This is a genomic window from Micromonospora sp. NPDC048986, from assembly GCF_040649335.1.
Lineage (GTDB): Bacteria > Actinomycetota > Actinomycetes > Mycobacteriales > Micromonosporaceae > Micromonospora > Micromonospora alfalfae.
In genome coordinates this window covers 1-55,193 of sequence record NZ_JBEZFJ010000004.1, presented here as the reverse complement: position 1 = coordinate 55,193, position 55,193 = coordinate 1, and the positions used below count along the sequence as shown (strand labels likewise).

Annotated in this window: 54 protein-coding genes and 2 pseudogenes (1 of these 56 running past the window's edge); 29 read left to right on the top strand and 27 right to left on the bottom strand. The window is 71.7% G+C overall.

From position 1 onward, the window contains the following. The 4 genes from AB0B94_RS10465 to AB0B94_RS10450 form a co-directional block, all read left to right on the top strand. Positions 1–574 carry the 3' portion of an SGNH/GDSL hydrolase family protein gene (locus AB0B94_RS10465; protein WP_357273815.1) on the top strand. 194 nt of this gene lie to the left of the window's left edge, so 574 of the gene's 768 nt are visible here — the last part of the coding sequence; its start codon lies off the left edge, out of view; its stop codon occupies positions 572–574. 24 nt (positions 575–598) lie between these two features. Continuing rightward, the gene (locus tag AB0B94_RS10460) at positions 599–1,015 is read left to right on the top strand and encodes a YchJ family metal-binding protein (RefSeq protein WP_357271206.1); all 417 of its coding nucleotides are present in this window, start codon (positions 599–601) and stop codon (positions 1,013–1,015) included. A 188-nt stretch (positions 1,016–1,203) separates the two neighbouring features. Continuing rightward, entirely contained in the window at positions 1,204–1,929 is a 726-nt protein-coding gene (locus AB0B94_RS10455; RefSeq protein ID WP_357271203.1) for a hypothetical protein, read from the top strand. Next, positions 1,926–2,312 (top strand): hypothetical protein, encoded by a 387-nt coding sequence (locus tag AB0B94_RS10450; protein WP_357271200.1) that lies wholly within the window; start codon positions 1,926–1,928, stop codon positions 2,310–2,312. The genes AB0B94_RS10455 and AB0B94_RS10450 overlap by 4 nt, the downstream gene beginning before the upstream one ends. A gap of 46 nt (positions 2,313–2,358) precedes the next feature. On the opposite strand, the gene AB0B94_RS10445 is transcribed toward AB0B94_RS10450, so the two are convergent. Both AB0B94_RS10445 and AB0B94_RS10440 read right to left on the bottom strand, forming a co-directional pair. After that, positions 2,359–3,696, bottom strand: coding sequence for an MFS transporter (locus AB0B94_RS10445; protein WP_357271197.1), 1,338 nt, complete (start codon positions 3,694–3,696; stop codon positions 2,359–2,361). Between the two features lie 247 nt (positions 3,697–3,943). After that, positions 3,944–5,062, bottom strand: a complete 1,119-nt coding sequence (locus AB0B94_RS10440; RefSeq protein ID WP_357271194.1) for a hypothetical protein — start codon at positions 5,060–5,062, stop codon at positions 3,944–3,946. Positions 5,063–5,252: 190 nt separating this feature from the next. Between AB0B94_RS10440 and AB0B94_RS10435 the strand changes: the two genes are divergently transcribed. The 4 genes from AB0B94_RS10435 (at position 5,253) to AB0B94_RS10420 (ending at position 9,516) form a co-directional block, all read left to right on the top strand. Further along, positions 5,253–6,383 carry an N-acetylmuramoyl-L-alanine amidase gene (locus AB0B94_RS10435; protein WP_357271191.1) on the top strand — a complete coding sequence of 377 codons (1,131 nt, stop codon included), beginning with the start codon at positions 5,253–5,255 and terminating at the stop codon, positions 6,381–6,383. 89 nt (positions 6,384–6,472) lie between these two features. Beyond that, entirely contained in the window at positions 6,473–8,047 is a 1,575-nt protein-coding gene (locus AB0B94_RS10430; RefSeq protein ID WP_357271188.1) for an FMN-binding glutamate synthase family protein, read from the top strand. Positions 8,048–8,398: 351 nt separating this feature from the next. Continuing rightward, positions 8,399–8,923 carry an N-acetyltransferase gene (locus tag AB0B94_RS10425; RefSeq protein WP_357271185.1) on the top strand — a complete coding sequence of 175 codons (525 nt, stop codon included), beginning with the start codon at positions 8,399–8,401 and terminating at the stop codon, positions 8,921–8,923. 11 nt (positions 8,924–8,934) lie between these two features. Continuing rightward, a complete protein-coding gene (locus AB0B94_RS10420) occupies positions 8,935–9,516 on the top strand; it encodes a GNAT family N-acetyltransferase (protein ID WP_357271182.1) in 582 nt (193 codons plus the stop codon). Here the strand turns inward: AB0B94_RS10420 and AB0B94_RS10415 are convergent. Beyond that, complete coding sequence (locus tag AB0B94_RS10415; RefSeq protein ID WP_357271179.1) at positions 9,408–10,385, bottom strand: YafY family protein; 978 nt, start codon at positions 10,383–10,385, stop codon at positions 9,408–9,410. The two genes, AB0B94_RS10420 and AB0B94_RS10415, sit on opposite strands and share 109 nt — an antisense overlap. A 61-nt stretch (positions 10,386–10,446) precedes the next feature. Between AB0B94_RS10415 and AB0B94_RS10410 the strand changes: the two genes are divergently transcribed. The 3 genes from AB0B94_RS10410 (at position 10,447) to AB0B94_RS10400 (ending at position 12,640) form a co-directional block, all read left to right on the top strand. Next, positions 10,447–10,917, top strand: coding sequence for a VOC family protein (locus tag AB0B94_RS10410; RefSeq protein WP_357271176.1), 471 nt, complete (start codon positions 10,447–10,449; stop codon positions 10,915–10,917). Between the two features lie 56 nt (positions 10,918–10,973). Further along, positions 10,974–12,161 (top strand): DNA polymerase IV, encoded by a 1,188-nt coding sequence (gene dinB / locus AB0B94_RS10405; RefSeq protein ID WP_357271173.1) that lies wholly within the window; start codon positions 10,974–10,976, stop codon positions 12,159–12,161. 122 nt (positions 12,162–12,283) lie between these two features. Continuing rightward, the gene (locus AB0B94_RS10400; protein WP_357271170.1) at positions 12,284–12,640 is read left to right on the top strand and encodes a hypothetical protein; all 357 of its coding nucleotides are present in this window, start codon (positions 12,284–12,286) and stop codon (positions 12,638–12,640) included. A 104-nt stretch (positions 12,641–12,744) separates the two neighbouring features. Here AB0B94_RS10400 and AB0B94_RS10395 read toward each other — a convergent pair whose 3' ends face one another. After that, a complete protein-coding gene (locus tag AB0B94_RS10395) occupies positions 12,745–14,154 on the bottom strand; it encodes a nitrilase-related carbon-nitrogen hydrolase (protein WP_357271167.1) in 1,410 nt (469 codons plus the stop codon). Positions 14,155–14,263: 109 nt separating this feature from the next. Here AB0B94_RS10395 and AB0B94_RS10390 point away from each other — a divergent pair, with 109 nt between their 5' ends. Next, the gene (locus tag AB0B94_RS10390; protein ID WP_357271164.1) at positions 14,264–15,382 is read left to right on the top strand and encodes a sensor histidine kinase; all 1,119 of its coding nucleotides are present in this window, start codon (positions 14,264–14,266) and stop codon (positions 15,380–15,382) included. After that, positions 15,382–16,035: a response regulator transcription factor gene (locus AB0B94_RS10385; protein ID WP_357271161.1), complete on the top strand. Its 654-nt coding sequence runs from the start codon at positions 15,382–15,384 to the stop codon at positions 16,033–16,035. The genes AB0B94_RS10390 and AB0B94_RS10385 overlap by 1 nt, the downstream gene beginning before the upstream one ends. A 56-nt stretch (positions 16,036–16,091) precedes the next feature. Here AB0B94_RS10385 and htpG read toward each other — a convergent pair whose 3' ends face one another. Next, positions 16,092–18,020 (bottom strand): molecular chaperone HtpG, encoded by a 1,929-nt coding sequence (gene htpG / locus AB0B94_RS10380; RefSeq protein ID WP_357271158.1) that lies wholly within the window; start codon positions 18,018–18,020, stop codon positions 16,092–16,094. A 149-nt stretch (positions 18,021–18,169) separates the two neighbouring features. Here htpG and AB0B94_RS10375 point away from each other — a divergent pair, with 149 nt between their 5' ends. Then, positions 18,170–18,868 (top strand): SDR family oxidoreductase, encoded by a 699-nt coding sequence (locus AB0B94_RS10375; RefSeq protein ID WP_357271154.1) that lies wholly within the window; start codon positions 18,170–18,172, stop codon positions 18,866–18,868. 61 nt (positions 18,869–18,929) lie between these two features. Here AB0B94_RS10375 and AB0B94_RS10370 read toward each other — a convergent pair whose 3' ends face one another. Next, positions 18,930–20,381, bottom strand: coding sequence for a M28 family peptidase (locus tag AB0B94_RS10370; RefSeq protein WP_357271150.1), 1,452 nt, complete (start codon positions 20,379–20,381; stop codon positions 18,930–18,932). Positions 20,382–20,583: 202 nt separating this feature from the next. Here AB0B94_RS10370 and AB0B94_RS10365 point away from each other — a divergent pair, with 202 nt between their 5' ends. Beyond that, positions 20,584–23,355 (top strand): ATP-binding protein, encoded by a 2,772-nt coding sequence (locus tag AB0B94_RS10365; RefSeq protein ID WP_357271147.1) that lies wholly within the window; start codon positions 20,584–20,586, stop codon positions 23,353–23,355. Between the two features lie 14 nt (positions 23,356–23,369). On the opposite strand, the gene AB0B94_RS10360 is transcribed toward AB0B94_RS10365, so the two are convergent. Both AB0B94_RS10360 and AB0B94_RS10355 read right to left on the bottom strand, forming a co-directional pair. Beyond that, positions 23,370–24,128, bottom strand: a complete 759-nt coding sequence (locus AB0B94_RS10360) for a hypothetical protein (protein ID WP_357271144.1) — start codon at positions 24,126–24,128, stop codon at positions 23,370–23,372. Then, the gene (locus tag AB0B94_RS10355; protein ID WP_357271141.1) at positions 24,125–24,625 is read right to left on the bottom strand and encodes a SigE family RNA polymerase sigma factor; all 501 of its coding nucleotides are present in this window, start codon (positions 24,623–24,625) and stop codon (positions 24,125–24,127) included. Before AB0B94_RS10355 ends, AB0B94_RS10360 begins: the two co-directional genes overlap by 4 nt. A 138-nt stretch (positions 24,626–24,763) precedes the next feature. On the opposite strand from AB0B94_RS10355, the gene AB0B94_RS10350 reads away from it, so the two are divergent. Next, a complete protein-coding gene (locus AB0B94_RS10350) occupies positions 24,764–25,594 on the top strand; it encodes a DUF3152 domain-containing protein (protein WP_357271138.1) in 831 nt (276 codons plus the stop codon). A 13-nt stretch (positions 25,595–25,607) separates the two neighbouring features. On the opposite strand, the gene AB0B94_RS10345 is transcribed toward AB0B94_RS10350, so the two are convergent. From AB0B94_RS10345 to AB0B94_RS10335, 3 genes and pseudogenes are all read right to left on the bottom strand, one after another. After that, complete coding sequence (locus AB0B94_RS10345) at positions 25,608–26,255, bottom strand: hypothetical protein (RefSeq protein WP_357271135.1); 648 nt, start codon at positions 26,253–26,255, stop codon at positions 25,608–25,610. 125 nt (positions 26,256–26,380) lie between these two features. After that, a complete protein-coding gene (locus AB0B94_RS10340; protein ID WP_357273809.1) occupies positions 26,381–27,070 on the bottom strand; it encodes a trypsin-like serine protease in 690 nt (229 codons plus the stop codon). Positions 27,071–27,088: 18 nt separating this feature from the next. Then, positions 27,089–27,667 (bottom strand): annotated as a pseudogene (locus tag AB0B94_RS10335) (snapalysin family zinc-dependent metalloprotease); the annotation flags it as partial. Between the two features lie 290 nt (positions 27,668–27,957). Between AB0B94_RS10335 and AB0B94_RS10330 the strand changes: the two are divergent. Then, positions 27,958–28,521, top strand: coding sequence for a hypothetical protein (locus AB0B94_RS10330; protein WP_357271132.1), 564 nt, complete (start codon positions 27,958–27,960; stop codon positions 28,519–28,521). A gap of 166 nt (positions 28,522–28,687) precedes the next feature. Here the strand turns inward: AB0B94_RS10330 and AB0B94_RS10325 are convergent, their stop codons facing one another. From AB0B94_RS10325 to AB0B94_RS10300, 6 genes are all read right to left on the bottom strand, one after another. Then, a complete protein-coding gene (locus tag AB0B94_RS10325) occupies positions 28,688–29,266 on the bottom strand; it encodes a dihydrofolate reductase family protein (RefSeq protein ID WP_357271129.1) in 579 nt (192 codons plus the stop codon). Continuing rightward, complete coding sequence (locus AB0B94_RS10320) at positions 29,263–30,462, bottom strand: sigma-70 family RNA polymerase sigma factor (protein ID WP_357271126.1); 1,200 nt, start codon at positions 30,460–30,462, stop codon at positions 29,263–29,265. Before AB0B94_RS10320 ends, AB0B94_RS10325 begins: the two co-directional genes overlap by 4 nt. Positions 30,463–30,482: 20 nt before the next feature. Continuing rightward, on the bottom strand, positions 30,483–30,836 hold the full coding sequence (locus AB0B94_RS10315; RefSeq protein WP_357271122.1) for a YciI family protein: 354 nt from the start codon (positions 30,834–30,836) through the stop codon (positions 30,483–30,485). Between the two features lie 39 nt (positions 30,837–30,875). After that, on the bottom strand, positions 30,876–31,289 hold the full coding sequence (locus tag AB0B94_RS10310; protein WP_357271118.1) for a DUF6069 family protein: 414 nt from the start codon (positions 31,287–31,289) through the stop codon (positions 30,876–30,878). A gap of 750 nt (positions 31,290–32,039) precedes the next feature. Beyond that, positions 32,040–32,387, bottom strand: coding sequence for a hypothetical protein (locus tag AB0B94_RS10305; protein WP_357271115.1), 348 nt, complete (start codon positions 32,385–32,387; stop codon positions 32,040–32,042). A gap of 209 nt (positions 32,388–32,596) precedes the next feature. Then, positions 32,597–32,911 carry an L-rhamnose mutarotase gene (locus AB0B94_RS10300; protein WP_238669573.1) on the bottom strand — a complete coding sequence of 105 codons (315 nt, stop codon included), beginning with the start codon at positions 32,909–32,911 and terminating at the stop codon, positions 32,597–32,599. Positions 32,912–33,076: 165 nt separating this feature from the next. Between AB0B94_RS10300 and AB0B94_RS10295 the strand changes: the two genes are divergently transcribed. The 8 genes from AB0B94_RS10295 to AB0B94_RS10260 all read left to right on the top strand — a co-directional run bounded on the left by AB0B94_RS10295 (position 33,077) and on the right by AB0B94_RS10260 (position 41,247). Continuing rightward, positions 33,077–33,757: a response regulator transcription factor gene (locus AB0B94_RS10295; RefSeq protein WP_357271111.1), complete on the top strand. Its 681-nt coding sequence runs from the start codon at positions 33,077–33,079 to the stop codon at positions 33,755–33,757. Between the two features lie 11 nt (positions 33,758–33,768). After that, positions 33,769–35,238, top strand: a complete 1,470-nt coding sequence (locus tag AB0B94_RS10290) for a HAMP domain-containing sensor histidine kinase (RefSeq protein ID WP_357271108.1) — start codon at positions 33,769–33,771, stop codon at positions 35,236–35,238. After that, positions 35,235–36,134, top strand: coding sequence for a Gmad2 immunoglobulin-like domain-containing protein (locus AB0B94_RS10285; RefSeq protein ID WP_357271105.1), 900 nt, complete (start codon positions 35,235–35,237; stop codon positions 36,132–36,134). The genes AB0B94_RS10290 and AB0B94_RS10285 overlap by 4 nt, the downstream gene beginning before the upstream one ends. A gap of 376 nt (positions 36,135–36,510) precedes the next feature. After that, entirely contained in the window at positions 36,511–36,693 is a 183-nt protein-coding gene (locus AB0B94_RS10280) for a hypothetical protein (protein WP_357271102.1), read from the top strand. Next, positions 36,690–38,036, top strand: coding sequence for a glycosyltransferase (locus AB0B94_RS10275; protein WP_357271099.1), 1,347 nt, complete (start codon positions 36,690–36,692; stop codon positions 38,034–38,036). Before AB0B94_RS10280 ends, AB0B94_RS10275 begins: the two co-directional genes overlap by 4 nt. A gap of 151 nt (positions 38,037–38,187) precedes the next feature. After that, positions 38,188–38,817: a TetR/AcrR family transcriptional regulator gene (locus tag AB0B94_RS10270; RefSeq protein ID WP_238669568.1), complete on the top strand. Its 630-nt coding sequence runs from the start codon at positions 38,188–38,190 to the stop codon at positions 38,815–38,817. Positions 38,818–38,850: 33 nt separating this feature from the next. Then, positions 38,851–40,344, top strand: coding sequence for an MFS transporter (locus AB0B94_RS10265; RefSeq protein ID WP_357271094.1), 1,494 nt, complete (start codon positions 38,851–38,853; stop codon positions 40,342–40,344). 111 nt (positions 40,345–40,455) lie between these two features. Then, entirely contained in the window at positions 40,456–41,247 is a 792-nt protein-coding gene (locus tag AB0B94_RS10260) for a maleylpyruvate isomerase family mycothiol-dependent enzyme (protein ID WP_357271091.1), read from the top strand. A gap of 42 nt (positions 41,248–41,289) precedes the next feature. On the opposite strand, the gene AB0B94_RS10255 is transcribed toward AB0B94_RS10260, so the two are convergent. Together AB0B94_RS10255 and AB0B94_RS10250 are read right to left on the bottom strand one after the other, a co-directional pair. Continuing rightward, complete coding sequence (locus AB0B94_RS10255) at positions 41,290–42,489, bottom strand: RtcB family protein (protein ID WP_357271088.1); 1,200 nt, start codon at positions 42,487–42,489, stop codon at positions 41,290–41,292. Between the two features lie 127 nt (positions 42,490–42,616). Continuing rightward, positions 42,617–42,742 carry a hypothetical protein gene (locus AB0B94_RS10250; protein ID WP_357271085.1) on the bottom strand — a complete coding sequence of 42 codons (126 nt, stop codon included), beginning with the start codon at positions 42,740–42,742 and terminating at the stop codon, positions 42,617–42,619. Between the two features lie 241 nt (positions 42,743–42,983). Here AB0B94_RS10250 and AB0B94_RS10245 point away from each other — a divergent pair, with 241 nt between their 5' ends. Beyond that, a complete protein-coding gene (locus AB0B94_RS10245; protein WP_357271082.1) occupies positions 42,984–43,106 on the top strand; it encodes a hypothetical protein in 123 nt (40 codons plus the stop codon). On the opposite strand, the gene AB0B94_RS10240 is transcribed toward AB0B94_RS10245, so the two are convergent. Further along, on the bottom strand, positions 43,101–44,408 hold the full coding sequence (locus AB0B94_RS10240) for an RICIN domain-containing protein (protein ID WP_357271079.1): 1,308 nt from the start codon (positions 44,406–44,408) through the stop codon (positions 43,101–43,103). The genes AB0B94_RS10245 and AB0B94_RS10240 overlap by 6 nt on opposite strands. Positions 44,409–44,565: 157 nt before the next feature. Here AB0B94_RS10240 and AB0B94_RS10235 point away from each other — a divergent pair, with 157 nt between their 5' ends. Continuing rightward, positions 44,566–45,753 (top strand): spore photoproduct lyase family protein, encoded by a 1,188-nt coding sequence (locus AB0B94_RS10235; protein WP_357271075.1) that lies wholly within the window; start codon positions 44,566–44,568, stop codon positions 45,751–45,753. Positions 45,754–45,760: 7 nt separating this feature from the next. Here AB0B94_RS10235 and AB0B94_RS10230 read toward each other — a convergent pair whose 3' ends face one another. After that, positions 45,761–46,267 carry a DinB family protein gene (locus AB0B94_RS10230; RefSeq protein ID WP_357271071.1) on the bottom strand — a complete coding sequence of 169 codons (507 nt, stop codon included), beginning with the start codon at positions 46,265–46,267 and terminating at the stop codon, positions 45,761–45,763. A gap of 59 nt (positions 46,268–46,326) precedes the next feature. Next, positions 46,327–47,175, bottom strand: a complete 849-nt coding sequence (locus AB0B94_RS10225) for a M15 family metallopeptidase (RefSeq protein ID WP_357271068.1) — start codon at positions 47,173–47,175, stop codon at positions 46,327–46,329. Positions 47,176–47,414: 239 nt separating this feature from the next. On the opposite strand from AB0B94_RS10225, the gene AB0B94_RS10220 reads away from it, so the two are divergent. After that, on the top strand, positions 47,415–48,452 hold the full coding sequence (locus AB0B94_RS10220; RefSeq protein WP_238669558.1) for a LacI family DNA-binding transcriptional regulator: 1,038 nt from the start codon (positions 47,415–47,417) through the stop codon (positions 48,450–48,452). 134 nt (positions 48,453–48,586) lie between these two features. Here AB0B94_RS10220 and AB0B94_RS10215 read toward each other — a convergent pair whose 3' ends face one another. The 3 genes from AB0B94_RS10215 to AB0B94_RS10205 form a co-directional block, all read right to left on the bottom strand. Then, the gene (locus AB0B94_RS10215) at positions 48,587–49,375 is read right to left on the bottom strand and encodes a peptidylprolyl isomerase (RefSeq protein ID WP_357273802.1); all 789 of its coding nucleotides are present in this window, start codon (positions 49,373–49,375) and stop codon (positions 48,587–48,589) included. Positions 49,376–49,505: 130 nt separating this feature from the next. Continuing rightward, positions 49,506–50,714, bottom strand: a complete 1,209-nt coding sequence (locus tag AB0B94_RS10210) for a D-alanyl-D-alanine carboxypeptidase (RefSeq protein WP_357271065.1) — start codon at positions 50,712–50,714, stop codon at positions 49,506–49,508. A 47-nt stretch (positions 50,715–50,761) separates the two neighbouring features. Next, positions 50,762–51,490 (bottom strand): MerR family transcriptional regulator, encoded by a 729-nt coding sequence (locus tag AB0B94_RS10205; RefSeq protein ID WP_357271062.1) that lies wholly within the window; start codon positions 51,488–51,490, stop codon positions 50,762–50,764. Between the two features lie 166 nt (positions 51,491–51,656). On the opposite strand from AB0B94_RS10205, the gene AB0B94_RS10200 reads away from it, so the two are divergent. Continuing rightward, positions 51,657–53,951 carry an excinuclease ABC subunit UvrA gene (locus tag AB0B94_RS10200; protein WP_357271059.1) on the top strand — a complete coding sequence of 765 codons (2,295 nt, stop codon included), beginning with the start codon at positions 51,657–51,659 and terminating at the stop codon, positions 53,949–53,951. A gap of 210 nt (positions 53,952–54,161) precedes the next feature. On the opposite strand, the gene AB0B94_RS10195 is transcribed toward AB0B94_RS10200, so the two are convergent. Then, entirely contained in the window at positions 54,162–54,581 is a 420-nt protein-coding gene (locus tag AB0B94_RS10195) for a protein-tyrosine phosphatase family protein (RefSeq protein WP_357271056.1), read from the bottom strand. A gap of 411 nt (positions 54,582–54,992) precedes the next feature. Next, a pseudogene (locus AB0B94_RS10190) lies at positions 54,993–55,193 on the bottom strand (hypothetical protein); the annotation flags it as partial.

Genomic DNA, 55,193 nt, shown 5'->3' with positions numbered 1-55,193 from the left:
CGCCCTCGACCTGGCCCCCGACCTGGCCACCGTGGTCGCCGGCATGAACGACGTGCTGCGTCCCTCCTTCGACGCGGACCAGGTCGCCGGGGACGTGGCGGCGATGCAGCAGGCACTGGTCGAGCAGGGCGCCACAGTGCTGACGTTCACGATGCCGGATCCGGCACCCGTGATGCCGCTGGCCCGGCCGCTGCGGGGTCGCATGTCGGCACTCAACGAGGCGCTGCGGGACGCCACCGCACAGACCGGTGCCACCCTCCTCGACCTGGGCGCCCACCCGGTCTCCTCCGACCCCCGGCTGTGGAGCGACGACCGGCTGCACGCCAACAGCGCCGGCCACGAGCGCATCGCCGCCGCACTGGCGTACACGGCGGGTCTGCCCGGGTTCGACGACTCCTGGACGCGGCCGTTGCCGCCGGCCCCCCGGCGGCGCGGCGGCGAGGTGTTCGGCGCCGAGCTGGCCTGGACCCGCCGGCACCTGCTGCCCTGGCTGGCCCGGCACCTACGCGGCCGCTCGTCGGGCGACGACCGGGTGGCCAAGCGGCCGGTGCCGCTGCCGGTGCCGCTCGACTAGGGCGTGTGCGGCAGGATGAACGACGTGGGTAAGGGTGCGGGACGTCGGCGGGCGAACGCGACGACGGGACGGGTGTGCCCGTGCGGTTCCGGTCGGGCGTACGCGGACTGCTGCGCCCCGGCGCACGGCGGCGACGCCCCGGCGACGGCCGAGGCGTTGATGCGCTCCCGGTTCAGCGCCTTCGCCCTCGGCGACTCCGGTTACCTGCTGCGCAGCTGGCACTCCTCGACCCGGCCCGCCTCCCTGGAGCTCGACCCGGGGCAGCGGTGGACCCGACTGGAGATCGTGGAGACCGAGCGGGGCGGCCTGCTCGACCCCGCCGGCACGGTGACCTTCCACGCCCACTACCGGGACGCGGGCCGGCCCGGCACGTTGACCGAACACAGCCGGTTCGTCCGCGAGGACGGCCGGTGGGTCTACCTCGACGGTGACCAACCCTGACGGCTGTTGCGGCGTAGGATGACGTCGGCGTAGTCCTGCGCCGCACCTCCCTCCCGGCGCTCACGCCGTCGGCAACGCGGAGGCAGAGGGGGCCTTGAGCCCTCGGGACGTGGTGCCACATGCCCCACTCCGGCGGGGTCGGCGGGAGCGTGAGTCTCGGTGACCGTGCCGTTGACCGGGAGCATGTGATGACCACCCAGAGATCGTTCAAGGCCCGGGTCCGGGCCCGGATGGCGAAGACCGGCGAGAGCTACACCACCGCCCGTCGGCACCTGATCAAGCGGAGTGTGGAGCCGGCGTCCACCGCCGCGTCCCCGCCGGCACCCACCGGACCGCCCGTCGCGGCTGCCGCGGCGCAGACCGAGCGGATCGCCGACGACCTGATCCGGGCCCGGACCGGCCGCGGCTGGGACGAGTGGTTCGCGGTGCTCGACGCCGCGTCCGCCACCGAGTGGACGCACACCCGCATCGCCCGTCACCTGGCCACCGAACACGAGGTGCCGGGCTGGTGGGCGCAGACCGTCACCGTCGGGTACGAGCAGGCACGCGGACTGCGCGCGCCGGGTCAACGACGCGGCGGCGGCTTCGAGGCCAGCGCGAGCCGGACGGTGGCAGTGCCGGCGCTGCGCTTGTTCGAGGCGTTCGCCGACGAGACGGCACGCGCCCGCTGGCTGCCCGACGTCGAGGTACGTGTCCGCACCGCCACCGCGCCGCGCAGCTTTCGGGCCGACTGGGCCGGCGGCCCCACCAGGATCGTCGTCGGTATCGATGCTGTCGGCGAGTCAAAGGCCCGGGTCAACGTCCTGCACGAGAAGCTGACCGGAGCGGAGCAGGCCGCGGAGGTGAAGGCGTACTGGCGGGACCGGCTCACCGCGCTGAAGGTGTTGCTCGAAACGGACGGAGACCACCGATGACCATGACATTCATCAACCTGCCGGTGCGCGACCTGACCACCGCCACCGAGTTCTACCGGGCGATCGGCTTCACCAGCGACCCGGCCGGGCCGGACGGCGACAGCACTGTGCTCACCATCTCCGACACCACCCGGCTGGTGCTGCACCTGCGCTCGGGCTTCGAGGCGTACACCGGGGTCGCCACGCCGGACACGGCGACCAGCCGGGAGGTCATCATCGGGCTGTCGGCGTCGAGCCGAGGGCAGGTCGACGAACTGGTCGACCAGGCGGCGGTCGCGGGTGGGGAGTCGCTCGGGCCGGGGATGGCCAACGGCCCGATGTACATGCGCGGCTTCCGCGACCTCGACGGCCACCAGTGGTCGTTCCTGCACATGGCCGGCTGACAGTGCGCCCCGGCGGCGGCCCGAGGAGGCGGCCGCCGGGCCCCGGTCAGTCCGGACCGTCCGGCACCGCCGCGGCCACGCCGACGGGCACTGCCGTCCGGCGGCGGCGGGTCAGCAGCACCAGCGCCACCACGAGGTACGCCCCGGCGGTCAGCGCGAACGCCACGGCGTTGCCGGCCGCCGTGGCGAGCAGGCCGTAGCCGGCGTACGTCACGATGATCAGCACGTCGGTGGCCATCCCGGCCAACGAGGTGACTGTGGCGCGGCTGGTGCCGGTGATCCGGGCCTGGAGCCGCGCGTCGGCCAGCACTGTGGCCAACTGCGCGGCCCCGAAGGCCACCGCGAGCAGCACGAACCCCGCCGGGTGCCGGAGCAGGGCCCCTGCGGCCAGCGCGACGCCGACCAGCCCCAGCAGGGCGGCGTAGCCTCGGCTGCCCAGCCGCTCCCCCGCCGGGGCGAGCAGCCCACCGACCGTCACTCCGGCCCAGAGCAGCAGGAGCAGCAGCGGCACGGCCCGCGCCCCGACGCCGGTGTCCAGTGCGAGCAGCGGGGTGTACTCGTCCAGGGCACCCCAGTCGGCGGCGACAACGGCCACCAGCAGCACGGCGGCTCGTACCGGCGGACGGGTGCGGACCTGCGACACTCCGGCCCGCAGCGTGTCCCACCACCCCAGGTCCCCATCGTCGTCCGGGCTCGCGGGCGCGACGGTGTCCGGCGCGTCCGGTCCCGGGGGTGCGGCACCCACCGGCCGGGCGGCCATCGCCGGCTCGGCGACCGGGACGGCCGCGGCGGTCGGCGCGCGGTGCTCCGGGAAGCGGGTCGCGACGATCGTGGCGAGCAGACAGGCCAGCACGCTGGCCGCGCCGACCACCGGGTACCCGCCGACGGCGAGCACCGGGCCGGCGAGCACTCCGGAGACCACCACGCCCAGCACACCCGCCGTCCGCGCCCGCCCGAGCACCCGTGCGTACCGGCCGACAGCGCCGAGCCGGTCGAGTTCGGTCCAGACCAACGCCTCCAGCGCACCGGAGACCAGTGCGCCACCGGCGCCCCAGAGCAGGAAACCGACAGCGAAGGCCGGGTATGACGGCAGCAGCACCCAGAGCGCGAAACCCGCGGCGGCCACCAGCGGGGCGAGGCACAGCAGCAGCCGGCGGGACAGCACGTCCGCCCAGGCGCCGGAGGGCACCTCGAACAGGATGCCGGCGGCGGACCAGATGACGAAGAGCGACGCGATCTGCCCCACCGACAGCCCGGTGTCGGCGAAGAACACCACGTACAGCGGATAGAGCAGGACGAGGTCACTGAGAAACGAGTACCCGTAGAGGGTCGCCGTCAGCCGACGGACCGCCGCCTCGGGCACGCGCGGGTCGATGCGGGTCATGGGGCCTTCCCGTGGGAGTAGAGACGGACACCGGACGTGCGGTGCCCGTGGTGGCCCACGGGATCGGCCGACGCTGCTGGATCAATGTCGCCAGGTCATGGCCGCGATGCTAGACAACCGGCGCGGCTACGGCCAGCGCTTTCGGTGTGCCGAGCAACGTAGACCGCGCCGGCTGGGCGAGGCGGGGCGGACAACGAGAGGCGGGGCGGGATCAGTTCGATCCCGCCCCGCCGCCGTACCGCTGGTGTCAGCGCCTGTCGACCGGCGGAATGACAGTGGTGGTCTCACCGTCGTCGCTGGTGCGCTGCCCGGGCACCGCGCGATCGGTGCCGCCCGTGACCACCTGGGTGGCGTCGGGGTCGACGCCGGTGCCGACCACCTGGGTGGTGTCCGAATCGGCCGAGCCGCTGACCACCTGGGTCGTGTCGTCGGTGGCGGAGGGCCGAACCGGCGTCGGCGTCACGTCGTCGACGGTGCTGCGATCGACCGCCTGGGTGGCGTCGGAGCTGACCGGGAAGTGGACGACCTGGGTGGCCTCCGGGTCGGTGGGCCGGGTCACCACCTGGGTGGCATCGGCGTCGGCGTCGGCCGGCCGGGTCACCACCTGGGTGGCCTCCGCGCCGCTGGTGGTGGCCGACCGGCGGGCCAGCTCGGCTTCGGCGTCGCGGCGACCGGCCCGGTACGCCTGGGCGTGCTCGGCGATCACCTGCGACTCCTGCTCGGCGCGGGTCAGCCACGACTCCCAACGACTCTGCATCGGACGGATCAGACCGCCGCCGACACCGACGACGAGGATGCCGCCGATCGTGGCCAGCACGGCGATCAGCACGGGAGTGGTGACCGCTGTGGCCACGCCGATCTGGTTCAGCGCGGCGATGACGCCGAGGCCGAGGATGAACACCGAGGCGATGGTGGCCAGCACCCGGCCGTACGACAGGCCGCCGAGCGCACCGCTGATGATGTCCTTGACCGCGTTGGCGATGGCGGCGGCGACCACGACGATGACGATCGCGACGAAGGCGCGGGGCAGCCACGCGATCACCGCGCCGAGCAGGTCGGAGATCGGGTTCGGCCCCCAGATGCCGAAGGCGAGCTGAAGGGTGAACAGCAGCACCGCGTAGTAGACGAGCTTCGCGACGATGTCACTGGCGTCGTACCGGGAGCGGCTCAACGCGCGGCGGATGCCGCCGCGTTCGACGGCGCGGTCGAAGCCCACCCGTTCGAGGACCTTCTCCACGATCTTCAGCGCGGCCTTGGCGATCAGCCATCCGGCCACCAGGATCGCCAGGAAGGCGACGGCCTTGGGCAGGAAGAGCATCACCGAGCGGAGAGCGTCGCCCACCGCGTCGCTGACGTTGTCACTCATCTGGTCATTCCTTAAATGTGGCGGCCGGAACGGTCAGCCCCGACCTACCCCCGACCCGACGCGCGGAAACGCCGACCAGGCAGGACCGCCCCTCTGGCGCGGGGACGAGTCTTGGCAATATTCTCCGTGGTAAGTGCGGCCACTGGAGCTACTTTTCATCCCCCCGCCGTCGGCCGCAGGAGGAGACGCAATGCACGTCGACCATTCCGAAGTGGATCGCCGGACGCTGCTGCGGGCCGGTCTCGGCGCCGCCACTGTCGCCGTCGTCGGGAGCGAACTCGCCTTCCCGGGCGGGGCGCAGGCCGCGCCGGGCGCCGACCTGGACTGGATCATCAGCTGTGACGAGTGGGCCGCCCGCCCACCGAAGGACCCGCTGTCGGTGAGCGCCATCGCCACCAACAAGATCATCGTGCACCACATGGCGTTCCCGAACGTCACCGACTACTCCCGCGAGCAGGCGGTCAAGCTGGCCCACGACTGCCAGGACCTGCATATGGACGGCAACGGCTGGTCGGACACCGGCCAGCACTTCACAGTGAGCCGTGGCGGGTACGTGCTGGAGGGTCGCCGGGGCAGCCTGGAACGCCTGGAAGCCGGCGACCGGCAGATGATCTCGGCACACTGTCCGGGTGAGAACGGCAGGGCCATCGGCATCGAGAACGAGGGCACCTACGTCACCGAGACGCCACCCGAGGCGTTGACCGACTCGCTGGTCAAGCTCTGCGTCACCATCTGCCGACAGTACGGACTGCACGCCCACGACATCTTCGGCCACTGGGACTTCCGCACCACCGAGTGCCCGGGCGCGGCCTTCTACCGGCAGTTCCCCGAGCTGCGGCGGCGGGTACACGCCGCCCTCGGCACCAAACTCGGTGACGTGCCGGCACGCCGCTGGCCGGACCTGTGGCGTTTCGTCAACTCCCCCTCGGTCCGGGTCGTGCAGCACCTGCTCGCCTACCGGGGCTACCCGGTGACCGTCAGCGGCACGTTCGACGCCGCTACCGTCACGGCGGTGCAGGACTGGCAGGCCCGCAACGGCATCGCGGTGGACGTGGACGCCACACTCACCACGCCCACCTGGGAGACCCTCGCGCCGGAGCTGGACCAGCACGCAGCAGGAGCGCCGGTCACCGCGGTGCAGGAAATCCTCGCCACCAAGGGGTACGCGGTCACCGTCACCGGGGCGTACGACCACGCCACCCGGAAGGCGGTGCAGGACCTCCAGGCGCTGCACGGGCTGCCTCGCAACGGCAAGCTCAGCACCAGCACCTGGTGCGCTGTCGTCGGCGGATCGGTCCGCGAGTCGTTCCGGCACCGCTGAGCGTCGGGGTGGCGGTGCGGGACGCATCCGCGCCGCCACCAGCCAGCTCACCGGTTTGATCCGCCGCCCGGGCGGAAAGACTTGCCGGCATGACCTGGGCCCGTCGAGCCGTACCCGCTGTCGCCGCCGCCGTCGCGGCCCTCGCCGCGCGGGACCTGATCCAGCGCGACCACGCGCTGCTGCGCAACTTCCCGGTCCTCGGCCGGGCCCGCTACCTGTTGGAGACGATCGGACCGGAGCTGCGGCAGTACATCGTGGCCGGCAACAACGAGGAACGGCCGTTCACCCGCGACCAGCGCCGCTGGGTGTACGCGTCGGCCAAGCAGGAGAACAACTACTTCGGTTTCGGCACCGACAACGACATCGAGTACACCCCCGGATACCCGATCATCAAGCACCGCACGTTCGGCCGGGCCGTGCCGCCGTCGGCACCGACCGCCGGACATGACGTGCGGTTGCCCTGCGCGAAGGTGCTCGGAGCGGCACGCGGACGCGCCCAGGCGTTCCGACCGGAGTCGGTGGTCAACATCTCCGGGATGAGCTTCGGCTCCCTCTCCGGCAATGCCGTCTCCGCACTCAACAGGGGGGCGGCGCTCGCCGGCTGCCTGCAGAACACCGGCGAGGGCGGCCTGTCGCCGTACCACCGCAACGGCGGTGAGCTGGTCTTCCAACTCGGCACCGCGTACTTCGGCTGCCGCGACCAGCACGGCCGGTTCAGCCTCGACCGGCTGAAGGACCTGGTCGCCGGCGCGCCGGTGCGAGCGCTGGAGATCAAGCTGAGCCAGGGTGCCAAGCCGAGCCTCGGTGGGCTGCTGCCCGGGGCGAAGGTGTCCGCCGAGATCGCCGCAACCCGGGGCATCCCGGCCGGTCAGGACTGCGTCAGCCCGTCCCGGCACGCCGAGTTCTCCGACTGCGACAGCCTGCTCGACTGGGTGGAGTTGCTGGCCGCCGAGACGGGTCTACCGGTCGGCATCAAGTCGGCGGTCGGTGACCTGAGCTTCTGGCAGGAGTTGGCCACCCTGATGCGGGACACCGGCAGGGGTGTGGACTTCGTGACGATCGACGGCGGCGAAGGTGGCACCGGGGCCGCACCACTGATCTTCACCGACTCCGTGTCGCTCCCGTTCCAGCAGGGCTTCTCCCGGGTCTACAAGATCTTCGCCGAGCGGGATCTGCACGAACAGGTGGTCTTCGTCGGCGGCGGCAAGCTCGGCCTGCCGGACAACGCCATAGTGGCGTTCGCGCTCGGCTGCGACATGGTCAACGTCGGTCGGGAGGCGATGCTCGCGATCGGCTGCATCCAGGCGCAGAAGTGCCACACCGACACCTGCCCCACCGGCGTCGCCACCCAGAACGCGTGGCTCGCCCGGGGCCTGGACCCGACGTTGAAGTCGGTCCGGGCGGCCAACTACCTGCGGACGCTGCGCCGGGACCTGACCAAGGTCGCCGAGGCCTGCGGCGTCGAACACCCCGGCCTGATCGGCACCGACGCCGTGGAGATCCTGGACGGCCGCACCGGCTCCACCCCACTGCACCAGGTGTACGGCTACCGACCGGAATGGGGACTGCCCTCGCCCGCCGACCAGGCGGAGATCATCCGGCTGATGGTCCCGGAGGCACCCCAGGGCGGCAGCGCCCCGCCCTCCGCCACTGCCGTCGGCTGAGATGGCGCCCGACCTGGCCCGGGCTGTGCCGGACCGGGCCTTGCCGGGCCGGGTTGGGCCGGGCCGGGAGCCCTATCCGCTCATTCGCGCGATGCCTGTGAGTCATCAATATGACCCACAGGCATCGCCCGTTTCCGCGACATGCCCTTCAACTGTCGTCGCTTCGGCGACAGCCCCGGCGAGGCAACCGACCGGCCCGCGCCACCCCGGCCGAGCACAGCGCCGAACCGCTGACGTCCACCCGATCGTCGCCACGGGCGCCTCGGGTGGGTGGGCCGAGGACGCCGCGTCGTCGGCATTCGACGGAATAACGCGTGGAGCCGCTGCCGAGGGCACCCGTATGGTGGCGCGGTGCTGATCAGACGCGAGACACCCGCCGACGTCGACGCCGTTCGGGCGGTGCACTGCGCAGCCTTCGCCAAGGCCGATGGCGGTGACGGCGTACCGGTCGAGGCGACCCTCGTCGACGCGCTGCGCGCCGACGAGGGCTGGCTGCCCGCGTACTCCCTGGTGGCGACCGATGTGGACGGCCGGGTGGTCGGGCACGTGGTGGCCACCCGCGGCCGGGTGGGCGGTGCGCCGGTGGCGTTGGGCCTGGGGCCGCTGGGCGTGTTGCCCGACTGGCAGCGGCGCGGTGTGGGCAGCGCGTTGATGCACGCGGTGCTCGGCGCGGCCGACGCGCGGGACGAACCGCTGGTGGTCCTGCTCGGGCATCCCGACTACTACCCGCGTTTCGGGTTCCGGCCGGCCGTCGAGCTGGGCGTCACCCCGCCCCAGCCGTGGGGGCCGCAGTACTTCATGGCGCGACAGTCGCACGCCTGGCACGAGTCGATCCGCGGCGAGTTCCGCTACGCCAGCCCGTTCGACGACCTGTGAACCGCCGGGCTGTGCGTCGACGACGCGCCACCGACCTGGACGGCTGCGTCGCGGCGCTCGCCGAGGTTCACCGGGTCGACGGGTACCCACTGAACTGGCCCGCCGACCCGCACCGCTGGCTGCGCGAGCCGCACCCGGCGCGAGCCTGGGTCGCCGTCGACGCCGACGCGGCCGTTGTCGGACACGTCGCGGTGCATCGGATCCCCGATCCGGTGGACGGACCGCAGGGCCGGCCGACGGCCGAGGTGGCTCGTCTCTTCGTCGCGCCGAGAGCCCGCGGGTTGGCGCTGGGCAGCGCGCTGCTGGACCGGGCCCGCCAGTGGGCGGACAAACGCGCAACGGACCTGGTGCTGGAGTTGGCCGCCGGTGGCACCGCGGCCGCCGCGCTGTACGAGCGCGCAGGGTGGCAGTGGGTAGGCACCAGCACGGCACCATGGACCGCACCCGACGGCAGCCCGGTGTCGCTGCGTCACTACACGCTGCGTCACCGCGCGTCGGGCTCCGACGTCGCACCGGCCAGCCCCGCGAGGCGACGGGCCAGCCGGCCTGCGGCCTCGCGCAGCCCGGGAGGCTCCAGCACCTCCATCTCGTGATCCAGGCGGGCCAGGTGCGCGGCGAGCCAGTCCAGGCTGTCGCCGCCGACGAGCAGCACTGACCACCCGTCGCGGTCGTCCTCGACCCGCCCCACCTGTGCTGGGACCACCTCCCGCAACCGCTCTGGTGGGGCGTGCACCCGCACCCGGGCGAGGTACCGGTACGGCGCCCCGGTCACGGCCCGCTGCACGAAGGAAACCGGATCCGGGTGCTCGCGCGCGGGAAAACGCCAGGTCGTCGCCAGCACAGCCCGCATCCGGTCCAGTCGGAACGTCCGCCAGTCGGCGCGGTCCGCGTCCCAGGCCATCAGATACCAGCGGCGGCCGGTGGTGACCATCCGGATCGGCTCGACAGTCCGTTCCTGCTCACTACCGTCCCGGCCGGGATAGTGGAACCGAACGCGGACCCCGTCCCGACAGGCCCGGGCGAGTGTCACCAGCAGTTCCGCATCGATCTCGGCGACCGGGCCGATGAGGGTGTCGGTGGAGCCGTGCACCGCCCGCACCTCGGCGCGGAGCCGCGACGGCATCACCTGGTCGAGCTTCGCGAGTGCCCGCAGCGCCGCCTCGCTCGCACCGGCGATCGTGCTCCCGGAGGCCAGCCGCAGCGACACCGCCGTGGCGATCGCCTCCTCGTCGTCGAGGAGCAACGGCGGCAGCCGGGTGCCCGCACCGAGTCGATAGCCGCCGCCGACGCCCGACACCGCGTGCACCGGGTAGCCGAGCGCCCGCAGACGCTGCACGTCGCGGCGCACGCAACGGCCGGTGACCCCCAGCTCGGCGGCGAGTTCGGCAGCCGTCCAGGACAGCCGTCGTTGCAGCAGCGCCAGCAGGCGCAGCACCCGCTCGGTCGTCGCCTCGACTGTCACGCGTCGATCGTTTCACGGATAGCGGAACAACCCTGTCCGCTATCCGCGAGAGGCTGAGATCATGACCGACCAGAACAGGAAGCAGGGATCCGCCGTGACCCGCGACGTCCAGATCACGTTCGACTGTGCCGACCCGGCGAGGTTGGCCACGTTCTGGGCCGAGACGCTCGGCTACCAGGTGCAGGCACCACCCGGAGACTTCGAGTCCTGGGACCAGGCGCTGGAGGCGATGGGTGTGCCGCCGGAGAAGCGCAACGACGCGTCGGCGGTGGTCGACCCCGGGGGCTCGCGGCCACGGCTGTTCTTTCAGCGGGTGCCGGAGCACAAGCAGGTGAAGAACCGGGTCCACCTGGACGTACGCGCGGCCCCCGGACTGGAGGGTGAGGAGCGGATGGCGGCCCTGGAGGCGGAGGCCGAACGGCTCGTCTCGCATGGCGCCAAGCGGCTCAGCCGGCACGAGCCCACTCCCCCGTTGGCCGCCGGTCATCTCATCATGGCCGACCCCGAGGGCAACGAGTTCTGCCTCGACTGATCGACGTTCGCCCAGCTCACTGCCGCACCAGCCGGACGCCATGCGAACATGTGTACGTGTCGCCCGGCGCCAGCATCCTGCACGCCGACCTGGACGCGTTCTACGCCTCGGTCGAGCAGCGTGACGACCCGCGCCTGCGTGGGCGGCCGGTGATCGTCGGTGGCGGCGTGGTGCTGGCAGCCAGCTACGAGGCGAAGGCACGGGGCGTCCGCAGCGCGATGGGCGGCCAGCAGGCGCGGAGGCTGTGCCCGGACGCGATCGTCGTGCCGCCGCGGATGTCGGCGTACACGGCGGCGAGCCGCGCGGTCTTCGAAATCTTCCAGCAGACCACACCGCTGGTCGAGGGGCTCTCCATCGACGAGGCGTTCCTCGACGTGGGTGGTCTACGGCGGCTGGTCGGGCCACCGGCCGAGATCGCCGCACGACTGCGCCGGGAGGTCCGCGACCGGGTCCAGCTGCCGATCACGGTGGGGGTGGCCCGCACGAAGTTCCTGGCCAAGGTGGCCAGCGGCGTGGCGAAACCGGACGGCCTGCTGGTGGTCGCACCGGACGCCGAACTGGCGTTCCTGCACCCGCTGCCGGTGGAGCGGCTCTGGGGCGTCGGCCCGGTCACGGCCGCGAAGCTGCGCGAACGCCGGATCCGTACCGTCGGGGAGGTGGCCCGCCTCGGTGAGGCGGCGCTGGTGTCGCTGCTCGGTGCGGGCGTCGGCCGGCACCTGCACGCGCTGGCGCACAATCGCGACCCCCGGGCGGTGCAGGTGGGGCGCCGGCGCGGTTCGATGGGCGCGCAACACGCGCTCAGCCGCACCCCGCACGCCTCGACGGAACTGGACGCCATCCTCGCCGGCCTGGTCGACCGGGTCAGCCGGCGGATGCGGACCGCCGGGCGGTCCGGCCGCACCGTGGTGCTGCGGCTGCGCTTCGGCGACTACACCCGGGCCACCCGCTCGCACACGGTCGGTAAGGCGACGGCAGAGACGACGCCACTGCTCGCCGCCGCGCGTACGCTGCTACGCGCCGCGCTGCCCGAGATCGATCGGCGTGGCATCACCCTGATCGGTGTCTCAGTGGGCAACCTTGACGACAACCCGGTCCAGCCTGAGCTGCCGTTCCAGCCGGACTCCGGGTCCCATCTGGACGCTGCGGTCGACGCGGTCCGCGACCGGTTCGGATCAGCGGCGCTCACGCGGGCGGTGTTGCTCGGCCGGGAGCCGGGCGTGGAGATGCCGCTTCTGCCGGACTGACCGATAAGCGTGCGGCGTCCTCGGCCGAGCTGCGATCAGAGACACATCACAGCAGGTCGGCGGTTTAGCCGGCGGCTGACGGGTGACCCTTGGGGGGTACAGCCTGACGAGGGGGGCCCACCATGTCCGACGACACCAGCAACCGACCGAGTCGCACGGCCGAGCGTCCGCACGACGTGACCGACCCGCTGCTGTGGCAGTTGGCGATCGACGTGCTGAGCGCACACGAGCCGGACGACGAGGGCCAGTGCCGCAACCTCCAGTGCGCCGGGCAGTCCTGGCCGTGCACGGCCCGCACCGGCGCCGAGCACTCGCTGCGGCTGGCTCGCAGCACACCCGCCTCGGTCGAGCTGACCGTTGACGGCGACGACGTCGACACGGACGGGCGCCGCGACGCGGCGGTACCTGCCCCCCGCTGGGGTTGGAACGCCGGCCCGGTGGCGTCGCACCGAGGGGCGAAGGCCGCCTCCGCGGCGTGACGGACCACCAAGCCCCGCGTTGATCCGCACCGCACAGTTGAACGCTCGGCCGGTTGTCCGGCCGAGCGTTCAACTGTGCTGGCGAAGCCAGGCAACGATGGACCTCAAGCCCGGTCCGTGGGCCGACGCGGGCGTGTTCGCCCACCGGAACCGCTGGTAACCGGCCACCACCGCGCGCCACCCACGGCCAGTACCACCAGGACCACTGACAACAGCGGAAGCCAATCTCCGGTACGCGAATAGACAGTGCCCCACCCCGACGTCGGAGTGGCCAGCAGCAACTGCGCGTCACCGGCGGTGGCCTCACCCACCATCCGGCCGCCCGGGTCGGTGACCGTCAGCCGGCCGAACGCCGCGGCCCGGACTACGACGAGCCCGTTCTCCACGCCCCGGACCAGTGCCATCCGCCCGTGCAGCCAGCCATCGGAGGTGAAGTCCAGGGCGGGAACGAGCAGCACCGAGGCACCCTGCGCCCGATACCGCCGGACCAGGCCGGGAAAGTCGAGGTCCTTGCAGATCGCTACGCCGAACCGCCCGTCCACGAGCACCTCGTCACCCGGCGTCAGCCAGTCTTCCAGGCCCGGGACGAGATGCTGCTTCTCGTATGTCGCGATGGTCCCGCCCGGTGCGAGCACCAGCGCGACGTTGCTCGCCCTGCCGGCCCGTCGCCGCACCGCGCCGACGACGACCTGAGCCTCGGTCTGCTGGAGCGCGGCCACGAGCACCGGCATCGTCGTGTCCGTCACGGCGAACACCTTCTCCGGCAGGACGACGATCCGCGCCCCGCGGGCGACCAGGCCCTCGACCCGCGCGGCGTAACGGGTGAGCAGGTCACGGCCGGGCTGCCCGTCGATCGGGAGCCCGTCCTCGGGCTGCCGCAATGCCACCAGGCCGACGGTCAGCCGTTCGGCCGGGTCGGGCGAACGGCCCAGCGACCAGGCCGACCACCCGCCGGTGCCGAGCAGAAGGACGAGCAGGCAGGTGAGGGCGGGACGAGGGCTTCCGCGCAGGGCGGCGAGGGCGATCGGGACGGCGAGCAGCAGGTAGGTGACGCCCCAGACGCCGGTGAGCGCGGTCAGTTGGATCACCGGGCGGACGTCGGCCTGAGTGTAGGCGAGGCTCCACCAGGCGCCGTTGGGCAGCAGGCGGGACGCGACGTACTCCCCCAGCACCCAGAGCGAGGGCACGGCGAGGACGGCGAGGACTGTTCGTCCGCGCAGCAGCAGTGCGCGGGCGAGCAGGACCGTGCCGGTTGCGAGACCGACGCCGAGCAGGACCACACCGGCGACCACGGGGACCGGTAGTCGCAGGGTGCCGAGGTAGTAGCCGAGCACGCCGCACTGACCGATCGACCAGGCGAGGGCTGTCGCGCACAGGGCCGTCCTCGGGCGTACCCGCGTCGAGGCGAGGATCAGCGGGAGCGGGGCGAGCCAGGTCAGCGCGGGGACCGGGTGCAGCCCGGTGCCACCGAGCCAGAGCAGGCCACTGAGGAGCGTGGCGAGGATCGTCATCATGTGTCGAGCGTGCGGCGGTGGCGGCCGGGTCGGATCGCCCTGCGAGGCCGGATCGATCTGGTCCCGTGGAGGGAGGCGTCAGCACGCCTGGTCGGACGATACTGCCGACGTGAAGCGGTACGTCAATCTCGCCGTCACCGTGGCCGCCGTCGCCGCGACAGTGCTGCCCGCCCTGGCCGGTGGGCCACGCGAGTGGTGGGTGCTGCCGCTCGCGGTAGCGTCGTCGGTGCCGGTGCTGTGGCGGGACCAGGCGTTGCTCCGGGTCGCACTGGTGGTGGGCGTCGCCACCACCGTGTCCGCCTCACTCGGCGCGCCCCCACTGCTGCCGGTCGGACCGCTCGTCTGCCTCTACACGTTCGCGGCGCGGGCCTCAGTGCCGATCCGCCTGCTCGGCATCGTGCTCACCGCCGCCGGCCTGCTGGTCTCGTTGCTGTATCCCCGCCCGGACGTGGAGGTGCTGCGTTACCTGTCGGTCGCCTACCTCTTCGCGTACGCGCTGGGCACCAGCACCCGGGCACGCCGAAGCCAGACCGCGGCCCTCGCCGAACGCGATCGTCGCATCGCCGGTGAACGTGCGGCGGCGGTGCTGCGCGAACGCACCCGGATCGCCCGCGACCTGCACGACATCCTCACCCACGCGGTCGGCGTCATGATCGTCCAGGCGGAGGCGGGTCCCCTCCTGGTCCGTCACCAGCCGGATCGCGCCGATGCCACGTTCGCGACGATCGCCGCCACCGGCAGGGACGCTGTCGTCCAGCTCCGCCGCGCGGTCGGCAGCCTGCACGAACCCGCCGACCGACCACTCGACCAGCCGGGTCTGGACCACCTTCCCGTCCTGGTCGAGCGGGTCCGCGCCACCGGCCTCGATGCCGTGCTCACCGTCTCGCCGTCCGCGGGTGCCGTCGAGCCGCCGCTCGCGCCACCCCCGGACGTCGGGGTGGCCGCCTACCGGATCGTGCAGGAGTCCCTGACCAATGTGGTGCGGCATGCCGGGGCAGGATCGGTTCGCGTCCGACTGGACTACACGGCGAACTCGCTCACCGTGTCGATCACCGACGACGGGCGCGGTCACCGAGTGTCCGACGCCGGCCGGGCCGGGTACGGGATCGTCGGCATGCGCGAGCGCGCCCACGCCTGCGGCGGCACCCTGCACACCGGCCCGACCTCCGACAGGCAGGGCTTCGCGGTGACCGCTGTCCTGCCGCTGTCGACACCGGCGGTGATCTGATGCTGCGTGTCGTGCTCGCCGATGATCAGGAACTGTTCCGGGCAGGGTTCGCCACCATCCTCGGCGCCGAGCCGGACATCGAGGTGGTCGCCGAGGCTGCGGATGGCGCAGCCTCCGTGCGGGCCGCCCGCGAACACCGCCCCGACGTCGTCCTGATGGACATGCGGATGCCCGTCCTGGACGGTGTCGCGGCGACGCGCCAGGTCTGCGCGCTCACCCCGAGCCGGGTCCTCGCCCTGACCATGTTCGACACCGACGACTACCTGTACGCGGCCCTGCGGGCCGGGGCCAGCGGCTTCCTGCTCAAGGACGCTCCCCGAGCCGACCTGGTGAACGCGGTCCGCGTGGTGGCCGCCGGGGACGCGCTGCTCGCTCCCACCGTCACCGCCCGAGTGATAGGCGAGCTGCACCGGCGCGGGCATCCGGACCCCGCCCGGGCCGCCGCGGTGACTGCCCTGACCGCCCGAGAGACAGACGTGCTGCGCCTGATCGCGGCCGGCCTGTCCAACGCCGAGATCGCCGCCCATCACCACCTCAGCGAGCACACGGTGAAGACCCATGTCGGCAACCTGCTCACCAAACTGCACCTGCGCGACCGCGCGCAGGCGGTGATGATCGCCTACGAGTCGGGTCTGGTGATCCCCGGCCGGTGACGTGACCGGCCGGCGGGGCCCGCTGCTCGGGCGACCCGCCGGCCGGGAGACGCCAGTTACAGGGTGCGCGCCAGTCGGTCGGCGAGCGTCCGGGTGAAGCGGGCCGGATCGGTCAGCTCACCGCCCTCGGCGAGCACCGCCAGGCCGTAGAGCAGCTCGGCGGTCTCGGTCAGGGCGACTGTGTCGCTGCCCTGCTCGTGGGCCTTGCGCAGCCCGGACACCAGCGGGTGACCGGGGTTGATCTCCAGGATCCGCTTGGTGGTGGGGATCTCGTGCCCCATCGCCCGGTACATCTTCTCCAGGGTCGGCGTGAGGTCGTGGGCGTCGCCGACGACGCAGGCCGGTGAGGTGGTCAGTCGCGACGACAGCCGGACCTCCCGGACGCTGTCGGTGAGGGTGGTCCCCAGCCAGTCGAGCAGCCCGGCGAACTCCTGTCGCTGCTGCTCGCGCTCGGCCTCGGCCTGCTGCTTCTCCTCGTCGGTGTCCAGGTCGATCTCGCCCTTGGCGATCGAGCGCAGTGGCCGACCGTCGTACGTGCCGACCCGCTCGACCCACACCTCGTCGACCTGGTCGGTGAGGAGCAGCACCTCGTGCCCCTTGGCCCGGAACGCCTCCAGGTGCGGAGAGTTCTCGATGGCGGCCCGGGACTCGCCGGTGGCGTACCAGATGTCGCTCTGGCCGTCCTTCATCCGCGACACGTAGCCGGCCAGGTCGGTGGGCTCGGCCGGGTCGTTGGTGGAGGCCACCGACAGCAGGTCCAGCAGGGTGTCGCGGTTGTCGGTGTCGTCGATCAGCCCTTCCTTGACCACCGCGCCGAACTCGGTCCAGAAGGTGCGGTAGCGCTCGGCGTGGTTGGCCTTGAGGTCCTTGACAGTGGCGAGGACCTTCTTGACCAGGCGGCGGCGGACGATCTGGATCTGCCGGTCCTGCTGAAGGATCTCCCGGGAGATGTTCAGCGACAGGTCGTGCGCGTCGACCACGCCCTTGACGAAGCGCAGGTAGGTCGGGACCAGCGCCTCGCAGTCGTCCATGATGAAGACGCGCTTGACGTAGAGCTGGACGCCGCGGCGGCCCTGCGGGGAGAACAGGTCCAGTGGGGCGTGGCTGGGCAGGAAGAGCAGCGCCTCGTACTCGAAGGTGCCCTCGCCCTTCATGTGCACGACCTCGAGCGGGTCGGCCCAGTCGTGGCTGACGTGCTTGTAGAACTCGTTGTACTCGGCGGCGTCGACCTCGTCGCGGGGTCGCGCCCAGAGCGCCTTCATCGAGTTGAGGGTCTGCACCTCACGGGTGGCGGCCGCACCGTCGGCGCCGGGGCGTTCGACGCTCATCCGGATCGGCCAGGCGATGAAGTCGGAGTAGCGCTTGACGATCTCGCGGACGGTCCACTCGGCGGTGTAGTCGTGCAGGTTGTCCTCGGTGTCGGCCGGCTTAAGGTGCAGCGTCACCGTGGTGCCCTGCGGCGCCTCGTCGACCGCCTCGATCGAGTAGGTGCCCTCGCCGGTGGACTCCCAGCGGGTGCCGCCGGTCTCGCCGGCCTTGCGGGTCAGCAGGGTGACCCGGTCGGCGACCATGAACGCGGCGTAGAAGCCGACCCCGAACTGGCCGATGAGGTCCTGCTTGGCGTGGGCGTCGGCGGACTCGCGCAGGTGGCGCAGCAGCTCGGCGGTGCCCGACTTGGCGATCGTGCCGATCAGCTGGACGACTTCGTCGCGGGTCATTCCGATGCCGTTGTCGCGCACGGTGAGGGTGCGGGCGTCGCTGTCGATCTCCAGGGCGACGTGCAGGTCGTCGGTGTCGGCGACGAGGTCCTTGTCGACGAGGGTGGCAAGCCGGAGCTTGTCCAGTGCGTCGGACGCGTTCGAGATGAGTTCCCGCAGGAAGACGTCCTTGTTCGAATAGATCGAGTGGACCACCAACTGGAGGAGCTGACGCGCCTCGGCCTGGAATTCCAACGTTTCGGCCTGGTTGCTCACACCGTCTCCCATCTCGGCTCGTGCGAAGGTTCGCGGAAAGGATACGAGTCGTCACGGGTCGGGGTGTGGGCGCATCCGGGTCGTATTCCCGATCCGGCTGACGACCCCCGTGACATGGCTGACTTTGCTTAACAGAAGTCAGGTCGGATAGCGTGACCGCCATGAAGATCGCTGGAAGCACCGCCCTCGTCACCGGCGCCAACCGTGGCCTCGGCCGGCACCTGGCCGCCGAACTCCTCGCCCGGGGCGCCACCGTCTACGCCGGCGCCCGTAACCCCGACAGCGTCGACCTGCCCGGCGTGACGCCGGTGCGCCTCGACATCACCGACCCCGCCTCGGTGGCCGCCGCCGCCGAACTGGCCGGCGACGTCAACCTGCTGATCAACAACGCCGGCATCGACAACCGGGCCGATCTGCTGGACGGCGACCTGGACCTGATCCGGCTGGAGCTGGAGACCCACTACCTCGGCACCCTGTCGATGATCCGGTCATTCGCGCCGGTCATCGCCGGCAACGGCGGCGGAACCATCCTCAACGTCCTCTCCGTGCTGTCCTGGGTGAACTTCCCCCTGCACGGGTCGTATGGTGCCGCCAAGTCCGCCGAGTGGGCGATGACCAACGCGCTGCGCCTCCAGCTCGCCGACCAGGGCGTCCGGGTGGCCGGCCTGCACGTCGGCTACCTGGACACCGACATGGCCGCGACGGTCACCGGCCCGAAGTCCGACCCGGCGGTGATCGCCCGGCTCGCCGTCGACGGCGTCGAGACCGACGCCTACGAGATCGTGGCCGACGACGTCAGCCGGCGGGTGCAGGCCGGGTTCCCCGGCGGCGTCGCCGCGCTCTACCCGCAGCTCCCCTGACCCACGCCGCGACGGGCCGCCACCGGAGAAGACCGGTGGCGGCCCTTTCCCGGGTACGCGGTCAGCTCGCCTGCAACGTCACGTCGTCGAGCACGAAGGTGGTCTGCAACGACGAGTCCTCGGTGCCGGTGAACCGCAGCGTCACCGTCTGCCCGGCGAACCCGGCCACGTTGAGGCTGCGCTGCACGTAACCGGTCGCGGCGTTGAGGTTCGAGTACGTCGCCAGCGTGGTCGAACCCGCCTGCACGGTGAGCCGGTCGTACGCCGTGGAGCCGGTGGTCTCGGCGGTGTCGATGTGCAGCCAGAACGACAACGTGTACGTGGCGCAGCCGGCCGGCAGGGTCACCGACTGCGACAGGCTCTCGGTGCGGGTGCTACCGAACCCGTTGAGCCAGGCCTTGTACGACCCGGTCCGGGCCGGCTGGCCGCTGGCGTTGGTGATCACGCCGGAGGACGCTGTCCACGGCGTGCTGCCGCTCTCGAAGCCACCGTTTGCGACCACCTGGCTGCCGGTGCAGGTCGGGGTGCCGCCGCCCACGGCGAGCTGCCACAGCGCGTACGCGACACCGTCGGCCGCCCGGTTCAGCACTGTGGCGCTGACGTTGGCGGTGGTGTCGCAGGACCGGTGGTAGCACGGGTCGTACGCGGAGTTGGCGGTGCCGCCCCACTTGGCCGCCTGGGCGCTGGTCTTGCGCGCGCTGGCGCCGGCGGCGTAGCCCGAGGTGGGGATGCCGGCCTGCTGGAAGTAGTAGTCGTCGGAGCGGCCCTGGCCCTCGACGTTCTCCTCCGGTTGCAGGCCCAACGAGTCCCAGTACGCCTTCAGCGGCGCCGCGGTGGTCGAGGTGACGCGGTTGATGAAGTAGCCGCCGTTGGTCGAGCCGACCATGTCGAAGTTGTAGTAGCCCTTGAGGTAGCCGCGCTGGGTGGCGCTGAGCGAGTTGACGTAGAACCGGGAGCCGTTGAGCCCCTGCTCCTCGTCGGTCCACCAGGCGAACCGCACCCGTTTGGTCATCGTCGGGTTCTGCGCGGCCAGGACCAGCGCGTTCTCCAGCAGGGTCGACGAGCCGGTGGCGTTGTCGTTGATGCCCGGACCGGCCGCGACGCCGTCCAGGTGCGCGCCGAACATGACCACCTGGTCGGCCGGGCCGCCGGGCCACTCGGCGATGAGGTTGTTCGAGGGGTAGCGGCAACTGGAGCAGTACTGCTCGCTGACCGTGTAGCCGGCCGACTGGAGCCTGGTCTTGACGTAGTTGAGCGAGGCGGTGTAGCCGGCCGAGCCGGCCCGTCGGTTGCCACCGTTGCTGGTGGCGATGGCGTTGAACTGGGTCAGGTGCGCCTGGACGTTGGTGATGGAGATGTCCGGCGCGGCCAACGCGGCGGCGGACGCGGCGATCGGCCGGGTCACCGTCGTGGCGGTCGGAGGTGACGCGGTCGCCGGTTGGGCGACCAGCGGCACCGTCATCCCGGCGAACACGGCGAGCGCGATTCCCGCGCTCAGCGTTCTGCCTCTCATGGGGGCTCCTCGGGGTTGGAGAGATACCCGAGACACTTACAGATATCTATTTCTTGAGCATCGGTCGTTCGTCCCGAACCGCCGCCGGTTCGACTGTGGGTACCGGCGTCAGCACAGGTGAGTAGAGGTGTCAGGATGGGTAGGTAACGCGGCAGGGGTCGTCGGGCCCGGAACGGGGGCTTGCGATGGGGTCGGATCGAGCGTGACGCGACCCAGCACTGACCTGTTCCTCGGCGGCGACACCGGGCGGTTGATGGCACAACTGGACTGGGCCGGCACCCCGCTGGGCCCGGTCGACGAATGGTCGCAGAGCCTGCGCGCCGCCGTCCGGATGGTGCTCTCCTCCCGGTACCCCATGCTGCTGCTCTGGGGTGAGAGCTACTCCCAGCTCTACAACGACGCGTACTCCGCCCTGATCGGCGACAAGCACCCCGCCGCGCTCGGCGACGACGTACGGGTGACGCTGGCCGAAGGCTGGAACGTGCTCGCCCCCCTGATCGAGGAGGCCATGGCGACCGGGGTGGCCAGCTGGGTTCCCGCCCTGCAACTGCTGCTGGAGCGGGCCGGCTACCGCGAGGAGGCCTACTTCAGCGTCTCGCACGCCCCGGCCCGCGACGACGACGGCCGCACCGTCGGCGTACTGACCGTGTGCAGCGAGGTCACCCAGCAGGTGGTCGGCGAACGCCGGCTCCGTCTCCTTCGCGACCTGTCAGTGCTCGGCGACGGGCGCACCGTCGACGTGGACGCCACCGCCGCTCGGCTGATCGACGTGATCGACGGTCACCCCCTGGACGTGCCGTTCGCCGCCATCTACCTGCGCGACGGCACGGCACTGCGCCGGATCACCTGCACCGGCGGCGACCAGGGGCACGCCCCGGCCCTGCCGGACACCGTCGAGCTGACCGACCCGGGCCCGCCCGCGTACGCCTGGGGGCTGGCGGACGCCGCCGAGGGCCGGGCGACCCAGGTGACCGACGTCGCCGACCGGCTGCCGCTGCCCGCCGGCCCCTGGAACGACCCGGTTCGCACCGCGCTGGCGCTACCGCTGCCCTCCGCCGACGAGGATCAGCCGCTCGGCGTCCTGCTCGCCGGGGTCAGCCCCAGCCGAGGGCTCGACGAGGCGTACCGCTCCTTCCACCACCTGCTCGCCCAGCAGATCTCCGTGGCGTTGCGCAACGCCCAGGAGTACGAGGAGGAGCGGCGCCGGATCGAGGCGATGGCGGAACTGGACCGGGTCAAGACCGACTTCTTCGCCAACGTCAGCCACGAGTTCCGTACCCCGTTGACCCTCATCCTCGGCCCGCTGACCGACGCCCTCACCGACGCCACCGCGCCGTTGGCGGCGGTGCAGCGGGAGCGGGTGGAGACCGGCTGGCGCAACGCCACCCGACTGTTGACGCTGGTCAACAGCCTGCTCACCTTCTCCAGCCTGGAGGCCGGGCGGGCGCGCAGCGACGCCCGGGTGGTGGATCTGGCCGCGCTGACCGCCGAACTCGCCGGGGTGTTCCGGGCCGCCGTCGAGCGGGCCGGGTTGACTCTTGAGGTGAGCTGCCCACCGCTGCCCCGGCCGGTAGCTGTCGACCCGGTCAACTGGGAACGCATCGTCACGAACCTGCTCTCCAACGCGCTGAAGTACACGTTCATCGGCCGCATCCGGGTCACCGTCGACGCCGACGACGAAGAGGTGCGCCTCACCGTCGCGGACACCGGCATCGGCATCGCGGAACGGGACCTGCCGAAACTCTTCGAACGCTTCCACCGGGTGCGGGGCGCCCGCTCGCGCAGTCACGAGGGCACGGGCATCGGGCTGGCCCTGGTGCACGAGTTGGCCCGGCTGGAGGGCGGCGACGTGCACGTGACCAGCCAGGTGGGCGTCGGCAGCAGGTTCACAGTGACGCTGCCCTGGTCGGCGGCGCACCGCACAGCGGTCACCGGCCCGGCGGTGGACGGGCGGGGTGACGCGGCCCGCGCCGCCGTCGAGGAAGCGATGGGCTGGCTCACCGAACCGGACGCGCTGACCGAGCCCGATCCCGCGTCCGGGCCGGCCACTGACGAGCTGGCCGGGGCCCGGATCCTGCTCGCCGACGACAACGCCGACATGCGGGCGTACCTCACCCGGCTGCTCACCGGGCAGGGCTGGCGGGTGCGGGCCGTCACCGACGGCCGGCAGGCCCTCGACGAGATCCACAGTGATCTGCCCGACCTGCTCCTCACCGACGTGATGATGCCGGTGCTGGACGGCTTCGACCTGGTGCGCCGACTACGCGCCGACCCGACGACCCGGACGCTGCCGGTGCTGGTGCTCTCCGCCCGTGCGGGTGGGGAGGCCAGCGTGGAGGGCCTGAGCCTGGGCGCCGATGACTACCTGGTCAAACCGTTCGCCGCGGCCGAGTTGATCGCCCGGATCCGGGCCAGCATCCGGCGAGCCCGCGACCGTACCCCTGCCGCTGCCATCGCCGGCGACCCGGCGACTGTCGCTGCCACAGCTCCCTCGGCTCGGCCCGCCCCGGTGGGACCGGGCGCGCCGGGCCCGGCGGTCGAACCCGTCCGCGACGCGGCAGTGGTCGTGCAGGCGCCGGCCGAGCCGGACGGGCTGGGCGACCTCCTGGACGTGGGGTGGACGTACCCGTCCGCGGCCACCTCCGCCGCCGCGATGCGTCGGGACGTCCGGGGCGCGCTGGGCGACCTGGACGTGGACCCGGACGTGTTGGAAGATCTCCTGCTCGCCGCCTCCGAGGCGATGAACAACGCCGTCGAGCACGCACAGCGACCCAGCCGTCCGGAGGTACGGGTGCGCGCCCAGGTGGGTGGCGGGCTGATCCGGATCTCGGTACGGGACTTCGGCACCTGGCGGGACCGCCGGCCGGCGATGGACCGGGGACGCGGCGCGCTGCTGATGAACGCCTACGGCGACGTACGGCTGGTCTCCACCGCCGAGGGAACGACTGTGACCATCGAGCGTCGACTGGCCTGAGTGCCGGCGGCGGGTCAGAGTCGGCGGCCGCTGGCGTCACGGGCGATGATGCCGTCCAGCCGCTCCCCCGGACTCAGCCGCCTCGGGTCGAACCAGAAGATCAGCACCTGCTTGTCGCCACTCCACGGCGCCACTCGGGCGTCGACCTGCCGACCGCCGACGGTGCCGATGATCCGCTTGGCGGGGCCGACGAAGTAGCCGAAGGTGGGCACCGGCGCGGCAAAGCTCTCGTCGTAGCCGATCTGGTGGAACCCGGCGCTGCGGTCGCTGCCGTGGACGTCGTTGACGAGGATGTCGGTGCTCAACGAGCCGTCCGGAGCCTGGCGACCGGCGGCCAGTCCGATGGACACCTTGGGCTCACCGGGCACGGACACCGCGACGAAGTAGTAGACCCGACGTTCGGCGCCGTGCCGCACCCCGCTGTCCACGATCTGGCCCAGGGCCTTCGGTGGCGGCTCGTCGCGGCCCACCGTCGGCGGTGGCGTGGGGCCCAGCGACTTCTCCGCCCACGGCGAGACACCGACCGACGGTGGAGCGACGGCGACCGGCGGCGGGCGCTCGGTCGGCGCCGGATCGCCGGGCCCGGACGCGCCGACCGCCACCACGACGACCACGGCGGCCAGGCCGGTCACGAGCGTCGCCGCCCCGGCTCCGGCCAGGCGTCGACGGGTACGCAGCCGACGTCCCTCGCGCATCACGGAGTCCAGATCGAGCACGGCGTCGGGACGCTCGGTCGCCCGCATCGCGTGGCGGAGCCGGTCCAGCTCGCTCATCGGCGCGCCCTCTCATCGGCCGTGCGGGGGGTGGCGGTGCGCAACTTCTCCAAGGCTCGGGAGCTGGTGCTCTTGACAGTGCCGACGGATACGGCGAGTTCCCGGGCCACCTGCGCCTCCGGCAGGTCGAAGTAGTAGCGCAGGACGACGATGGCGCGCTCCCGGGGGCTGAGCGCACCGAGGATGGTGATCAACCAGCGCCGGGTGGCCACGTCGTCGGCCACGTCGCCACGCCGTTGCTCCGGCACCTCGTCGGTCGGGTACTCCCGCATCGGCCGTCGCCACCCGTCGACCAGATGGTTGACCAGCGTGCGGCGGGCATAGCCGTAGGCGTCGTCGTCGTGGATCCGCGACCACGACGCGTAGGTGCGCACCAGTGCGGTCTGCGCGGCGTCCTCGGCCTGGTGGTGGTCACCTGTCATCAGGAACGCGGCGTGCACCAGTCGCGCGGACGCCGCCCGCGCGAACTCGACGAAATCCGCGTCCCCCCGCGCCACCGCGAACCCCTCCCGTGCCACAGAGCTAGAGACGGGCCGAGCCGGCAAAAGGTTGAGCCCTGGGTCACATCAACTTTTCGCCACTGTCACCCGTCTTCTCCTGCGCGCCGCCACCTGGCGACGCGCGAGGGGAGAGACATGTCGACGAAGGTTACCCGCCGCTGGGGTAGCGCCTCGATGGCGTCACTGCTGGTGGTGGCGCTGCTCACCGGGTGCGGCCTGCCAGCCGCCGGGCAACCCGCCGCCGTCCCGGTCGCCGCTGGGCCGCTGCCCAGCCGACCGCCGACGCCTACCGGTCGGCCGACCGGGGCCGCCGAGGTTCGACCCAGTTCCGCGCCAGTCGTCCCGGTCAGCTACCCCGCCACCGGCGGTAACCGCTGGTCGGTGGCGCCCGGCGAGACAACCCCCGGGCGCGCGACGGCCGGCCGGTTGCTGCGCTACCGGGTCGCCGTCGAGCGCGACATCCGGGGCCTGCCGGTGAGGGACATCGCCACGGCGATCACCACGACGTTGAACGACCCACGCGGGTGGACGGCGGGCGGGGCGTGGCGGTTGCGCCGGGTCGGTGCCGGCGAACCGACCGACTTCACCATCTACCTGGCGACCCCCGGCACCCGCGACACCCTCTGCCAGGACGTGCCGGACGCCTACACCTCCTGCCGCAACGGCGGCCGGGTGGTGCTCAACGTGGCGCGCTGGGTCAAGGGGGTGCCGGGTTACGGCGCGACAGTGCAGACCTACCGGCAGTACATGGTCAACCACGAGGTGGGGCACAAACTCGGGTACGGCCACGAGCGGTGCCCCGGGCGGGGCCGGCCGGCGCCGGTGATGCAGCAGCAGACGCTGGGCCTGCACGGCTGCGCCGCGAACGCCTGGCCGTACCCGAAGGGCAAGGCCCGCTACAGCGGGCCGGTCGGGGCGTACGACGACGCGATCCCCCGGCGTGAGGGCGCCTACTCGGCATCGTGAGGACCGCGTGCACTCAGCTACGGCGGCGGCGCTCCTGCTCGAGTCGCTCGTCCTGCCGGCCCATCTCGTAGATGGCGTTGAGGCTGGTCGGCAACCGGCTGACGTTGTCCGGCGTCGGGCCGGGATCCGGCTCCGGCCAGGGATCCGACGTCGGACCGGGATCGGGTGCGGCGGCGGGAACGGGGGCCCGGCGGCGCAGGAGCAGCAATGTCAGCACCGCGAGGACCGCAACGACCAGCAGGTACGACGCTGGTGGCCAGGCATTGCGGGTGGGGTTGGCGAGCGCAGGCGCGACGATCGGTGCGGGGGTGTCGCCGTCGCGCGGCGGCACGACGGCCTCGCTGGTGCCGCTGCTCGCGCCAGCGGTGCGGCGATCGGGGGCTGTTGGTGCGGGGACGTTCTCCGCCGACACGGCGGGTCCGGGAATCACTATGGGTTCCACCGGGCTGGGCTTACCGGCGACCGGTGGCCGACTCGGCGTTGCCGCCGCGGAGGGGGTGACGCTGGGCGTCGGAGCGGCACTGGGTGTGTCACCACCGAGCAGGTCGTCGACGATCTGGCCGACGCCGCCGACGATGTCACCGAGCGGGTTCGAGGTGGCCGACGGGGACGGCGCGGGCGCGAGGGCGAGGGTCAGCGCGAGAACGACGACGGTAGGCATGACGCCACCTCCGATGTGCCGATATGCCACGCACCGTACCGCATCGTGGGATCGCGTGGGTGACACCGGCACACCGGGGCGGGGGCGCGCCTGACACTCGCCCCCGCCCGCGATGTCACTGCCGGTCAGACCGGTAGGCCACCCACCTGAGTGGAGATCCACGATCGGATCGACGGCAGGTCGACGTAGATGGACGGGCCGGTCGCGCAGGTGGAGTTGTTGTTGCCGGCCCGACTCGTGGCGCCGATCAGGTTCCACACTCCGTTGACCCGGCGCACCTGCGGGCCACCGGAGTCGCCGTAGCAGGCGCCGGAGTTGCCGTTGGTGTTGTTGGTGCAGATCTCGTACGTGCCGTTGATGCCGGAGCACCGGCTGTCGGCCACGATGGACGTGTCGAGCTCGTTGGCCACTGTCGGGGCCGAACCGCAGCCCCGTGGGGCGCAGGTCTGGCCCCAGCCGATGATCCGGGTGGCCGTTCCGACAGCGCCGGAGGTGCTCGGGATCGGGGCCGGCGCGTACGTGACCGAGCTGGCCAGTTGCAGCAGCTTGACGTCGACGCTCGGGTGGTTCACCGCCCGGGTCACCCGCACCACGGTCCCGCCGGTGGTGCGGTTGACGCTGCCCACCCGCACCGAGGACGGCGTCGAACAGTGCTTGGCGGTGACCGCCCAGTTGCCAGTGATCAGCGTGCCGGTGCAGCCGGAGACGTACACCATGAAGGGGTAGTTCTCGGTGGCTGGCCGGCCGCCGACCACCAGTGGGCTGATGTCCGAGGCGTCGTTCCAGGTGTACGTCGTGCTGGCCGGTGCGGCCAGGGTGCCGGCGAACAGCGAGTTGACCCGGCTCGCCTCGGCGGCGCTGGGGTTCGCGTTGCGGCAGGAGACCGGTGCGCTGCTGCCGGACATCAGGTCGGAGCAGAGGCCGGTGCGCCGGTCCGGCAGGCCCAGGATGTGGCCGACCTCGTGGGTGGCGATGCGGGTGCGGTCGTAGCCCTGGTTGACGGCCGTGCGGCCCATCCAGATCCGGCCCGAGCCGAGACCGGTCGGCTGCGCGCGGGGCCAGCCGTCGTCGACGTAGATGGTGATGCTGGCCGGGGTGCCGGCCAGGAGTCGGACGTTGCTGACCCGGCTGTTCCAGATCTGCGCCGCCTGGTCGAAGTTGGTGCGGAACTCGCCGGTCCGGCTCGCGTCGTAGTAGACGGTCCGGACGGCGGCGGCCGGCGTGCCGGTGGCGAGCTGCGTCCCGGCCGCCGCCAGGATCGCCACCAGCACGGCCAGCGCCGCGCGTCTCAGTTGTCCTCGGTACATCGGGCACTCCCCTGCGGTCGTCCGACGACCATCGGGCCGCCGGTCATCGATGTACGCCGATATTAGTGTGACGGCGTTCGATGTTCGGCATAGCGGAAGCGTCATACCGGCGACGTCGACGGCGGCTGCGCGCCACCCGGGACCGGGGCGGCCGAGGACACCGCGTCACGACAGCGACCCGGCCTCCGCACCGTCCTGCGGGGCCCGCGTCCGAAATGGAGACTACGACACTCGCCGATGTCGGTCCGTCCCCGATCTGACGGTCCGACCGCCTGCTGTTACTCGGCGGTTACGTCGCAGCGAAGCTCCTGTGCCGGGGCAGGACGACGGTGGCGGCAGAGGGTCACCGGCAGCGCCGCCGCGACGTGACCCCGGAACCGGACGGAGAGAAAACCATGAGGATCAGGAGCGCACTGACCGCGTTGGCGGTCGTCCTCGCCGGGCTGGTCGCCAGCGCCGGCAGCAGCACCGCCGCGGGCACCACGACCGGAGCGCCGTACTGCGGGATCACCTGGGGCAGCGCGGAGAAGGCGGCCGGCGCGCTGAGCGACGCCCCGCTGGTCGACGTACGGACCGGCCGGCACGACTGCTACGACCGGGTGGTGTTCGAGTTCAACGGCCCGGTCGACGGTTACGCGATCGGCTACGGCGAGACGTGGACCGAGGGCGAAGGGCTGGCGCTGTCGCCGTACACCGCCGGCGGTGCGCTGCTGCGGGTCTCGCTGCGGGCGCCGGCGTACGACGACGACCACCTCGGCACCGTGCCCTACGCGGTCGGCGAGCACGTGGGGAACCTGCTGCGCTACCCGACGCTGCGCGACGTGGTGTTCGGCGGCAGCTTCGAGGGCTACAGCACCTTCGCCGTCGGCGTACGGGCGCGGCTGCCGTTCCGGGTGCTCGTGCTCGCCGGCCCCGGCACTCACAGCCGGGTGGTGCTCGACGTCGCCCACCAGTGGTGATCGGAACCGGCCGACCCGCTTGGCCGTCCGCCGAGGTGAGGCGGACGGCCAAGCGTGGGCCCAACCCGGCTGGGCGCGGCGCGCCGTAGCGAACCGGCGTTGGTGGGCGGCGGGGCTGATCGACAGCTTCGGCGAAGCCCCGGCGCATGCTCTCCGGCGTGATGACTCAGACGTGCGGGGTGGGCCGATAGACGAGCTCCTGGGTGCGACCGTCGAGGGTCCGGCTCTCGATCAACTCCAGGTCGAAGTCGGCCGCTCCCTGGAAGATCGGCTCGGTGCCGGTCTGTCCGGTGATCACCGGGAAGAGCGTCACCTGGACGAAATCGACCAGTCCGGCGGCCATCAGCGCCCGGTTCAACGACAGACTGCCGTGCGATCGCAGGGGCACGGCGGACTCCTCCTTGAGCCGGGCGACGACATCGACAGCGTCACCGCGCGCGACGGTCCCGTCCGGCCAGTCGAGGGGGCCTTCCAGCGTGTCCGACACCACTGTCGCCGGGAGGTTCCTCATCCGGGTCACCCAGGCGTCGCGGACCTCGGACTCCTCGCTGCTCGCGGCGAGCATCTGCGCGAACACCCGGTACGTGTTGGCCCCGAAGACCATGCGCTGCTCCGTGCTGTACACGGACAGGCGGTGCGCGAGCAGTTCGGGGCCCTGCTTTCCCCAGTAGCCGCCCCAGTTTCCGCTGCTGGTGCCGAAGCCGTCGAGGCTGGAAAAGACGTCGACTGTGTAGGTGGCGGTCATGATGCTCTCCATTCACCGGTGAGTTCGTCGCGACGGGTCTCCAGGTAGGCCCGCTCGGTCGGGTTGGTGGCCAGTGCCGCGGCCTGGTCGTAGGCGGCTCGGGCCTCGTCGTTGCGCCCGAGCCGGGCGAGCAGTTCGGCCCGGGTGGCGGAAAGCCGGTGATAGCGCGGGAGGTCGACGCCCTCCAGCGCGGCGAGGGCCACCGCCGGCCCGTGCACCTCGGCGACGGCTACCGCACGGTTGAGCGCGACGACAGGGGTTGGCGCGAGCGCGAGGAGCTGGTCGTACAGGGCCAGGACCTGCGGCCAGTCGGTGGCGGCGCCGTCGGTGTGCACAGCGCCGATCGCGGCCTGGATCTGGTACGGGCCGGGCCGGTTGCGGCGTAGGCAGCGGCGGACCAGGTCATGCCCCTCGACGATGAGCTGCCGCTTCCACAGTGATCGGTCCTGGTCGGCCAGCAGCACCAGGTCGCCGGCCGGGCCGAGCCGGGCCGGACGGCGCGCCTCGGTCAGCAGCAGCAGGGCGAGAAGGCCCAGGACCTCGGGCTCGTCGGGCATCAACGCGGCCAGTTCGCGGGCGAGCCGGATCGCCTCGGCGCACAGGTCCGTTCTGATCAACGGGCCGGCGGTGGACGCGTAGCCCTCGTTGAACATCAGGTAGAGCACGGCGAGGACGGGCGGCAGCCGGTCCGGCAGCTCATGTTCGGCCGGCACCCGGTACGGGATGGCGGCGTCGCGGATCTTCTTCTTGGCGCGCACGATCCGCTGGGCGACGGTCGACTCCTGGACCAGGTAGGCACGGGCGATCTCCGGTACGTCGAGGCCGCCCAGCAGGCGCAGGGTGAGAGCCGTCCGTGCCTCCGGGGCCAGCGCCGGGTGACAACAGGTGAAGATGAGTCGTAGCTGGTCGTCCCGCACCGGTCCCACCTCCGAGGGCTCATCCTGGTGATACAGCAGCAGGGCCTGGGCGTGCCGGGCCTCGCGTGTCGACTCTCGGCGAAGCCTGTCGACGGCACGGTTGCGTGCGGTGGTCACGATCCAGGCGCCCGGATTCGGCGGCGGGGTCTGCCACTTCTGCAGCGCAGTGGTGAAGGCGTCCTGGACGGCCTCCTCGGCGAGGTTGATGTCACCGAGGAGGCGGGCCAGGGTGGCGACGCAGCGGCCGTACTCCGCGCGGTAGATGCTCGCCAGGTCCATGTCGGCAGACCGGCTGCTGGTCAGGCCTGGGACAGGTCGTCGAAGGGACGCACCTCGACCGGGCCGCAGGCGGCCGCGCACCTCTCGGCCCAGGCCAGCGCCGCGTCCAGGTCCGCGCACCTGATGACCCAGAACCCGGCGATGTGCTCCTTCGTCTCGGCGAACGGCCCATCGCTCATGGCGGTGACGCCGTTCTCGACCCGGACGACAGTGGCGCTGTCCGGCGAGGTGAGTCCCCCGCCGAAGACCCAGGCGCCCGTGGCCTGCATGTCGTCGTTGATCCGGCCGGTCTCGGTGAACATGGTCTGCGTCTCCTCGTCGGACGGCGTCGGCGCGCCCTCGACGAAGTGCACGGACAGCAGGTACTGCTTCATGACGTTCCTCCGGTAGCTCGATGGTGGGTTGGGCTCAGGTCAGGCGGCCAGGCGGCGCGCGATGGCGGGGATCACGATCGTGGCAGCGACCAGGTGGGTGAGCATCAGCAGCGCCTTGGTGGCCATCCCGGCGTCGGCGATCACGTCCGGCACCAGGGACAGTGCCGTCAGCACCACCGTCGTGCGGACGAACGTGAGCCGGGGGCGTCGGGCGAAACGCGCCAGCACCCCGGCGATGATTACGCCGATCAGCGAGAAGACGGCGGTCAGCACGCCGAAGCCCGTGACGGGGATCGGGGCACCGCCCAGCTCAAGGCTGATCCCGGCCAGGTGCCCGACGGCGGCGACGGCCATGGTGGCGACGCTCGCCGCGACAGTGGCGGCGACACCGGTCCGGATCAGCGCACCGACGTTCGACGTGGCGGCGCGGCTCGTGTTCGCAGTGGCGGTCATCGTGCCCTCCAGTGAGTGTGCGGCCCGTTGCGATGCCGGGCTCTCACCACTGCTACGAACTGAACGGATCCCAATCGACAGCACTACCAGAATTTTTCTGGACCTGTTTCGACGTCGGCGCGAGACGACGGCATCGTGGGACACGGCGGACCAGCCCGACCACCGATTCTCGCAGCTCGGCTGCCCGGCGTCCCACGGCACGCTGGCCGCGCTGCCGGCCTGATCAGTGGGGGCGGTGGACGAACAGGGCCCAGAGAAGTGGGACGGCAGCAACCGGCGCCACGCAAAGGGCGCCGATGCGCACCCACTGCGGCAGGGCGGCTCTGAGGGCCAGGACAATGGCGGCTGTGCCGTAGCCGCCCGCCAGCAACGCGGTCGGGAGCAACGCCAACGGCTCGGGTCCGCAGTCTGAGGGATCCGGCACGAATGGGGGCCGGCAAGGCTCGGACGGAGCGATGCTCGTGACAAGCGCCAGTCCCGACAGGCACATGATCGGCAGTAGCGGGACCGCCAACAGCGCGAGCGCGACAGCTACTCCGACGCTGGTGCGCTGCGGCGTCGGCCCGCGCTCGCGCCGGTCGGCACCGCCCCTGCTCCCACCGTCGGTCACTGTCGCTTCCCGTGATGCCGGGGTGATCCGTCGTCACACCGGACCACTCGGATCCAATCTCGACACCCGCATCGTAGTGCGGTCCCCCAGACCACGGCAGTGGCCGATCACGCAGCGGGTGGCGTGAGTGGTACGACCTGTCAGCTGGCCCGGTAGCTGAGGAAGAGGCCCTCGGGCCAGCTGTGGAAGTTGTTGAGTTCGTACCCCGGGCCGCTGCAGTCGGGGGTCCGGTAGCCGGGGACGCTGTGGAAGCCGCCGCTCCAGGGGAACGCCCAGGTCGCCTCGGCGGGGAGTGGACGGCAGACGCCATCGGGCGTGGCCTGCCTGCCGACCACTTCGGTCGGGTAGCTGGAGTAGAAGACCAGGCCGTTGTCGGGGCTCTGGACCGGCTCTCCAGCAGCCGCTGGCGATGTCGGAAGCGTCACGGTCAGCGTGGTGATCAGTGCGGCGGCGAGACCCGCGGCGATCCGGTCAGCGACTTCGCGCATGAGTGTCCTCCCGGGACGACATCGATCGATTCCCATCGATGCTCCGCCCGGAAGGTTTAGGTGTCAAGTAAAAGACATAACCGGCCGCCCCGCGCCGGAACGATTCGTCAGACCCTCCTCGCCCCGCCGATCATGGAGTTGTGGTGGGTGACAAAGCGACCGCCAGCCCTCACAACGGGCACCACAACTCCATGATCGGCGCCGTCAACCTAGGCTTCGTCGGCCAGGTGCCAGACCTCGCGCATCGGGGCCCACCAGTCACCCGAGCCGGGCTCGGCGATCGACTCCTGACACGGGTCGGTCAGCTTCCACCACTCCTGCGTCTGCGGGTCCGCCGCGATCAGCCGCGAGTCGGCCTCGTAGTCGTCGCCGACGTACTCGTAGTAGCCGAAGAGCAGATCGTCGTGGAGGAAGATGGTGTAGTTGCGGAAGTTCGCCTCGCGCAGCGTCTTCTCCACGCTCGGCCAGACGGCGGCGTGCAACCGCAGGTAGGTCTCCCGCTGCTCGGGGCGGAGTCGAATCACGCAGCCATGACGTTTCACGTCGTGCCCTTTCGTGTGAGCCGGTTCAGGGGTGCCGAAGGCACCCGACGGTAGCGGTCAGGCGGTGCCCGGAGGGGGCCAGCCGGTCGCCGATGTCGGCCGTTCCGCCAGGACTACGCACTGTGGCGCCGGGTCTACCCTCGGGTGATGGAGGGCCGCGTGTTGGTGGTCGAGGACGACTTCTCGATCCGGGAGGTCACCGCCCTCGGTCTGCGTCGCGCCGGGTTCCGGGTCGAGACCGCTGTAGACGGGCGGCAGGCCCTGGCCGCGTTCCGCGCCCACCCGGTCGACCTCATCGTGCTCGACCTCATGCTGCCGGGCCTGGACGGCCTGGAGGTCTGCCGGGAGATCCGGCGGAGCAGCCAGGTGCCGATCCTGATGCTGACCGCGCGCACCGACACCATCGACGTGGTGGTCGGGCTGGAGTGCGGCGCGGACGACTATCTGCGCAAGCCCTTCGACCTGCCCGAGCTGGTGGCCCGGGTTCGCGCGGTGCTGCGCAGGGTCAGCCTGCCGGCCCCCTCGACAGTCATCGAGGTCGGCGCTCTGGTGATCGACCCGGACGGCTTCGTGGTGCGCCGGCACGGCCAGGAGGTGGCGCTCACCGCCACCGAGTTCCGCCTCCTGCTGGAGCTGGCCCGCCGGCCCGGTCAGGTCTTCACCCGGGAGTTGCTGCTGGACCTGGTCTGGAACCACGACTTCCTCGGTGACTCCCGACTTGTCGACGTGGCGGTGCAGCGGCTACGCGCGAAGGTCGAGGACGACCCGGCGCAGCCACGGCTGATCCGGACCGTGCGCGGCGCCGGTTACAAACTGTCGACGGGCTGACAGGGGCGGCGATGGCCGGACGCGCAGTGTTCCCCGGGCGCCTGCGGCGCCGGCTGACTATCGCGTTCGTCCTGGTGGCCGGCGTCTCGGCCGGGCTGCTCGCCGGCGGGACCGGGCTGCTGCTGCGGCAGTCCTGGTTGGACGCGTCGCTGCACGAGGCCGCCGCCGACGCCCGCTACCAGCTCGTTCTCGCTGGGCAGTTCCTGCCGCTGACCGAGCAGCGCAGCACCGAACTGCTCACCAGCTTCGAGGCCAGCGGTCGGCACGTGCTGCTCGTCGACGGCCCGACTCGCGCCTCGCATCCCGCGTACGCCCCGGTGCTGGGCACCCGGTTGCGGGCCGACGTCGCGCACGGGCGGCTCGGCTATCAGCGCTCCGCGCCGAAGGAGCGCCCTCGACTGCTGGTGATCGGTGGGCGCATCCCCGGCTCGACCGCCGAGCTGTACGTCCTCACCGTGGAGGACGACGTCGCCACCGACCTGGGTCAGCTCCGCACCGCGCTGGTGGCCGGCTGGGCGCTGGTGGTGCTGCTCGCCGCCGCCGTGGGTCACACACTGGCCCGCCGCACGCTGGAGCCGGTGGGCCGGGCCAGCCGCGCCGCCCGAGCACTCACCGAGGGCCTGCTCGCCACCCGTCTGCCGGTTCGCGGGCGCGACGAGTTCAGCGTCTGGGCGGCGACGTTCAACGAGATGGCCGAGGCCCTGGAGTCGAAGATCGCCGCACTGTCGGCCGCACAGGCCCGCGAGCGACGGTTCACCGCCGACGTCGCGCACGAGCTGCGTACCCCGGTGACCGCGTTGGTGGCGGCGGCGTCGCTGCTGCGCGAGCACCTCGACCAGCTGCCCGACGACGCCCGGCCGGCGGCCCGGCTGCTGGTCGGCGACGTGGTCCGGCTGCGCCGGCTGGTCGAGGACCTGATGGAGATCTCCCGGCTGGATGCCGGGCGGGAGCGGCTGGACGTCGAGTCGGTCGACGCGTTGGGGCTGCTGCACGGCATCGTCGCGGCGCGCGGCTGGTCGCCGCGGGTGCGGGTCACCGGTGATCCGGTAGCGGCGCGCACCGACAGGCGTCGGCTGGAGCGCGTGCTGGCCAACCTGGTCGCCAACGCGATCGAGCACGGCGGTGGCGAGATCACGGCCAGCGTGGCGCGCTCCGGTCCCCTTGTCGTCTTCGAGGTGACCGACGAGGGGCCGGGCATCCCGGCCGAACATCTGCCCCGAGTGTTCGACCGGTTCCACCAGGTCGATCGGTCCCGCTCCGCGCCGGGCAGTGGGCTCGGGCTGGCCATCGCGCGGGAGCACGCCGAGCTGCTCGGCGGCGCGCTGAGCGTGCGCAGCGAACCGGGCGAGGGCACCCGGTTCCGGCTGGAGCTGCCCGCTGGCGCTCCCGCCGGCCCGCACGGCGACCCGCCGCACCGGGACGACCGCGCCCACGCACGGCCGGTTGCGCGTACCACCGGCACGCCGGGCGGTGCGGGGTGACCGGCCGCGGCGCGGCCGGGCTGGGCGCATCGGCGCTGGTCGCGGCGCTCCTGCTCGGCGGCTGCGGCACTCCCCGCTCCGGTGACCTCGGCCTGGCGCCCACCGCGCCACCGCCGAGCGTCGCATCCACCGACCGCCCGGAACCCACCCCACCCCGGGCCGCGGCACCAACGTCACCGCCCACGAACCGGCCGTCGGGTCCGTCGACGGCGGCGTCCGCCGGCACGCGCCGGCCGGACCCGGTGACCATCGAGCTGTGGTACGTCCGCGACGGGCTGCTCGTGCCGACCCGGCGTACCCGGCCAGCCACCGTCGCCACGTCCCGGCTGGCGCTCACCGAACTGGCCGCTGGGCCGAGCCCGGCCGAGGCCGCCACCGGGATGATCACACTGCTTCCGGCCGGCGTCGCTGTCACCCGCATCGCCGACGGCGTGGCGACGCTGCGGCTGCCGTCCGTCGGCGACCCGGCCACCCGGCGGCTGCGCGAGGGGCAGGTGGTGTGGACGCTCACCCAGTTCCCCAGTGTGCGTCAGGTCCGCCTCGACGGCGCGGCCCCGGTGGACCGGGCGGACTACGCCGACCTGCTGCCACCGATCGTGGTCACCGGCCCGATCCCCGGCGAGCGCGTCTTTACCCCGCTCGTCGTCACCGGCACGGCCAGCGTGTTCGAGGCCACTGTGAGCGTCCGGGTGCTGGACGCCGCCGGCCGGGAGGTGGCCACCGGTTTCGGCACCGCCAGTTGCGGCAGCGGCTGCCGGGGCGGCTACCGGGTTTTGGTCGGCTGGCGCCCGGTCCGCGAACAGCGGGGCACCGTCGAGGTGTACGAGGTGTCCGCCGAGAACGGCGCGCGGATCAACACGGTGGCGGTTCCGGTGGTCCTCGCACCCCGCGACTGACCGCCTCGCCCGAGGGTGTTAACCCGATGCGTCATCCGTTTGTCGACAGCGACGTGCTGCCCTGACGTCTACCCGACAGAGCAGATCCTCGCCGACATTCCCCGGCCTGACCCGGCCGTGCGGTGAAAGCGCAGGCCAGGTGCCGTGGAGCCGGGAGGACATCTCCGACACGCCGGCAGCGGGAAGGTTCCTCGGGCCGGGCCGGACGACCGTTCACGTGACCTTCGAGATTGACCTGGACAAACTTGTTTGCGAACGTGAGCGCGTCATTGCGCAGAGTCATATTCGCAGTTCAGCAGCGTGAAGGCCGGGCCACATCGGCGTCGTACCGGTCGCCGCTACAGCCTCACCATCCTTCGAAGAGCGGAGATACATCATGTCCGGTGGCAGCCTTCCCCGTACCGGTATGGGCGTTGTCACGATCGGCGGCGCGGCCGGTATCGGCAGCTACGCCCTCCCCCTGCCGCTCACCATCGCCCTCACCGGCGCGACAGCCGTCCTCATCGGCTTCGTCATGATCCGGATGACGTTCCGTCGTAAGCAGTCGGTCGGCCAGTGACCGCCAGCGTCACCAGAGGTCGTGTCCTGTTCGCCGCGGCGGTCGTCCTGGCCGCCGCGGCGGCGTGGACCGCCCATCACGTCCTCGCCGTGATCGGCGCCATCGACGGAGGCGGTCACCGCTTCACCTTCGCGTACGCCGCCATGTTCCTGCTGCTGATCTGGCAGCTCGGCACCTCCTATCTGGAGAAGCCCGCAGTGGTCACCGACCGGATGCAGGGGCACCTCGACGCTCTGCACGTGGTGGCTGTCGTGCCGGCGTACAACGAGGATCCGGGCGCGCTGCGGGCCTGCCTCGAATCCATGATCTTCCAAACACGTAAACCAAACACCATCTACGTGGTGGACGACGGGTCGAAGCTGACCGAGGGCTACCAGCCGATCAAGCGGTGGTTTCTCGACGTCGCCCCCGTACACGGGATCATCGCCGCCTGGCACATCCAACCCAACGCCGGCAAACGGCACGCCCAGGCGGCCGCGGTGCGGTCGACCCCGGCAGCCGACGTCTACTGGACGGTGGACTCGGACACCATCTCGGACCCGAACGCCCTCAGGGAGTTGTTGAAGCCCTTCGCCGATCCGGCGGTGCAGTCTGTGGCCGGGGTGGTGATGGCAGCGAACGTGCGCAGCAGCTTCCTCACCCGGTTCACTGACCTGTGGCTGGTGACCGGGCAGCTCACCGACCGGTCTTCGCTGTCGGTGTTCGGGTGTGTGTGGGTGAACTCGGGCCCGATCGCCGCCTACCGCGCGGAGGTGGTTCGCGACAACCTCGGCGCGTATCTGACGGAGACGTTCTTCGGTCAGCGGGTGCCCTTCTCCGACGACTCCCTGCTCACCCTCTTCGCGATGGTCCGGGGACGTACCGTGCAGCAGCCGTCGGCGTTCGCGTTCTCCCTCATGCCGGAGAACGCCGGGCACTTCTGCCGAATGTTCCTGCGCTGGATGCGCGGCAGCTTCATCAGGACCTGGTGGCGGGTCCGGTACCTGTCGTTGCGGTCGATCGCGTGGTGGCTGCACCTGCTGCGCTGGGCGGCCACCGTGGTCGCGACGGTGCTGTTCGTGGCAGTGGCGATCCTGTCGCCGATCATCGACCCCGATCCGCGGGCGATTCCGTGGCTGGTGGCCGTGCCATTGATCGTCGGGTACGGGCAGGCGCTCCGCTACATGACGGTACGACGATCGGACCAGTCGACGGCCTACCAGTGGGGCACCTGGCTCCTCACGCCCGTCGCCGTGGTGTTCGCCCTGGTGGTGCTCCGGGCGATCCGCTGGTACGGCATCGCCACCTGCTGGCGCACGGGCTGGGGCACCCGAAAGAAGGTGGAAGTGGCGCTGGGTTCCTGACCACGCGACTCGTACCGATCCTGCCACCTGGGCTGACACTGCGTGAAACGTGACCGTTTCGCCGGCCCAGTGCGAGGCAACTCACGAAACCCTGCACGATCAGCCAACCGCGAACTAGGGTCAGTACGACATCGTTTCGCGGGGGGTCGGGATGCTGGGTGGTCAGCAGGTGGGCGCGGGTGCCGGGGTGCCGGCAGCCCGGGCTCCGCGCTGCACCGACAACGACCTGTTCACAGTCGTCATCGACACCCTGCGCGAGGTCGGCTTCGACCGGATGACCATCGACGCCGTCGCCGCCCGCGCCCACGTCAGCAAGGCCACCATCTACCGACGCTGGGACGGCAAGGCCGAGCTGGTCGTCGCCGCCCTGCGCGAGCGGCAGGTGGGCGTACACAACCCGCCCGACACCGGCTCCCTCCGCGGGGACCTGATCGAGTTGCTGCGGGCCACGGCCGCGATCTGCACTGCCGACTGCGACCTCATGCAGGCGTTGACCTTCGCCATGCGGACCAACCCCGAGCTGGAACGCCTGGTGCGTCACCAGGTGCTGCCGGCCGGGCGGGTGGCAAGCACCGCCATCCTGGTCCGCGCCGCCGCCCGCGGGGAGATCCCGCCGGAGGCCGGCGAACGGGAGCTGTTCCACGATCTGGCGCCCGCGCTCACCATGTCCCGCATCGTCGCGCACGGCCTACCCGCCGATGACGCGTTCCTCACCCAGGTCGTCGACCAGGTGCTGATCCCGGTACTCCGCTATCAGCACGACCGTCCGTCGCCGGCCTGATTCACCGATATTCGCAACACGGAAGGCTTCACCATGCCCGGAACCACCTCGACCGCGCCCGGCGCGCCCAACGCCGGGGCGTCGACAGGCGCACCGCACCCGCGGCGCTGGATCGCGCTGGCGGTCATCGCGGTCTCACAGCTGATGGTCGTCCTGGACGCCACCATCGTGAACATCGCGCTGCCGCAGGCCCAGGCGGACCTGGGGATCACCGACGCGAACCGGCAGTGGGTGATCACCGCCTACACGCTGGCCTTCGGTGGTCTGCTGCTGCTCGGCGGTCGCATCGCCGACTACTGGGGGCGCAAGCGCACCTTCATCGTCGGCATGACCGGTTTCGCGCTCGCCTCCGCCCTGGGCGGTCTGGCCACCACCGGTGAGATGCTCTTCGCCGCCCGCGCGTTGCAGGGCGCCTTCGGCGCGCTGCTCGCCCCGGCCGCGCTGGCACTGCTCACCGTCCTGTTCACCGAGGCCACCGAGCGGGCCAAGGCCTTCGCGGTGTACGGCGCGATCGCCGGCGGCGGGTCGGCGGTCGGTCTGCTGCTCGGCGGTGTGCTCACCGAGTACGCCGACTGGCGCTGGTGCCTGCTGGTCAACATCCCGGTCGCCGCCATCGCCATCGCCTTCGCGCTGCCGCTGGTGCCGGAGAGCCGGGCGCACGGCAACACCCGCTACGACGTACCCGGTGCGATAGTGGTGACCGCCGGCCTGGTCTCCCTGGTCTACGGCTTCACCAAGGCCGCCGAGGACGGCTGGGACGCCACAGCGACGCTCGGTTTCATCGCCGCGGGCGTGGTGCTGCTCGCCGCCTTCGTGGTGATCGAGCTGCGCTCCAGCCACCCGCTGCTGCCACTGCGGATCGTGCTGGACCGCAACCGGGGCGGGGCGTTCCTCACCTCGACGCTGATCGGCGCCGGCCTGTTCGGGGCGTTCCTCTTCCTGACCTTCTACTTCCAGGTGGTGTTGCAGTACAAGCCCCTCGAAGCTGGTCTCGCGTCCCTGCCGGTCACCGCAGGTGTGCTGATCGCCGCTGGTGGTGCCAGCCAGCTGATGCCCCGCCTGGGTGCCAAGCCGCTGATGGTCGCCGGCTCGGTGCTCGCCGCCGTGGGCATGCTGGTGCTGACGCAGATCGACGTGGACACCTCGTTCCTCACCCACCTGCTGCCCGCGCAGGTCGTCCTGGGCCTGGGGCTGGGCTTCACCTTCGTCCCGCTGTCCAGCCTCGCCCTGGTCGGGGTGCCGGAGCACGACGCCGGCGCGGCCAGCGCGACGCTCAACGCCACCCAGCAGATCGGTGGCTCGCTCGGCACCGCGCTGCTGAACACCTTCTACACCAGCGCGGTCGCCGCCTATCTGGTCGGTCGGGCGCCGAACCCGGTCAACCAGGTCGAGGCGCTGGTGCACGGCTACCGGGTGGCCTTCGCCTGGGGCGCGGCGTTGATCGTGCTCGCCGGACTGGCCACCCTGGTGCTGGTGAAGGTCCGCAAGGAGGACATCCCGACCGGCAGCACGGTGCACATGGGCTGAGCCTGACCGACGTGGCCGCCGGCCGGAACTCGCCCGACACCGGGGCGGGCCGGCCGGTGGCCACGTCCGGTAACGTCCCGACCATCGTCGAAAATCCGTTTGAGGAGACCCATGTCGACCCCTGCTGACCAGATCATCACAGCTCTGCGGGCGGGCCACGAGGAGCTCGCCGCGCTCGTACGGGACCTCAAGGAGGACGACCTGCTCCGGCCGTCGGGGGCCAGCGAGTGGCAGGTTTCCCAGGTGCTGAGCCACCTGGGCAGCGGCGCCGAGATCAACCTGGCGACGCTGGACGCCGCCCGTTCCGGCGCGCCCGGTCCGGACGGGGACTTCAACCGTGGCGTCTGGGCACGCTGGGACGCGATGTCCCCGGCCGAGCACGCCGCCGGCTTCCTCGCCACCAACGAACGGCTGGTCGAGGCGTACGAGGCGCTGGACGCCGACACCCGGGCCTCGATGCGGATCGACCTCGGCTTCCTGCCGGAGCCGGTCGACGTGGCCACCGCGGCCCGGTTCCGGCTCAGCGAGTTCGCCCTGCACCAGTGGGACGCCGAGGTGGCGTTCAACAGGTTCGCGGCGGTGACGCCGGGTGCGGTGGCGCTGCTGCTCGACCAGATCGGCGGCATGCTGGCCTGGACCAGCCGACCCCAGGAGCTGGCCGGCCGGGAAGCCACAGTGCTGGTCCGGCTGCACGCCCCCGAGCGGACGTTCGGGCTGCGGCTGGGCGAGCAGGTCGAGATCGTCGACGCGCCGGAGCGTCCCGACGGGGAGCTGGTGGCCCCGGCCGAGGCGTGGCTGCGGCTGGCCACCGGACGGCTGGGCCCGCAGCACACCCCCGACGGGGTGCAGGTGACCGGCTCGGTGACCCTCGACGACCTGCGCCGAGTCTTCGTGGGCTTCTGACCAGCTGCCGTGCGGGCCGGTCTCCCCGGTCCGCACGGCAGGTCAGCCCTTCACGCAGACCACCTGCTTGAGGTGCGCGACCACCTCGACCAGGTCCTCCTGCTGGGCCATCACCTCAGTGATGTCCTTGTACGCGCCGGGGATCTCGTCGACCACCCCGGCGTCCTTGCGGCACTCCACCCCGGCGGTCTGCGCGGCCAGATCGTCAGTGCTGAACGTCCGCTTGGCCTGCGCCCGGGACATCCGACGCCCCGCCCCGTGCGACGCCGAGCAGTACGCGTCCGGGTTCCCCCGCCCCCGCACGATGTACGACCCGGTGCCCATCGACCCGGGGATGATGCCCAGGTCACCCCGGCCGGCCCGGATGGCGCCCTTGCGGGTCACCAGCACGTCCACCCCGTCGTAGCTCTCCTCGGAGACGTAGTTGTGGTGGCAGCTGATCGGCTCGTCGTAGCCGACCTGCGGGAAGTGCTCACGCACCACGCCGCAGAGCAGGGCCAGCATGACCGCCCGGTTGCGCCGCGCGTACTCCTGCGCCCACCACAGATCCCGCCGGTACGCGTCCATCTCCGGCGTCCCGGCGAGGAACACGGCCAAATCCCGGTCCGGAAGGTCGGCGTTGTGCGGCAGCCCCCGGGCCACCCCGATGTGCCGCTCGGCCAGCTCCTTGCCGATGTTGCGGGACCCGGAGTGCAGCATCAGCCAGACCCGCCCCTCGTCGGCGCCGCCCTGCTCCAGGCAGACCTCGATGAAGTGGTTACCCCCGCCGAGGGTGCCGATCTGCCGCTGCGCCCGCGTCTCCAGCTGCGCCACCCGCCGGTCCAGGCCGGCGAACCGGCCCCAGAAGTCGTCCCAGCCGGCCTGCTCCAGGCCCCGGATCCGACGGGTGTCTACCGAGTCCTTGCGCTGGGCGAAGCCGACCGGGATGGTGGCCTCGATCGCGGAGCGCAGCCCGGCCAGGTCGTCCGGCAGGTCGGCGGCGGTCAGCGAGGTACGGACCGCCGACATCCCGCAGCCGATGTCGACGCCGACCGCGGCCGGCGAGACGGCCTGCCGCATCGCGATCACCGAGCCGACAGTGGCGCCCTTGCCGAAGTGCACGTCGGGCATGACGGCGACACCCTGCACCCACTGCAGCGCGCCGATGTTGCGCAGCTGCTTGGCGGCCTGCGGCTCGATGGCGTACGGGTCGGTCCAGACCCGGACCGGTGCCCGGGTACCGGCGAGAGGGGTGAATCCCATAGTGGTCTCCTTCTGTCGTGCGGTGACCGTTAATGATCATATTTGGCGGCCAGCGGCGGTGCGCGGATACGAAAGAGCCGCCCGATCCCGGTGGGATGGGCGGCCGGCGGACGCGTCAGCGTCGGCGTCAGTCGCGCCACCCCGGCTCGTCGCGCCGCGATGGGCAGTAGGCACGGGTGTCGGCGGTCAACCGCACAGGGGTGCCGGCGAAGAGCAGGCACCAGCGGGCGTCGGTGCGGACGCTTCGCGACATGGCGTACTCCCTCCGGGTTGCTCGGTTCACTGTGCACCGACGACAGTAGGATTGCGGCGGCGCGTCCGCAATGGATATCCCCGCGCACGGTCGACGAACCGCCGGCACGCTGTCGTAGGGCACACTCACGGGCACGGGTCCGCTGGAGGCGATCGACGAGCGGGCCTGCCTGCTGCACACCGGCGGCGAGTCGCTGGGCAGTCTTGCCGCTCTCCTCGGCACCCTGGCTGTCGACTTCGACGTGCTCGACCCGCCGGAGCTGCTCACCGTCGTCCGGGACGTCGCCGCCCGGTTCGCTCGCGCCGCAGCCGCGCCGGGGCGAGTCGCTGTTCACCCCGGCGCGGACGTGGCAGTGGAGCTATGACTGCGGCACCAGCCGGAACGACTGCGCCGCGGTGCCGTTGCAGGTGTACTGGATGAGCTGGACGCTGTCCGCCGTGGACGCGCCCGGCACGTCGAGACACTTGCCGCTGGAGCGGTTGACCAGGCGGTAGTAGCCGCCGCTCTCGGGCTCGGCCCGCCACTGCTGGTTGTTGCCGCCGCTGTAGGACCAGAGCTGGATCGGCGCCGAGTCGGCCGTCGACCGGTCCTTCACGTCGAGCACTTGGGCGCTGTTGTTGCGGTTGTTGACCCGTAGGTACCCGCCGCTGGTCGGCGCGAACTGGTACTGCTGGGCGGTGCTGCTGTTGCACGCGTACTGCTGGATCGCGGTGCCGTTCGCGCTGGCGGCGGCGCGGGCGTCCACGCACTTGCCACTGGCCCGGTTGACAGCCGTGTGCCAGGCGGTCGGCGAGATGCCGTCGGACGGCGGGGGCGTGGTCGGTGGGACGGTGCCGACGCCGGCGAGCCAGTGCAGCCCGTCGATCAGCAGCTGGTTCTGTTGGGCGCTGTCGAAGGTCGACGACAGCCCGGTGTTGGTGCTGTAGTTCATCGCGTTGTGGCCGAAGTTGGCGTAGAGCATCTTGTACTGCCGGTTGCTCCAGACGAGCGGGTAGTAGCCGCCGTACCAGGACTGGTTGGGATCGGTGCCGACCGGGAAGCTGGACGGGTCGACCGACGCGAGGATGTCGATGTTGGGGTTCTGCCGCAGGTCGTTGCTCCAGGAGTACCACTCGCTGATCGACGACGGGAACGTCGCCGGCAGGTTCCGGGTGGCGGCGTGGGTGCGGTTGTCGGCGCGCATCGTGACCCGGGTGGGTCCCCAGGTGTTCGTCTGGAACGCGCCGGTGCCGAGGAAGGTGTTGTAGTACCAGCTCCAGCTCGACGGGTTGTCGGTCCACGCGCTGACGTGGAAGCCCAACCACGCTCCGCCGTTCTGCATGTACTGCTGGAACGCGGCGCGTTGCCCGGTGGGCGGCGCGTCGTCGAGGAACATGACGACCTTGTACTGGGCCAGGTTGGCGGTGTTCAGCAGGCTCCAGTTGTTGGTGGCCTCCCAGGAGAAGCCGTACTGGGCGGCGGCCTGCGGGAACCAGGCCCGGGCGTCCTTGACAAAGTCGATGTGTGCGGCGTCCCAGGTGCCGTTGTAGAAGGCCAGGACCTTGAACGTCGGCGCGGCCTGCGCACTGCGCGAGGCGCTGACAGCGACACCGGCGGTCACGGCGACGACCAGGGCGACGAACAACGACAGGATCCGTCTGGTACGGGAGGAGAGTTCTGCGATCACCTGATCGTCCCTTCGGTGGGGACGCGCGCCGCCGCGTCGAGGTACATCTGTTCACAAGGTTTACAGATAGACGAAAGGTTATTCCTCTGACCTGATCGCGTCAATCGCCGATCGCCCGAACGGGTGGGATTCCTACGACAACGGGTACCCCCGCCGGATGACCAGCCCGGACGCCGTCGACGTCGACAGGCCGCTCGCCGTGGACGTGCCCGCCGCGCCGCACGACGCCAGCGGCGAACAGGTGCCGATCCGCGACCTGGCCGGCCTCGCGCCGCCGGCCCGGTCGGCGCGCCGCTGGACCCCGAGCCGGGTGGTGGCCACCCCCGCAGCGCTCGACCACCCGCACGGCCAACGGATCGTCGAACGGGTGCGGGCACTCGGCATCGAGGTGGAACACCTGCGCGCCAACCGGCTCACCGGGGTACGCGGGCAGACCGACCGGGAGACCTACGCGCGGGCCAAGTCGACAATGGCGATCGTGGTGAGCCCACCCTCGCGGCGGGTCCTGCAACCCATCGCGCCCAGCGCGGACTGGCGGGTCGACCTGGCCGAGGGCTGCCCGGCGCACTGTCAGTACTGCTACCTCGCCGGATCCCTGTCCGGCCCACCGGTGACCCGGGTGTACGCCGACCTCGACGACATCCTCGCCGGGCTGGCCGCGTACGCCGGGCGCGGCACGGTGACCAGCCGCAACGCGCGGCGCGCCGACGAGGGCACCACCTTCGAGGCGTCCTGCTACACCGACCCGCTCGCCCTGGAGCACCTGACCGGCAGTTGGCGGCGCGCGGTTCAGCACTTCGCCGACTGGGACGCCCCCGTGCAGTTGCGCTGGACCACCAAGTACGCCGACGTGGACACCTTCGTCGGCCTGCCGCACGCAGGCCGGACCCGGGTCCGCTTCAGCGTCAACTGCGCCCCGGTCAGCCAACGGTTCGAGGGCGGCACCGCCCGGGTGCCGGACCGGCTGGCCGCGCTGCGTCGGCTCGCCCTCGACGGCTACCCGGTCGGGCTGACCATCGCGCCGATCATCGCGCTGCCCGACTGGCGGGAGCACTACGGCGACCTGCTCGACCAGGTCCGCGCGGCGGTCGACGGAGTGCCGGATGTGGACCTGACCGCCGAGCTGATCACCCACCGGTTCACGCCGGGCAGCAAGGAGGTGCTGCTCGGCTGGTACCCGCGCACCCGGCTGGAGATGGACGAGGAGTCCCGCACCCGCAAGCACGGCAAGTTCGGCGCGGTGAAGTACGTCTACCCCCGCGAACAGATGACCGAGCTGCGCGACTGGTTCACCGCCGAGCTGACCGCCCGCGTCCCGGCCTGCCGGATCCTCTACTGGACCTGACCCCGGGCTAGACGCCGACGGCGCCGTCGATGCCTTCGCGGAGAAGATCGGCGTGGCCGTTGTGTCGGGCGTACTCGTGGATCAGGTGCAGCATCACCAGCCGCAGTGACACGGTCTCGCCGGAGCGGGCGTTGCGGCCGGTCACGTCGAGCGACGCGGCGGCCCGCTCGATCCGGCGGGCGTGCGCGACCTCACGCTCCCAGGCGTCGAACGCCTCGGCCCGGGTGGCCGAGCTGGCGTCGTACGCCTGCTGGAAGTCGCCGGTCTGCGACCACACCAGCGGGATGTCCTCGCCGTCGATGACCCGCCGGAACCAGGCGCGCTCCACCTCGGCCATGTGTCGCACCAGGCCGAGCAGGGACAGGGTGGAGGGCGGCATCGACTGCCGGCGCAGGTCCCCGTCGGAGAGACCCTCGCACTTGAGGGCCAGCGTGGCGCGGTGGAAGTCGAGGAACGCGCGCAGCGTCTCCCGCTCGTCGCCGGTAACCGGGGGGCCGATCCGTTCGGTGGTCATTGAAACGATCATTCCGGACGGCCTCGGCGGCGGCTGGGCCGGGCCGCCCGCTGCGCGGGTCAGCCGACCGAGGAACGGTCGACCGGGGCGGCGAAGAACGTGTCCGGGTACGGCTCGTCGCGCAGGCTGTAGTGCCACCACTCGCGGTCGTAGTTGACGAACCCGGCGTCGGTCATCAACCGTTGCAACAAGCGACGGTTGTCCCGCGCCGTCCCGGTGATGCGGGGGTCGGCGGTGTGCGCCCGGGGGTCGAAACAGTCGAAGCCCGTACCCATGTCGATGCTGTTGTCAGCGAAGCGCTGCCCGCGCGGCGCGGTGCAGGCGAGCAGCGGTTGGCCGACCCGGTACGGAGGTTGGCTGGCGGCGGGCTCGTCGACCAGAGTCAGGTCCAGGGTGCTGCCGCGGCTGTGCGCGGTGGGAGCGCCGATGTACCCGTCGGCGAAGAGCCGGTTCTTGGCCAGGTCCGGGTAGAACTCGGCCTTCGTCTGCTGCTCGTCGGGGCGTTTCGACCAGGCGACGAAGTCGTCCACCGCCGGTTGCGGGCGGTAGCAGTCGTACACCTTGAGGCTGTGCCCGCCGGCCAGCGCGGCGTCCTGTACGCGGCGCAACGCCTCGGCCGCCTGCCGGGTGAGCAGGCACAGCGGCTGGCGATAGCCGGTGACCGGCCGGCCGACGAAGTTGTGCGGTGTGGCGTACCGGATGTCGGCGTGGATGCGCGGGTCGAGGTCGGTCAGCACCACGAACCCCGGCAGCGGGGCTGCCACGGAGGTGGACGGGGTCGGCGCGGGTGGGGGTGTGGGGCTCGCCGGCGTCGGCTGTGCCGTGGCCGGCGCGGGGCGGGGCTCCGGCCGCGAGCAGCCGCCGAGCAGCGCGGCGAGCGCGAGCACGACGGCCAGGCGGTAGCGCACGAGTCCTGTCTATCAGCCCACCAACTGTCACCATCCCAATATCCATGTGGTCCACCAACCGAAAGTAACCGGAAAAACTCCGGAACTTTTCCGCAACTCAAGCGAAGCTTCGATCGGCCTGGCATGTCGTCAACCCCCATCGGTGAGGCAAGATGACGCGTGGAACGGGCACGCCGTTTCGGGACACACGGTGGGCGACGCCTGGTGGTCGTTCCTCCGGCTCGGTGAAGGAGACGCGGGTGGGCGCGGACGACGGACGCAGGGTGACCATCACCGCGATCGCACGGGAGGCCGGGGTGTCGGTGCCGACCGTGTCACGGGTGCTCAACGGTCGCTCCGATGTGGCCCCGGACACCCGCGAGCGGGTCGAGGAATTGTTGCGCCACCACGGCTACCGGCGTCGCACCAGCCGCAGCGTTCGCCGTGCCGGTCTCGTCGACCTGGTCTTCAACGACCTGGACAGCCCCTGGGCCGTGGAGATCATCCGGGGCGTGGAGGATGTCGGGCACGGGGCGGGCGTCGGCACTGTGGTCTCCGCGATCCACCGGCAGCCCACGGCGGCCCGGCAGTGGTTGCAGAACCTCCGCACCAGGGCCACCGACGGCGTCATCTTCGTGACCTCGCACCTGAGCCCGCCGCTGCACGCGCAGCTGCGTCGCCTCAACGTGCCGGTGGTGGTCGTGGACCCGGCCGGCGTGCCGGCCATGGACGTGCCGACCATCGGTGCCACCAACTGGGCCGGCGGACTCGCCGCGACCGAACACCTCCTCGCGATCGGGCACCGGCGTATCGGTTTCGTCGCCGGGCCGACGCACCTGCTGTGCAGCAGGGCCCGGCTCGACGGTTACCGGGCCGGCCTGGAGGCGGCCGGGGTGCCGGTGGACGACGCGCTGATCTACCCGGGCGACTTCTACCACGCCTCCGGGTTCGCCGGCGGGACCGCGCTGCTCGACCTCGCCGACCCGCCGACCGGCATCTTCGCCTCCAGCGACCAGATGGCCTTCGGTGTCTACGAGGCCATCCGGCGTCGCGGGCTGCGGGTGCCGGACGACGTGAGCGTGGTCGGGTTCGACGACCTGCCGGAAGCCCGCTGGGCCTCGCCGCCGCTGACCACAGTGCGCCAGCCGTTGGTCGAGATGGGACGGTTGGCGGCCCGGACCGTGCTGCGCCTGGCCCAGGGCGAGGGCATCGACTCGCCCCGGGTGGAACTCGCCACCGAGATGGTCGTCCGGGACAGCACCGCCGCCCCGCTGACCGGGTCGCCTGCCTCGGCGTGATGGCCGGAACTGCGTCGGAAACCGGTTGGACCGGTTCCGGTCCGTTCCCGAAAATTCCGGCAAGGCCGTGCCCGACCGGACGTCACCCCGGCCGGCGCGGTGAGCGACCGACTGTCACCCACCGCGCCGCACGGTCAGTGGTGATGGTGCCAGCGGACGGCCTTGCGGATGGTCACCGGCAGGGCGGGCGCCCCGTCGACAGGCGCCGGGTCCTCGGCGGTCGGCGCCACTCCCCCGGCGGCGATCCGGTCCAGCGTGGCCAGGCCGGCCCGGTCGACCTCGCCGAAGATCGTGTAGTTGGGGCGCAGCGCGGAGTTGGCGTAGACCAGGAAGAACTGGCTGCCGTTGGTGTCCGGCCCGGCGTTGGCCATGGCCAGCACGCCACGGGCGTACACCCGGCGCTCCCCGGTCGGGTCGGTGGGCGCGGGCGGCAGGTCGGTCGGCAACTCGTCGCGGTACCGGTAGCCAGGGCCGCCCTCACCGGTGCCGGACGGGTCACCGCACTGCAGCACGCTCAGCGTCGGGTACGCGGTGAGCCGGTGGCACGGGGTGCGGTCGTAGAACCGCTTGCTCACCAGGTGCAGGAAGCTCTGCACCGTGCACGGCGCCGCGGCTCGATCCAGTGTCAACCCGATGGGCCCGTGGTTGGTCGCCAGTGTCACCCGGACGCTGCCCCGGGCCGGGGTGCGTCGCGGGTCGGGCGGTAGCGCAACCGGCCGGGCCGCGGGTTCGTCAGGGGCCTCGGTGTAGGCGCACGGACCGTGGGTGCTGCGCGGTGGTCGGGTGGTGGCGTCGGCAGCGGCGTTCGGCGCGGCGGAGAGGCGCACGCTGTCGGCCGACGGGCCCGGGGCGGCGAGCGCGGTGGCGGACGAGCCGACGGCCAGCGCCCCGGCGAGCACTGTCACCCCCGCGAGGCGGGTCAGGGCGCGCACCGGCCGGCGGGGTGCCGCCACTGCGGGGCGCGGTTCGAGTTCACTCGACACAGGGATCCTCCTGGACTGGTGGTGCCAGAAAGACCGGAGTCTATGGAGGGCAGCGCCAGATGTCGATCCGTCAGGGCATCCGGCGGCGACGCCGCCACAGCAGGCCGCCGGAGAACGCCACCACCGTCGCGCCGCTCACCGCGGTCACCGACCAGAGCCACCCCGAGCCGGTACGCGCGGGCCCGCTGGCCGCCGCCGGTCGGGGCGCGCCGGGTGCCGCCAGCGCGGACGGCGCCGCCGACGGCTTGGCGGTCAGCTCGCCGGGCTCGACCAGTCGACCCACGGCGGCGTCCCCCGGCAGCGTGAAGCCCCAGTCCAGGAGGGCGGCGCCCTGCTCCCAGCCGCGCACCGGCGTCGATTCGGCGCCCAGCAGGGTCACCACGAGTCGCCGCCCGCCGCGTTCCGCCGCCCCCACGTAGGTGTGCCGGGCCAGGTCGGTGAAGCCGGTCTTGCCCCCGAGCGCCCCCGGGTACCGGTAGATGAGCTGGTTCTCGTTCTGGATCTCGAAGCCCTTGGTGCGTTGCGCCGGCTGGGGCGGAATCGACGTCTGCTCGGTCAGCGCGTACCGGCGGAAGGTCGGCTGGGCGAAGCAGGCCCGGGCGATCAACGCCAGGTCGTACGCGCTGGTGAACTGCCCCTTGCCGTCCAGCCCGGACGGGGTGACAGCGTGCGTCTGGAGCGCGCCGAGGTGGTGCGCGTGCTCGTTCATGGCGCGCACGCCGGCGGCGCTGTCCATCCCGCTGCCGAGTCGCGCGAGGGCGTTGGCGGCTTCGTTGCCGGAGTTGAGCAGCAACCCCAGCCAGATGGTCTCGATGGTGTACCGGCCGCCCGCGACCAGGCCCACGGCCGAGGAGCCGGGTTCGATGTTCATGTCCGCGTCGGTGACGGCGACCGTCTGCTTCGGGTCGAGCTTGGGCAGCATCGTGGCCGCCAGCAGGAGCTTCTGCACGCTCGCCGGCGTGCCGTACTCGTGGGGGCCGCAGCCGCCGAGCACCTGGCCGCTGTCCAGGTCGGCGACCAGCCACGACGCGGCGGTGACCCTCGGCGGCGCGGCGACCCCGGCCGGCACGACCAGGCCGGCAGTGTCCAGCGCCGCGCCGCCGATCATCCGTTGCTCACCGACGGCGGGTGGGGGCGAGGGCCGGGGTGGGCGGGACGCCGCCGGGGCCGGGACCCGGGGGCAGCGCACCGTCGGCGCGGCGGACGCTCCCGTCGCACCGACCGGCACGGGAGCGAGCAGGACGGCGGACGTCGTGGCCGCCAGCAGCGCAGCTCTCATGTGCCCGACCCTAGTCAGGAAGATCGCCCGGCGGGACGGGATGCCGGTCAACTCGCGTCGCCGCGAGCGCGCAGGTAGTCGTGCAGCGCGGCGGTGCCCCGCAGCCGGCGCAGGCTGCGGGTGTGCAGCTCCTGCTCGCGGCGGCCCAGCTCGGCGCGGACCCGCTGGGCGCTGCCGGTGGTCCGCAGCTCGCCCAGCACCGCGGCGATGATCTCGAACGGGTACGCGCCCCGGCGCAGCAACGCGATGACCTGCGCCGCACGTAGCTCCGCCTCGTCGTACACCCGGTAGTTGGTGCCCTGGGTGCGGCCCGGCCGCAGCAGCTCGCGCTCCTCCCACAGCCGCAGCTGCGAGGTCCGGACCCCGACCAGGGCGGCGACCTCGCCGATGCGCACGCCGTGGCGTGGCGCGGGTCGGGCCACCGGTGGGCTGGCCAGCACGGTCTCGAAGGCGCCGAGCACCCGGCGAATCTCGGCGCGTTCCCGGTCCAGCTCGGCATGGCCGCCGTCGAGCGCCGCCAGCGCCGCCGGCAGGTCACCCGCGTGCACCGCCGCCATGATCTCCCGGGTACGGCTCCAGCCGTGCCCCTCGGCCAACCGCCGCGCCACTGTCAGCGCGCGGGCGTGCTCGGCGGTGAAGATCCGGTAGCCGCTGGCAGTGCGGCGCACCGGCGGCAGCACCCCCAACTCGACGTAGTTGCGCACCTGCTGCACCGAGATCCCGACGGTGGCCGCCAGGTCCACGGCGCGCAGCCGATCTTTCGCGGCGACGTCCACGCGAGCCACCGTACCGCTTACGACGTGATTTGAGACTTTCCCGGACGTAGCGCCACAGCCTGCGCTTGATTCTCGGCGAAAGGCTCTACATGGGGATGAATGAGACAATGGAACCCGCCAGTGCTCGGCGGGGCGAGGTCCCGCCACGATTCTGTGAAGGGTCCGTATGTCGCAGCCAGCATGGTCCGCCGCCGACAGCCACGACATGATCGAGGTACGCGGGGCGCGGGAGAACAATCTCGCCGACGTCTCGGTCGACATCCCCAAACGCCGGTTGACCGTCTTCACAGGTGTCTCCGGGTCGGGCAAGTCGTCGCTGGTCTTCGGCACCATCGCCGCCGAGTCCCAGCGCATGATCAACGAGACCTACAGCGCGTTCCTCCAGTCGTTCATGCCGAACCTCAGCCGGCCGGACGTCGACTCGCTGCGCAACCTCAGCGCCGCCATCGTCGTCGACCAGGAGCGGATGGGGGTCAACTCCCGCTCCACGGTCGGCACCGCCACCGACGCGTACGCCATGCTGCGGATCCTCTACAGCCGGCTCGGCCAGCCGTCCATCGGCGGCGCCGGGGCGTTCAGCTTCAACCTGCCCGAGGGCATGTGCCCCACCTGCGAGGGGCTGGGCCGGGTCTCCGACCTCGACGTCAACGAGCTGGTCGACGTCGAGCGTTCCCTCAACGACGGCGCGATCACGGTGCCCAACTTCGCTGTCGACTCCTGGTACTGGCAGACCATCGTCGGCTCCGGCCTGTTCGACCCGGACGTCAAACTTCAGGACTTCACCCCGCAACAGTGGGAGGACTTCCTGCACAAGCCGGCCACCAAGATCAAGGTTGGCGGCAACAACTGGACGTACGAAGGGCTGGCGGTCAAGGTCAAGCGGCTCCTCCTGAGCAAGGACCGCGAGTCGATGCAACAGCACATCCGCGCCTTCGTCGACCGGGCGGTCACCTTCACCAGCTGCGGCGACTGCGGCGGCACCCGACTCAACGCGGCGGCCCTGTCGTCACGGATCGCCGGGCTCAACATCGCCGACTGCTCAGCCATGCAGATCAGCGACCTGGCCGCGTTCGTCCGTACCGTCGACGACCCGGGGGCCGCGCCGCTCGTCGCCAACCTTCGCGACCTGCTGGACTCCCTGGTCGAGATCGGTCTGGGCTACCTCAGTCTGGACCGCGAGTCGGCGACCCTCTCCGGCGGCGAGGCGCAACGGGTGAAGATGGTCCGGCACCTCGGCTCCAGCCTCTCCGACGTCACCTACGTCTTCGACGAACCCACAGTCGGCCTGCACCCGCACGACATCGCCCGGATGAACGACCTGCTGCTGCGGCTGCGCGACAAGGGCAACACCGTGCTGGTGGTGGAACACAAACCGGAGACCATCGCCATCGCCGACCACGTGGTCGACCTCGGACCGGGCGCCGGCACCGACGGAGGCCGGATCTGTTTCACCGGCGACATCCCCGGCCTGCGCCGCTCCGACACGCTCACCGGGCGGCACCTGGACCACCGGGCGACGGTGCGCGAGGCGGTACGCCAACCCACCGGGCAGCTCGCCATCCGCCAGGCCGACCTGCACAACCTGCACAACGTCGACGTGGACATCCCGCTCGGGGTCCTCACCGTGGTCACCGGCGTGGCCGGCTCCGGCAAGAGTTCACTGATCCACGGTTCGCTGCGCGGCCGGTCCGGGGTCGTCATCGTCGACCAGTCCGCGATCCGTGGCTCACGACGCAGCAACCCGGCCACCTACAGCGGGCTGCTCGACCCGATCCGCACCGCCTTCGCCAAGGCCAACGGGGTCAAGGCCGCACTGTTCAGCGCCAACTCCGAGGGCGCCTGCCCGACCTGCAAGGGAATCGGGCTCATCTACACCGACCTGGCGATGATGGCTGGCGTCGCCAGCGTCTGCGAACGATGCGAGGGGCGGCGCTTCACCGACGAGGTGCTGACGTACACGCTGCGCGGCAAGAACATCAGCGAGGTGCTGGCCATGTCGGTCACCGAGGCGTACGCGTTCTTTCCCAGCGGGGCGGCGCACCTCATCCTCGGCCGGTTGGTCGACGTCGGGCTGGGCTACCTCAGCCTCGGCCAACCACTGACCACCCTGTCCGGCGGGGAGCGGCAACGACTCAAGCTCGCCATCCACCTTGCCGAGAAGACCACCACGTACGTCCTGGACGAACCGACAACGGGCCTGCACCTGGCCGACGTGGATCAACTCCTGGCCCTGCTCGACCGCATGGTCGACGCCGGAAACACCGTGATCGTCATCGAGCACCACCAGGCGGTCATGGCACACGCCGACTGGCTCATCGACCTCGGCCCCGGCGCCGGCCACGACGGCGGCCGCGTCGTCTTCACCGGCACACCGGCCGAACTGGTCGCCACCGGCGACACCCTCACCGCCAAGCACCTCCGCGAGTACGTCAACGACCCGGCGGTGATCGGCCAGGGCTGACAGACACCGCCGCCCCGCTACCGGCCGGAGCACGGCGGCGACGGGTGCCGGCACCAGTGGCTGCGGTCCGGCGGCGCCGGCGGCGGTCGGCTGGCGTGGCGTCACGGGCAGTTGGCACAGCAGCGCTCCGGTCGCAGCGGGTTGAGCGGCGGCGGTTGAGCGGCGGCGGTTCGGTCGCGGCGGGTTGCGCGGCGGCGCTCGGCGGCGGTGTCAGGTGACGCGGCGCAGCCAGCGCCGCTGCCAGGGGGTTTCCACCGCCTTCGGGTGGTAGCCGGCCCGAACCCACGGCACCGCCCGCTCGACCGGCAGACCGTCGAGGATCGTCAGAGCGGCCAGGGCCGTTCCGGTACGACCCACCCCACCCCGACAGGCCACCTCGACACGTTCACCGTCGTGGGCCCGTCGCAGCGCCTCCCGTAGGACGTCAAGGGCTTCGGCGCGGTCGAGCGGCACCCAGAAATCGGGCCACCGGATCCGCCGGTGCGGCCAGGCTGGCTCCGGACCAGGTGCCAGCAGCACGGCGAAGTCGGCGGGCGAGGTCGCGGCAGCGACGCGGCGTCCGCGCACCGTCGCCCCACTGGGGAGTACGAGTACACCAGACTGCTCGGACCACGGCTGCGCGTCAGTCATCCGGACATTGTGCCGCGACGTTCCGACGGAGGAGCACAGACAGCGCCGCCCCCGGCTGGTGGGCCGGGGGCGGCGCTGGTGTCGGTGTGCAGGTCGCCTCTCGGCGAGTGGCACGACGCGGCTCCAGCCGAACGGTATTCCGCGAGGGCGATATTAGGTGAGGCCCGGGGACACTGAGTCACACCGACACTGTCCACAACCAGCCCGCCCCCCGCGTTGTTCCGCAATCCGCCGAACCGTCCCGCGTTACCTCGCTGCACCGCCGGTCGCCTCACGACCACGACACCCGCTCCCGGCGGCGAAACCAGCGAGCAGGTGCCTGCCGCACGGGAACGGAAATGCCGCTGGCCGGCACCCCGGTTGCGGGTGCCGGCCAGCGGTCGGTGTCGTGCGCTGGTGCTGTTGTACGGGTCAGCTGTTCCAGTACTGGCCAACCAGGTCGGCGGCCTGCTGCTCCCACTGGGCGTAAGCGTCCGGGTAGGCCGACACCTGCACCGTCTGCGCGGCGTCGGTCAGCGGCATGTCCTGCCACCCGTCGACCTGCTTCAAACCCTTGAGGAACGCCGTCGTCGCGTACTGCGGGTCGGTGATCTGCTCCGGGGTGCCCCAACC

Bases quoted from the DNA above. Each gene is read 5' to 3' on its own strand.
- AB0B94_RS10455 (WP_357271203.1), top strand. From the start codon at position 1,204: ATGACCACCCAGAGATCGTTCAAGGCCCGGGTCCGGGCCCGGATGGCG.
- AB0B94_RS10450 (WP_357271200.1), top strand. From the start codon at position 1,926: ATGACCATGACATTCATCAACCTGCCGGTGCGCGACCTGACCACCGCC.
- AB0B94_RS10445 (WP_357271197.1), bottom strand. From the start codon at position 3,696: ATGACCCGCATCGACCCGCGCGTGCCCGAGGCGGCGGTCCGTCGGCTG.
- AB0B94_RS10440 (WP_357271194.1), bottom strand. From the start codon at position 5,062: ATGAGTGACAACGTCAGCGACGCGGTGGGCGACGCTCTCCGCTCGGTG.
- AB0B94_RS10435 (WP_357271191.1), top strand. From the start codon at position 5,253: ATGCACGTCGACCATTCCGAAGTGGATCGCCGGACGCTGCTGCGGGCC.
- AB0B94_RS10430 (WP_357271188.1), top strand. From the start codon at position 6,473: ATGACCTGGGCCCGTCGAGCCGTACCCGCTGTCGCCGCCGCCGTCGCG.
- AB0B94_RS10410 (WP_357271176.1), top strand. From the start codon at position 10,447: ATGACCGACCAGAACAGGAAGCAGGGATCCGCCGTGACCCGCGACGTC.
- AB0B94_RS10400 (WP_357271170.1), top strand. From the start codon at position 12,284: ATGTCCGACGACACCAGCAACCGACCGAGTCGCACGGCCGAGCGTCCG.
- AB0B94_RS10395 (WP_357271167.1), bottom strand. From the start codon at position 14,154: ATGATGACGATCCTCGCCACGCTCCTCAGTGGCCTGCTCTGGCTCGGT.
- AB0B94_RS10385 (WP_357271161.1), top strand. From the start codon at position 15,382: ATGCTGCGTGTCGTGCTCGCCGATGATCAGGAACTGTTCCGGGCAGGG.
- htpG (WP_357271158.1), bottom strand. From the start codon at position 18,020: ATGGGAGACGGTGTGAGCAACCAGGCCGAAACGTTGGAATTCCAGGCC.
- AB0B94_RS10375 (WP_357271154.1), top strand. From the start codon at position 18,170: ATGAAGATCGCTGGAAGCACCGCCCTCGTCACCGGCGCCAACCGTGGC.
- AB0B94_RS10370 (WP_357271150.1), bottom strand. From the start codon at position 20,381: ATGAGAGGCAGAACGCTGAGCGCGGGAATCGCGCTCGCCGTGTTCGCC.
- AB0B94_RS10360 (WP_357271144.1), bottom strand. From the start codon at position 24,128: ATGAGCGAGCTGGACCGGCTCCGCCACGCGATGCGGGCGACCGAGCGT.
- AB0B94_RS10350 (WP_357271138.1), top strand. From the start codon at position 24,764: ATGTCGACGAAGGTTACCCGCCGCTGGGGTAGCGCCTCGATGGCGTCA.
- AB0B94_RS10345 (WP_357271135.1), bottom strand. From the start codon at position 26,255: ATGCCTACCGTCGTCGTTCTCGCGCTGACCCTCGCCCTCGCGCCCGCG.
- AB0B94_RS10330 (WP_357271132.1), top strand. From the start codon at position 27,958: ATGAGGATCAGGAGCGCACTGACCGCGTTGGCGGTCGTCCTCGCCGGG.
- AB0B94_RS10325 (WP_357271129.1), bottom strand. From the start codon at position 29,266: ATGACCGCCACCTACACAGTCGACGTCTTTTCCAGCCTCGACGGCTTC.
- AB0B94_RS10320 (WP_357271126.1), bottom strand. From the start codon at position 30,462: ATGGACCTGGCGAGCATCTACCGCGCGGAGTACGGCCGCTGCGTCGCC.
- AB0B94_RS10315 (WP_357271122.1), bottom strand. From the start codon at position 30,836: ATGAAGCAGTACCTGCTGTCCGTGCACTTCGTCGAGGGCGCGCCGACG.
- AB0B94_RS10310 (WP_357271118.1), bottom strand. From the start codon at position 31,289: ATGACCGCCACTGCGAACACGAGCCGCGCCGCCACGTCGAACGTCGGT.
- AB0B94_RS10305 (WP_357271115.1), bottom strand. From the start codon at position 32,387: ATGCGCGAAGTCGCTGACCGGATCGCCGCGGGTCTCGCCGCCGCACTG.
- AB0B94_RS10295 (WP_357271111.1), top strand. From the start codon at position 33,077: ATGGAGGGCCGCGTGTTGGTGGTCGAGGACGACTTCTCGATCCGGGAG.
- AB0B94_RS10290 (WP_357271108.1), top strand. From the start codon at position 33,769: ATGGCCGGACGCGCAGTGTTCCCCGGGCGCCTGCGGCGCCGGCTGACT.
- AB0B94_RS10280 (WP_357271102.1), top strand. From the start codon at position 36,511: ATGTCCGGTGGCAGCCTTCCCCGTACCGGTATGGGCGTTGTCACGATC.
- AB0B94_RS10270 (WP_238669568.1), top strand. From the start codon at position 38,188: ATGCTGGGTGGTCAGCAGGTGGGCGCGGGTGCCGGGGTGCCGGCAGCC.
- AB0B94_RS10265 (WP_357271094.1), top strand. From the start codon at position 38,851: ATGCCCGGAACCACCTCGACCGCGCCCGGCGCGCCCAACGCCGGGGCG.
- AB0B94_RS10260 (WP_357271091.1), top strand. From the start codon at position 40,456: ATGTCGACCCCTGCTGACCAGATCATCACAGCTCTGCGGGCGGGCCAC.
- AB0B94_RS10255 (WP_357271088.1), bottom strand. From the start codon at position 42,489: ATGGGATTCACCCCTCTCGCCGGTACCCGGGCACCGGTCCGGGTCTGG.
- AB0B94_RS10250 (WP_357271085.1), bottom strand. From the start codon at position 42,742: ATGTCGCGAAGCGTCCGCACCGACGCCCGCTGGTGCCTGCTCTTCGCC.
- AB0B94_RS10235 (WP_357271075.1), top strand. From the start codon at position 44,566: ATGACCAGCCCGGACGCCGTCGACGTCGACAGGCCGCTCGCCGTGGAC.
- AB0B94_RS10230 (WP_357271071.1), bottom strand. From the start codon at position 46,267: ATGACCACCGAACGGATCGGCCCCCCGGTTACCGGCGACGAGCGGGAG.
- AB0B94_RS10210 (WP_357271065.1), bottom strand. From the start codon at position 50,714: ATGAGAGCTGCGCTGCTGGCGGCCACGACGTCCGCCGTCCTGCTCGCT.
- AB0B94_RS10200 (WP_357271059.1), top strand. From the start codon at position 51,657: ATGTCGCAGCCAGCATGGTCCGCCGCCGACAGCCACGACATGATCGAG.
- AB0B94_RS10195 (WP_357271056.1), bottom strand. From the start codon at position 54,581: ATGACTGACGCGCAGCCGTGGTCCGAGCAGTCTGGTGTACTCGTACTC.